The following is a 52500-nucleotide window of genomic DNA, read 5'->3' on the forward strand; positions in this document are numbered from 1 at the left end:
AATGTAATATTAGGCCCCAACGAATCAGGTAAGAGTACCATTATTGAAGGGATTCATTCTACTTTATTTAAGGATATAAGGCTTAGAAGAAATAATAATTTAGATAAAGAGTTCTCATTTAAGTTTATGCCACAGCCAAATGGTGATTTTATCAATGGCAAAGTTATCATAGAATATGATAATGGAGAATATGAAATCTATAAAGAATGGGGAAGTGCTGAAAATATACATTTATTAACTCCAAATGGAAATATTATTAAAAATGAAAATGACATTAAGGAAGAATTATCTAAAATCCTAACCTATGGAGAAAGTACCTATAGCAATATTGTATTTGCTAAGCAAAGAGATTTGAAGAGGGCTTTATTTAATATAATTAATAATAGGGAAATAACTAATGAAATTAATGATTTATTAAGAAGAACTATGATGGAATTAGACGGTATATCCATCGATACTATACAGAAAAATATAGAAGATGAAATAGATAGTTTATATAAGAGATGGAATAGAGAGAAAAACTACCCGGAAAATAATAGAGGAGTTAACAACCCATATAAAACTGGACTAGGAAAGATATTAGAAAGCTACTATTATAAAGAGAATTTAAAATTGCTCATGGAAAGAGCAGATGAATCAGAAAAAGAATTTGAGAATATATGTAATAAAATCAAGGAATTAGAGGAGAAGATAAAATTATTATCTGAAAAAAAACTTGGATTAGAAAGGATTGAAGATGATGTAAATAATAGGATGATTTTAGATGCAGAAATATATTCTATTAATAAAGACTTAGGAGATTTATCAGAAGCCAATAGAGAATGGCCTAAAACTGAGCAATTATTAGAGCAACTGGATGAAAAAATCCTTGTATTAAAAGAAAAAAGAGAAAAATTAAATAAAGAGAAGGATGATTTAGAGAAATCAAAGAAGAAGGAGAGCCTAGAAAAGAAATTAAAAAATATAGAAGAAATTCAAGAGAAGATAAATTCTATTATAAATGAATTATCTACAATACCCACAATAAATAGTGATGATATAGACAAATTATCTAAGATTCAGACTAAGTTATTAACATTAGATACTACTATGAAGGCTGGTAAAATGATTGGAATATTAAAAAAATCATCGGATAAGCCATTATATATATCAAGAGATTTTAAGGAGCGAGAAGTACTTGATTTAGGTATTCCATTTGAAGCCAATGGTCTAATAAATATAATCTATGATAATGAGCTTGAAATAGAAATTAAAACAGGAGATTTAGACTTTGAAGAATTAAATAATAAATATAGATCATCTAAGAAAGAATATAATCAATTATTACACATTCTCAAGATTGATACTATAGAAGCTGGTAAATTTAATTTTGAAAAAATTAAAAAACTAGAGAATGAAAAGATATCTTTAAATAAACAATTGGAATTGATATTAGATAACAGTACAAAGGGAGAATTAGAGGAAGAATTAAAAGAACTAGCGAATATTAAAGTGTTTAGGGATTTAGATGAAATTGATAAAGAATTAGCTAAAATCAATGAGGAAGAATTAGATATCTTAGCAAATAAAAAGAATAAGACAGATTTAATAGTTCAGTGGAAGGAGGAATACACTGATCATGACAATTTATTTGATTTAGTCATAGATAAAAAAACTATACTTAAAGATAAAAAGTCAAAGTTAGAAAAATTAAAACCATTACCTGAAGAATTTACTACAGCAGAAGAATTTAAGAACAATTTGATTTTGATTAAAGAAGAATTAAGTAATAATAAAGGAGATTGGGACGGGTTAAAATCCCATTATTATGAAGTTAAAAACAATCTTTTAGATATATCTTTTGAAGAATTAAGAAAAGAATATTTACATTCTGAATCTATATTTCAAAGGAATATTCAAAGAGGAGAAAAACTCTTAGAAATTCAAAAGGTATTTTTAAAAACAAAAGAAGAACTATCAAATAATCCCATGGAACCATTAGCATATGAATTTGCAAGATTATTGGAGATTATTACAGATGGTAAATATAAAACTGGGGACATAGATGAAGAGTTTAATATAAAGCTTCAAAACTTAAATGGTGAGATTCCTGTTGAGCTGTTATCAGCTGGAACCTATGACAGTGTTACATTAGCTCTAAGATTTTCTCTATTAAAGCATATTTTTAAGGGTCAAAGCGGATATGTTATATTAGATGATTGCTTAGTAGATTTAGATCCTAAGAGAAAGGATCAATCTGTAAAACTAATAAATGACTTTGCCAAGGAATATCAAATTATTTTTACAACTTGTGATCCAGAAACAGCTAAGATGTTAGGGGGAAATCTTATAAAAATATAAAGGAAGGTGATATATATGGGGAGTCTTAAAAAACATTGTATAGCCTTAATTTTTATCTTCGTATTAATATTAAATAACAATGTTTATGCTGCGGATGGACTTTATCGTTTAATGCATAATGATCATGATGCATTGATAGTTGGAGAAATAATCAGTATAGATGAAAATGACATAAAGGTTTCTGTAGAAAAAAATATAATTAGTAATAAGGACTTAAATAATTATGCTGCTAGAAAGCAGTTAAATCTTAGTGAGGTAAATATTATATCATCATTTAGATATACTTTTTTTTATGATGAGAATGACAATGAAGGTAATCCTTCTGTAGGAGATTATGTACTTATGTCAGTTTTAAAATCGGGAAAAGGTTTTGAAATTGCTTGGGGAGCATATAAGGTTGATAGTATTGATTATAAAAATTTGTCAGTGATTTTACCAAGATATGTAAGTATGGGCTACAAAATGGAAGCCGCTGCCATCAAAGCTTTTGTTAATAGTGATGGAGAAATTAATGAATTTTTCTTTGATGGAAATAAAGAAATTGTTTATGCTGGTGAAGAAAAAACTATCATTTTTGATGGTAATATTCAAGAATCAGAAGAAATTTCTTCTGATGATATAAATAATATAGAAAAGGAAGGTTCTGTCGCCATAATAGGTGGGGCTGATGGTCCTACAGCTTTATATCTTACGGGAAATCCAACTAAAGCTTTGATTATTCCAACTATTATAGTTTTAGTAGTAGGTTTTGCTATTGGATATTTTGCTAAAGCAAAGATTTCAAAGAAATAAATATGTAGAAAAAACTATAAAAGGAAAGGTAGGTGAAAATCCTGTAACACTATAATCTTATTTATATTAGATTTGAGTTCAGGATTAAATGAAAGATTATTTATATTCTAATTATATAGTTGAAGAAAAGATATATATAGAAAATATTCCTGCCATTTTATTTAGACCAAAAGATGTAGAAGGTACTATACCAACTATTATATTTTACCATGGTTGGGGTTCAAATAAGGAATCTCAAAGGATCAGAGGATTAATATTTGCAACAGTAGGCTTTCAAGTATTAATACCAGATGGTATTTATCATGGAGAGAGAAATCCGATAGATTATACAACAGCTAGTGGTAAATATTTTTGGGAGACAATATTAAACAATATGGAAGAATCTAATTTATTGATAGAGCAAATTATCATGAAATATCAAGGAGATCCAGATAATATTTTTTTAACAGGTCATTCTATGGGAGGATTTACTGCTGCAGGAATATTTACACATAATCCTATGATAAAATCTTTAGTTGTGTTAAATGGCTCCTGTGCATGGAAAAATTCCAATGACATATTTAAAAAGTATTTAGGAATTAAAATGACTGAGGACTTAAAAGAAATTGAGGAAAAGATAGAGAAACTAGATCCTTATAACAATTTGGAATTATTTAAGGATAGACCTGCTCTTATACTTCATGGAGATAGTGATAGCATAGTGTCCATAGATAGTCAAAGATTATTTATACAGAAGCTTCAGCCTTTATATAAAAACAAGAAAAATATTAAGTTAGTTGAATATCCTAACTTAAATCATTATGTAACTACAAATATGATGGAAGAAAGTATATCTTGGTTATGTGAAGTGAAAAGATTTAATAATGGTGAAATTATTTAGCTTATATAAATATTAATTTCTTGAATAAATTCTTTAATTATTATAGTATAGTATAAAATAATCATTGAGGTGAAGAGATGGAATTACTAAAACAAAGAATAATTAAAGATGGGACTCTTAAAGAAGGAAATGTTATAAAAGTAGATAGTTTTTTAAATCATCAAATAGATATAGAATTATTGAATGAAATAGGAAAAGAATTTAAATCTAGATTTGCATCTGATAAAGTAGATAAGATTCTTACTATAGAAGCATCAGGCATAGCTATTGCAGTCATTGCAGCTCAACATTTTAATGTCCCAGTAGTATTTGCAAAGAAAACAGAATCAAAAAATCTAGATAATGATACATATGAAAGTACAGTATATTCCTATACAAAGGATAAAACTTATACTATAAGAGTATCAAAGAGATACCTAAATGAACGGGAAAATATATTAATAATAGATGATTTCCTTGCTAATGGAAAGGCTGCTGAAGGGTTGATAGATATAATAAATAAGGCTAACTGCAATTTAGTTGGATTAGGTATTGCTATAGAAAAGGGATTTCAAAAAGGTGGTGATAGTCTAAGGAGCAAAGGAATAAAACTTGAATCTTTAGCTATTGTACAATCTACAGAAAAGGGAGAAATTATATTTAGATAAAAACAACTTCACTTTTTGGTGCCTGGCACCAAAAAGTGAAGTTGTTTTAAATTCTCACTTGATGATATACTTTTTTACCTTTTCTAATCATTATTTTTTCATCTTTGAAATCATCTAAAGTAACTTGCTTATCTATTGATTCTACCTTTATATCATCAATTGTAATGCCGCCTTGCTCTACAAGTCTTCTTCCTTCACTATTTGATTTAGTAAGGTTTATATCTTTTAATAAGTCAAGAATCCCAATTCCCTTTTCAAATACAGTCTTATCCATTTCAGTAAAAGGAATTGAACCTTCATCCATACCACCAGAGAATAATGCTTTAGCTGCTTGTTTGGCTTTATTAGCTTCTTCTTCTCCATGAATTAGCTTTGTTACTTCAAAAGCTAATACTTCTTTCGCCTTATTGATTTCAGCTCCTTCTAAAGCATTTAGTCTTCTTACCTCATCCATAGGAACAAATGTCAGTAATCTTAAGCATTTATCAACATCTGCATCATCAACATTTCTCCAGTATTGATAAAATTCATAAGGAGATGTTTTTTCAGGGTCTAACCAAAGAGCACCTTTTGCTGTTTTACCCATTTTATCTCCTTCACTATTAGTAAGTAAAGTACAGGTCATAGCATATACTTGCTTGCTAGATTTTCTTCTTACTAAATCCATACCAGCAATCATATTTGACCATTGGTCATCTCCGCCTAATTGCATTTTACAATTATATTTTTCATTTAGTACAAAAAAATCATATCCTTGCATTAGCATATAGTTGAATTCCAAGAAAGATAGTCCTTTTTCTAATCTTTGCTTAAAACATTCTGCAGTTAACATTCTATTTACTGAAAAATGAGAACCTACCTCTCTTAAAAAGTCAACATAATTTAAATCAAGTAACCAATCTGCGTTGTCAACTAAAATAGCCTTACCTTCACTAAAGTCGATTAATTTACTTAGTTGCTTTTTGATACTACTTACATTGTGAGTGATATCTTCTTGAGTAAGCATTTTTCTCATATCAGTTCTACCAGAAGGGTCACCGATCATTGCAGTACCGCCTCCAACTAAGGCGATTGGTCTGTGACCAGCTCTTTGCATATGAGCCATAAACATCATAGCTATAAAATGACCTACGTGTAAACTATCGGCAGTAGGGTCAAACCCTATATAAAAGGTCACGCTTTCTTTACCTAATAATTCTCTTATTTCTTCTTCATGTGTAGTTTGCTTGATATATCCTCGTTCCATTAAAGCATCGAATACATTTTGCATAATATTCCTCCTATTTATAATTATTATTCTCTAAGTTAGGTCATTTTACGCAGTCTCGCAACTCAAATTTGTTCATTCTCTAACGGTCGTGCAAATTTGGTGCTCGTTGCGTTTGACCTACTAAAGCTCACTATCGTTCGCTAAGTTAGGTCATAAAAAAAGGGCTTCATCTCATCTAAAGGACGAGAGGAAACCCGTGGTACCACCTTAATTCGCATAAAGCCTCATCCACGTAACGTGTGGGAAACGCAATAATTAAATTGAAACTCCAGAAATGTAATTCACTAAGCTAAGGATATAGACTTCTCACCAATAGCCTACTCTCTGTGGATTTACCTTTAACTAGTTACTTTTATCCTTCATAGTTAATTATATAATTATATTTTATAATATACTAATATAAAAATGTTGTCAAGAGTCCTTCTATTCTTCTACTTTAAGTTCTACGCTATTTTCCCATAATCCGTGAATATTACAATAGGATGTTGCATATATTGTACCTGATTTTTCAGCTTTGAATCTAAGGGATACATTTGGTTCAGTAAATAATCCACTTTCTCCATGGGAAGTAAAATCAAATGAGCCGATTTCAATTGGGAATTTATGTCCTTCAGGTTGGAAATATACTTTTATCCATGAAATATAATGCTCGAATGTATTCGGATGTGCTATTTCTTCTCCAACAAGAACTTTAACATCTACTAAATCATCTTTTTTAACTGTTTCAGGTGCATGAATTACTGGAACATGTTTTTCACCTTTCCAATCTCCGCTTTGATATAAATTACTTATGCTTTTCATATATAAACCCCTCCATAATAATTATTATTTAACATTCAATAACTGTTATACCCAAATAAAGAAAAAAATAATCAATATTATTAACTAAATATTTAAGATATAGAGTATAATATAATTATACATTTTTTAAGGAGAGATAATATGGGAAACATTGAGTTAATAGCTACTGCGACTTTTGGCTTGGAGGCTATAGTTAAGAGAGAATTAATGAATTTAGGATATAATGATTTAAAAGTAGAAAATGGGAAAGTTATATTTACTGGAACGGAGAAGGATATACCAAGAACTAATTTATGGCTTAGGACTGCAGATAGAGTACTTTTAAAGATGGGAGAATTTAAGGCTTTAACTTTTGAAGAATTATTCGAAAAGACAAAGGAACTTCCTTGGGAAGAGTGGATTACAGAAGACGGAAATTTTGTGGTTGAAGGTAAAAGTATAGATTCTAAATTATTTAGTATATCTGATTGTCAGAGAATAGTGGAAAAAGCAGTAGTAGAAAGATTAAAGACTAAGTATAACGTAGAATGGTTTGAAAAAACCGGAGCTAAATATACTATAGAGGTATCTTTATTAAAAGATATAGCAACTTTGACGATAGATACTTCAGGAGATGGACTTCATAAAAGAGGATATAGGGAAAGGCAAGGAGATGCACCTATAAAGGAAACTCTTGCGGCTGCAATGATACTTTTAAGCTATTGGAATAAGGATAGAGTTTTATTTGATCCATTCTGTGGTTCGGGAACTATTCCTATAGAGGCAGCTATGATAGGGAGGAATATGGCTCCAGGTCTTGATCGAAACTTTGCAGCAGAAAAATGGCCTAGGGTAAAAAAAGAGTATTGGCAAGAGGTTAAAAAAGAAGCTTTTAAAGCTATAGACAATGAAACAAAGTTACACATATTGGGATGTGATATAGATAGAAAGGCAATTCTTCGTGCTAGGGACAATGCTGCTAATTTTGGATTAGAAGATGATATAGCCTTTTTTATTAAAGATTTTAGAGATGCAGAGCTAAAAAATGAATATGGTGTAGTTATTACAAATCCACCTTATGGGGAGCGTATAAGTGAAAGAAGAGAGGTTGAAAGACTTCACAAGGATTTAGGTTTAAGGTTTAAAGAACTTGATACTTGGTCGGTTTATGTAATAACTTCCAATGAAAATTTTGAGAAAGATTATGGCAAAAAGGCAGATAGAAAAAGAAAATTGTATAATGGAAGAATTAAGGTAGATTACTATCAATACTATGGACCAAAACCAGAAAAAAAGAATTGACAATTGTCAATTCTTGATTGTCAATTAAAAAATAGGAGGGGATATTGTGACTATTTATACTAAGACAGGAGATAAGGGAACAACTAGTCTTTTTGATAATAAGAGAGTATCAAAAGACGATATAAGAGTGGAGAGCTATGGAACTGTTGATGAATTGGGAACATTTATGGGGTTAGCTAAAAACTATGTTGAAGATGAAGAAATGTATGATTTAATTCAAAATATACAGAATAAACTTTTTACAGTTGCTACAAATTTGGCCACAGAAGATAGTACAAAGGTAAAGTACCATATAGCAGAGGAAGATATAGATTACTTAGAGAAGATTATTGACTTATACATGGGAAAATTAAACAATCCTACCGGTTTTATTGTACCAGGTTCTGGAAAGAAATCCGCCCATCTACATGTTGCAAGGACAATATGTAGGAGAGCAGAAAGAAGAATAATTACTCTATCAAAAGTTGCAGATATAGACCCTTTAGTTATAAAATATGTAAATAGATTATCTGATGCACTATATTCAATGGCAAGATATTCAGAAGAAAAAGAGGTTCCTGTTAGGTACTAAAGTATTAAATTGTAAAAAAATATAGAATTTGTTTATTAAATAGGATAAAATAGGGACAAGAATTACTTTACAATATAATTAATACTTAAGGATAATAAATATTATATATGGGTGATAAGCATGCTAGGAAAAGAAAATTTAAATTATGTAGAAAAGAAGATAGAAGAATATGGTATGCTAAACTACCACGTACTTGAAGGTATGGCGGATTGGGTTCGTGTTGTGGATAAAGATGGGACTATTATATATGCAAATAAGACAATGAAGGAAGCTTTGGGGACAGATTTAGTAGGTATGAAATGCTATAGAGCCCATGGTAAAAAGATGCCATGTAGTTTCTGTATTACGGAAAGAAGTATAAATACTGGAGAGATTGTGCAAAAGGAAGAAAAGATTAATGAAAGATATTTTTCAGTGAAATCTTCACCTGTTACTAATTCAGAAGGAAAAGTTTTTGCAGCAGTGGAAGTATTTAGAGATGTAACTAGGGAAAGAAAGCTAGAATTAGAGTTAATTGAGAAAAATAAGAAGATGAGCAAGGATCTTGGATTTGCTAAAAGAATTCAGGAAAAGATTTTACCAAATAAGGAGATATTAGATAATATTGCCATTGATTATATTTATAGGCCTTCTGAAATGCTAAGTGGGGATATGTTTGATGTTTTTCACATTGATGATGAAAACATAGGAATATATATTTCAGATGTTTCAGGCCATGGTATGGCAGCTGCTATGATGACTATGTTTATTAGACAGACTATGAGATCTATAAAAGACGATATACTAAGTCCATCAGTTGCACTGTCAGAATTATATCGAAGGTTTAGTACATTAAATCTAGAAGTAGATAAGTATTTTACAATATTTTATGGTGTTTTTAATAAAATAACTTATGAATTTAAATATTCCAATGCAGGGCATAATTGTATTCCTATTAGATATAATAAAAGCAAAATGGAAACTTTAGAGATAAAGGGATATCCTATGACTTTATTATTTAAAGAAATATTTTATGAAGAAAAAAGCATTAAATTAAATAAAGGAGATAAAATCTTATTTTATACTGATGGTATTACGGAAGCTAAGGATAAATCAGGAGAAGAATTCGGTATAGAAAGTGTAATGGAGATTATAGAAAACCACAAAGAAAATATTTTAAACGAGATAAATAATAATATTATAATCCACAGCTGGGGTGAGCAACAAGATGACTTTGCTTTAGTATTGATGGACGTTATTAAATAAATATACTGAATAAGCTTTTGCTTATTCAGTATATTTATGTGGTATAATATATTGGAATAGGAATTGATTTCCAACAAAGCATTTGATATAATATTAACAAAAGGGGATGATGTTTTGAGTTTGGATAATTTATTATTTAGGAAAGAAGGGAATATTGGAATTTTATCTATTAACAGACCAGAGGCATTAAACGCTTTAAATTCAGCTGTATTGGATGATTTGAACAATGCAATAGATATGATTAACAGTGATGAAGAAATTTATGTATTGATATTGACAGGAGAAGGCAGAGCTTTTGTTGCAGGGGCGGATATAGGGGAAATGAAGGGTATGAATACAACAGAAGCTAGAGTTTTTGCTGAAAAAGGATTATCTGTATTTAGAAAGCTTGAGCTTATGGAAAAACCAGTTATAGCTGCTATAAATGGTTTTGCTTTAGGTGGAGGCTGTGAACTTTCTATGTCTTGTGATATTAGAATAGCATCGGAAAAAGCTAAATTTGGACAGCCAGAAGTAGGCCTTGGAATTACTCCAGGTTTTGCTGGGACTCAAAGATTATCTAGACTTGTGGGAGTAGGGAGAGCAAAGGAGCTTATATTTACTTGTGATATAATTAATGCAGAAGAAGCATATAGGATTGGATTAGTTAATAAAGTAGTATCAGTAGAGGAATTAATGGAAGTAGCTATTGAGATGGCAAATAAGATTATCTCTAAGGCTCAGCTTGCTGTAAGATACGCTAAAACTGCTATAAATAGAGGAATAGAAACGGATTTAGATACTGGAATGGCTATTGAAAAAGATTTATTTGGACTTTGCTTTGCAACAGAAGACCAAAAGGAAGGAATGGGCGCGTTTTTAGAAAAACGTACACCTAGTTATAAATTAAAATAATTTGGAGGTGCAGTACAGTATGAAAAAGATAGGTATATTAGGTAGAGGCACAATGGCTTGTGGTATAGTACAGATTTTTGCACAGAAGGATTATGATGTAACTATGTGGGTTAGATCAATTGACGAGGCTAATCCAAGAGGAAGTATTAAGTCTATAGAAAAAGGGCTAAACAGACTTGTAGAAAAAGAAAAAATTACAAAGGAAGTTATGGATAATACATTAAATAATATTTCTATAACTACATCCTATGAAGATTTAAAAGATTGTGATTTAGTTATTGAAGCTATATCTGAAGATATGGAGTTAAAGAAAGAGATATTTGCTAAATTAGATAAATTATGTAAGGAAACTGCAATTCTTGCTACCAATACTTCATCATTATCTATTACTGAGATTGCAAAAGGGACCAATAGGGCAGATAAGGTTATAGGAATGCATTTCTTTAATCCAGTTCCAATGATGAAATTAGTTGAGGTTATAAAGGGAATAGCAACTTCAGAAGAAACAAAGAATACAATAGTTGAATTATCTAAAGGATTAGGTAAAACTCCAGTAGAAGTAGAAGAAGCACCAGGATTTGTAGTAAATAGAATACTTATTCCTATGATAAATGAGGCAGTAGGTATCCTTGCGGACGGAGTAGCTACGGCTTCAGATATAGATGAAGCTATGAAATTAGGAGCAAATCATCCAATGGGGCCTTTAGCTTTAGGAGATTTAATAGGTCTTGATGTTTGTCTAGCTATTATGGATGTTTTATATGAGGAATTTGGTGATTCAAAATATAGAGCTCATCCTCTACTAAGAAAGATGGTAAGAGGAGGATTATTAGGTAGAAAAACTAAAAAAGGATTCTTTGAATATTAAAAAATAACCCTTCCAAAAATCGGAAGGGTTATTTTTATGCCTTCTTTGAATAAGATTATTTTTAAAATACTTATACAAGTGCTAAATTCATCATCATATTTATAGGATATATATTTTGTATGTTCCATTGACAATTAAAAAATATAAAATTGGTTACAATATATTAGAAAGACTTTATTTGGGAAGGTGGCTTCATATGAGAACTTTTTCTAAGGTTTTTATTATATCATTTATCTGTTTTTTTATTGCAATATCCATTGGTTCTTATTCTTACATAAAAGAAAAGAATATAGAATTTGAAGGTAATATAAATATACCATTAATGGACAAAATGGATATTAGTAAAACCATAGTTAAAAAATTAGAAACAGAAACAAAAGAACCGGAAGTATATTCTAACTTAAAAGAAGCTATAGAAAAAGGTAATAGGGTAAACTTTGTAATATTGGGAATGGAAGATATAAGGACTGATACTATTATATTTGCTTCTTTTTGTCCAGATACTAAAAAGGTTAGTTTAATGAATATACCTAGGGATACTTATATTCATAGAAAAGGCTATAATACAGCAGAGCAAAGGAAAATAAATAGTGTATATGGAGAACATGGAGTAGAGGGAGTTAAAAAAACTGTATCTCATATATTAGATGGAGTACCTATTCATCATTATGTGATGTTAGATTATAAAGGTGTGGAAAAGATCGTTGATGGATTAAATGGTGTTGAAGTAGAGGTACCATTTAATATGAAATATAAAGATCCTACGGCGAATCCTCCATTAAATATAGATATTCCACCTGGAAAGCAAGTATTAGATGGAAAAAGCTCAATAGAGTTCTTGAGATATAGAAAAGGAAATAATAAAAAAAGTGGATATATAGATGGAGATCTAGGGAGGATAAAGGCTCAACAAAGATTTATACAGTCATTCATAGGTAAAGCATCAGAAAACATATTAACTGTTATTACAAAAGGTTTTAATCATGTTAAAACTGATATTAATTTAATAGATACACTGTCCTATGGTAGAAAAGCCATTGGAATGAATAATGAGGACTTTGAAATGCTTACATTACCAGGAAAAGCAGAGTTTAGGAAAATAAACAAAAAAGTACTATCATACTTCATATATGATAAAATAGAAATAACGAAATTACTAGAAAAAATTTATAATGTAAAAAGCCCAAATCTTTAATTTTATTGATAAGGGCTTTTTTATGTATTTAAAAAGATCCTCCCCATGTTCGGGATGACAATATGTTTATGATTCTGAACACAGAGAAGAATCTATCTTTTAATTTGAAAAGGCTTAAACTGCTGTTTTTTCCTTATTATGTTCTATTATTGAATCACCTACAAGATATACATTTCCAGCACCCATAGTTAAGATAATATCATTTTCTTTAGCGTTACTCAATAAATAATCTTCCACTTCTTCAAATGATCCAAGGTAAACAGCATCTGAACCATTATTAAATATAGCATTTGCCAAATCTTTTGAATGGATCAGCCCATTGTCTATTTCTCTAGCAGCATAAATATCTGTGATTATAACTTTATCTGCTTCAGTAAAAGATTCTGCAAAATTATCTAATAAAAGTTTAGTTCTAGTATAGGTATGTGGTTGGAATACACAATAGATATCTCCAGTTGTAGAATTTTTCAGTGCATTTAATGTAGCTCTGATTTCTGTTGGATGGTGTGCGTAATCGTCAATGATTTTTACACCTTTATAGTATCCCTTCAATTCTAATCTTCTATGGACCCCAGTATAAATCGATATGTTTTTTTGGATATCTTCCATAGAAATACCATAAGTATGGGCTGCAACAATACTAGCTAAAGAATTATATACATTATGAATACCCATAACATTTAATTTAATGGAATATAGTTCTCCATTAATCTTAAGAGTATATGATGGATATCCTTCAGTAGAAAATGTTATGTTTTCTGCCTTATAATCTGGATTTCCAGTAATTCCAAAAGTAATTACTTTAGCTTTAGTGCTGGATATTATCTTTTGTGAGCTTACATCATCTATATTAATCAATAGATAGCTGTTTTCATTAAGATTCTTACTGTATTCAATAAAAGTTTCTAGTATATGATCCATATTTCTAAAATAATCTAAATGGTCTGCATCAACATTTAAAATTATAGCCATTGTAGGAAAATATTTTAATATATTTCCTTTATATTCGCAGGCTTCTGTAAGTATATAATCCTTGGAACCTAATTTTACATTACCACCTATTTCATCTAATTGCCCACCTAAAAGAATAGTGGGGTTTAATGTAGAACGATTTAATATAGTAGATAACATACTAGTGGTAGTAGTTTTTCCATGGGTTCCAGATACTGCTATAGAATTTTTATAGTTTTTCATTAAAGCACCTAGAAATGCTGCTCTATCAATTACAGGGATATTAAGGGAAAATGCTTTTACAAGCTCTTCATTATCCTTTGATATTGCATCTGTATATATTACTAAATCAGCACCATCCACATTACTTGGCCTATGATTTATGTAAATCTTGGCTCCTAAATTTTTTAATCTTTCAATTATAGAACTATCTTTTGTGTCAGAGCCAGTTACAATATATCCTTCAGATAGTAATATTTCAGCCAAACCACTCATAGATATACCACCAATTCCAATAAAATGAACCCTAGGATATTTATTATCAGTTATGCAAAAGTCGAACATAAGCTTTCCTCCTAAATAAAAAATTACTTTCTCTAATTATTATTACCATATTATATATTAATATTATCTTATTCTAATAGTATTAAATTGTCACTGATAGATTATATCATAATGGAAAAATATTTAAAGATAAATTTGTAGATTATGTAAAGTTTATAAGAAATTAATAAAAAAGTAAAAAAAATTTCAAAAAAAGAAGGAGTTTTTGATTTTTTATAGAATATAAAGAATATTCAATAGTTTTTGTGACTTAAAAAAAGGGGGCTTAATGGATGAATATTACAGATGTAAGGTTGAGAAAAATTTCAGAAGAAGGAAAGATGAAGGCAATAGTATCGGTTACTTTTGATGAAGAATTTGTAGTTCATGACATCAAAATAATTGAAGGTCAAAATGGATTATTTGTTGCTATGCCAAGTAGAAAAATGGCAGATGGAGAATTTAGAGATATAGCTCATCCCATCAATGCTGAAACTAGGCAAAAGATTCAGGATGCAATTTTTAAAGAATATGAGAAAGTATTAGCTACAGAATAAAAAGAGCCAAGAGGCTCTTTTTTCCGTTATAATATAAATTATATAAATTTTATGGATTTTAGTGTAGACTTATATAGGAAATGGGTTAAAATATTATTTGATAGATAATTTAGATTGAGGTGTAAAAAGATGAATATTTCTGTTATATTGGCAGCAGGTGAAGGAACAAGGATGAAATCAAAGATTCCTAAAGTGCTACATGAGGTTTGTGGAAAACCTATATTAGAATATGTAATAAATGCTAGTAAGGGTGCAGCAGTGGAAAAAAATGTAGTTATTGTAGGTCATGGTGGAGATATGGTTAGAGAATATTTCAAAGAGGAGCCTATAATATTCAAGACTCAACCTATTGGTGACGATGTTCCATATGGGACTGGTTTTGCTGTGATGCAGGCAATGGACGATATAGACGATAATAGTACTGTAGTTATATTGTATGGCGATACACCACTTATTACAGAATCAACTATAAATGAGTTAATTAATTATCACAGTGAAAATCAATTCAAGGCAACAGTACTTACTGCTATTTTAGATGATCCTACAGGATATGGCAGGATCATAAGGGAAGATACTGGAAATATACTTAAAATTGTAGAACAAAAAGATGCTTCAGAGGAAGAAAAGAAAATAAAAGAAATTAACTCGGGTATATATTGCTTTGATGGTAAACTACTTAAATATGCTTTAGGCAAGATTGATAACAATAATGCTCAAAATGAATATTATGTTACAGATGTTATAGGCATATTAAAAGAAGAAGGTCACAAGGTTGGAGCTTATATTATTGAAGATTCCACTGAGATACATGGTGTTAACTCTAGGGTACAATTAGCATTTAGTGAAGAAGTTATGAGAAAAAAGATTAGTGAGTATCATATGGTAAATGGTGTTACTATAATAAATCCTAATAACACTTATATTGAAGATGGAGTTAAGATTGGTATAGATACTATTATTTATCCTGGAGTAAGTTTAGAGGGAAATACTGAAATAGGAGAAGATTGTATTATTGGAAGCAATTCTAGGATTATAGATAGTATAATTCATAGTGATGTTAGTATTGAATCTTCAACTATTGAAAAGAGTGTTGTGGGAGAAAATACTCATATAGGTCCTTATGCTCATCTTAGACCTAATAGTAATATTGGAAAGAATGCTAAGATTGGTAATTTCGTTGAAGTGAAGAATTCAACCCTTAAGGATAAAACAAAAGCTAGCCATTTGGCTTATATAGGAGATGCAGATATTGGGCATGATGTGAATATAGGGTGTGGTGTTGTATTTGTAAACTATAATGGCAAGGAGAAGTTTAGGACAACTGTAGGAGATAATGCTTTTGTTGGTAGCAATTCAAATTTAGTAGCGCCGGTTAATGTGGAGTCATGGGGATATGTAGCAGCAGGCTCTACTATAACTAAAGAGGTACCAGAAGGCACATTATCTATAGCAAGAGCAGAGCAAAAGAATATAGAAGGTTGGGTAGAAAGAAAAGGTTATAAAAAATAATAAATATACTTAGGAGGAATATATAAAAATGAATTTATGCATGGGTGGAAAAAAAGTATTTTCAGGTAATGCAAATAGAGAACTAGCTGAGAAAATCTGTAAGGAATTGGATATACCTCTTGGAACCTGTGATGTCAGTCAATTTAGTGATGGAGAAATAAATGTAAACATTAGTGAAACTGTTAGGGGCATAGATGTTTATATAGTACAGCCAACCTGTACACCTGTAAATGATAATCTTATGGAAACTTTAATACTTATAGATGCAGTAAAGAGAGCATCAGCAGGCAGAGTTAATGCTGTAGTTCCATATTATGGCTATGCTAGACAAGATAGAAAAACTAAGGCTAGAGAGCCAATAACAGCAAAATTAGTGGCAAATTTATTTACTACGGCTGGTGCAGATAGGGTAATAAGTATGGATTTACATGCTGCACAAATTCAGGGATATTTTGATATTCCAGTTGACCATCTTTCAGGAGTACCTATATTGGCAGAGTATTTTAAAGATATTGTAGATGAGGAAACTGTTGTAGTTTCTCCTGATTTGGGTGGTGTAACTAGAGCTAGATCTTTTGCCAATCTATTAGATCTTCCTATAGCTATAATTGAAAAAAGAAGACCAAAAGCAAATGTTTCAGAAGTTATGAATGTTATAGGAGATATTGAGGGTAAAAATGTAATATTGATTGACGATATTATTGATACAGCAGGAACTATAACTAAGGCAGCCAGTGTACTGAAAAACTTTGGTGCAAAGAAAGTTTACGGATGTGCCACTCATGGAGTATTGTCAGGCCCAGCTATAGAAAGAATAAGAGATTCAGAATTGGAGAAATTTATTATTACAGATACAATACCTCTTCCAGAAGATAAACAAATTGATAAAATAGAGATAGTATCTGTTGCACCACTATTTGCTGAAGCTATAAGAAGAATTCATGATAATGAGTCTGTAAGCAAGTTATTTGAATAGATATAACAGGGGATGATTTTTTGTTTATTGTAGTAGGTTTAGGAAATCCTGGAAAAGAATATACTAATACTAGACATAATATAGGATTTGATACGATAGATTTATTAGCAAGTAGAAACGATATTAAAATAAATAAGATCAAATTTAAATCCATTTATGGTGAAGGAATTATAGGAAATGAAAAGGTTCTATTGGTTAAGCCTCAAACTTATATGAATAATAGTGGAATTACTGTTAGAGATATATATAATTTTTATAAGGTACCAATTGAAAATATTATTGTTATAGTTGATGATATTGATATTGATTTTGCTGCAGTGAGGGTTAAAAGGAAGGGAAGTGCAGGATCTCATAATGGATTAAAGTCTATAATATATTTACTACAGAAAGATGATTTTCCTAGGGTTAAAATAGGTATTGGAAAAAAGCATGAATCTCAAGACTTAGCAAATTTTGTTTTAAGTAGATTTTCAAAGGAAGAAAGAGAGGTTATTGAAGGCTCTATCTTAATTGGAGCCGAATCTGTAGAAGCAATTATAAAATATGGTATAGATGAATCTATGAATGAATTTAATACTAAAGGCAATAGAGCCCAGGAATAAACCTGGGCTATGGTCTTTTCTAAAGGAGTGAGGATATGCCCAATTTTTTAATAGATCCATTGGATAATTTAGTTGCCTATAATAAACTAAAGAAAGATATAGAAAAGAAAAACAGTCCTATTGCTACTTATGGTATCATCGATGAAAGCATAGGGCATATTCTTTATGCCCTAAAGGAGCATACTAAAAGACAGATACTAATAATAAGTTATAATGAAATAAGAAGTAGAAGAATTTATGAAGATTTGAAGAATTTAGGTAATGACAATGTATTTTTGCTTCCAAAGAGAGAACTATTGTTTTATGAAGTAGATGCTTTTAGTTATGAGAATACTAATGAAAGGCTTGGGATCGTATCTAGACTTGTAGAAGGAGAAGATTTATTACTTGTTACTTCTATAGAGGCTATATTTCATAAATTAATGTCAAAAGAAGTATTTAAATTATATTCACAAGAGATAAATATAGGAGAAGAAATAGATTTAAACAATTTAATAAAGATATTATTAGATGGTGGATATGAGAGAGTCAATATGATTGAAGGTATAGGGCAGTTTAGTATAAGGGGAGGGATAGTAGATTTCTTTCCTGCATATAGTAAAAATCCTATTAGAATTGAACTGTTTGATGAAGAAATAGATTCCATAAGGACTTTTGATATTACCAATCAAAGGTCTATAGATGCTCTTGACAAGACTTTTATTTTTCCAGTAAAGGAGAATTTAATATTAGATAAATATAGAGAAACTATAATTGATAATTTGAATAAGGATCTAAGAAAGGCTTTATCTAAGTCGGAAATCAGCATAATAGAAAAAGAAAATATAGAAAATAAATTCAATAAATATAAGGAATATTTGACTGAAAAATTATTTATATCCAATATGGATATGATTGTGCCATATATGCCAAAAGAATATTTAACATCTATTATTAGTTATTTAAAAGAAGATGCTATAATTTATATAGATGAACCTAAGAGGATAGAAGAAAGAGTAAAGAATGTAGAATATGATTTTAATTTAAAGTTTACAGATCTTTATGAAGTTGGAGAGGTATTACCTTTACATTCTGATATTCTTTATAAATATGATGAATTGCTAGAGGAAATAAAGAAAAAGATATGCATTACAAATAGTGCGCTTTTGAGTGGAGATGATGGATGGAGTCCTAAGTCTATTTACAAATTTTCTATAAAGGGAATGCAATCTTATCATAATAAGATGGATGTTTTAAAAGAGGATATTAATCATTTTAAATATAGAGGATATAAGATTATTATACTTTCAGGAACTGAGGAAAGAGGCAGAAGGCTTTATAAAATGTTATTAGATATGGATATAGAAGCTAATTATATGGCTGATAAATATGCCGAAATCAAATCTTCTCAGGTATTTATTACATCAGGCAGCATCCATGGAGGTTTTGAATATCCAGACTTAAAGTTAATTGTAATTAGTGATAAGGAAATATTTGGTGCCGGAAAGAAAAGAATAGGGAAATTAAGAAAAAAAGATCCTAGCAAATCCATTAGTTTCTCAGATTTAAATATTGGTGATTACGTAGTACATGAGAATCATGGAATTGGTAGATATGAAGGTGTAGAGCAATTAAATATTCAAGGTATAAAGAAGGATTATTTGACTATAAGGTATAAAGGTGAAGATAAACTATATGTACCTATAGACCAAATGCATTTAATTCAGAAATATATCGGTTCCGATAGTATAAAGCCAAAGGTAAACAAATTATCAAGTGCAGAATGGGCAAGAACCAAGGAGAAAGCTAAAAAAGCTGTAGAGGATATGGCTCATGATTTGCTAGAGCTATATGCAAAGAGAGAAAGTTATAAGGGCTTTGTCTTTTCTAAAGATGGTGAGTGGCAGCGACAATTTGAAGACTTGTTTCCTTATGAGGAAACAGATGGTCAACTTAGAAGTATTATAGAAATTAAAAAGGATATGGAAAGAACAAAACCAATGGATAGGCTTCTTTGTGGCGATGTAGGATATGGCAAAACAGAAGTAGCTTTAAGAGCAGCATTTAAGGCTGTTATGGATGGAAAGCAGGTTGCCTTTTTAGTACCTACAACTATTCTTGCTCAGCAACATTATAATACGATAATGGAGAGATTTTGTGGTTTTCCAATAAAAATAGCCACTCTTAGTAGATTTAGGAGTAAGGCAGAACAAAAGTTGGCAATTGATAATATTAGAAGAGGTTTAGTCGATATTGTAGTGGGTACCCATAGATTGTTATCTAAGGATGTTTCTTTTAATGATTTAGGGCTATTGATCATAGATGAAGAACAGAGATTTGGTGTAAAACATAAGGAAGCTCTTAAGAAATTTAAGGAAACAGTGGACGTATTAACCCTTACTGCTACACCAATACCTAGAACACTTCATATGTCTTTATCGGGAATTAGGGATATGTCTGTAATAGAAGATCCACCTGAAGAAAGGTATCCTGTACAAACCTATGTGGTGGAATTTAATGAGCAAATGATTAGGGATGCTATTTTAAAAGAACTAGGTCGTGGAGGACAGGTTTATTTTGTATATAATAGGGTTGAAACTATAGAAAAGATTACGTCTATGCTTAGAAAATTAGTACCAGAGGCAAAGTTTGCCATAGGACATGGGCAGATGGGCGAAAGAGAGCTGGAAAAGGTTATGGTAAGCTTTTTGGAAAAAGAGGTAGATGTTCTTGTATGTACTACTATTATTGAAACAGGCCTAGATATTCCAAATGTGAATACTATAATAATCCATGATGCCGACAAAATGGGGCTATCACAGTTATATCAACTTAAAGGAAGAGTGGGAAGATCCAATAGAATCGCCTATGGGTATTTTGTTTATGAGAAAAATAAAGTTTTATCAGAGGTAGCTGAAAAAAGACTTAGGGCTATAAAGGAATTTACAGAATTTGGATCAGGATTTAAAATTGCTATGAGAGATTTAGAAATAAGAGGTGCAGGAAATCTCTTGGGATTAGAACAACATGGTCATATTGAAGCCATAGGATATGATTTATATGTAAAGTTCTTAAGTGAAGCTATTAGAAGATTAAAGGGAGAAAAAATTGAAGATCATATAGATACTACAATTGATATTAAAGTTGATGGATATATTAAACAAAGATATATAGAAGATGAGGAACAAAAAATAGAAGTATATAAAAAGATTGCCTCAATTTCCAATAAAAGTGATTATGGGGAATTGTTAGATGAACTAATCGATAGATTCGGCGACTTGCCTAAGGAAGTAGAAAATCTAATGGATATTTCTTATATTAGATATTTATGCAGTAAAAACAATATTAAAAACATTACTCAAACAGATAGAGATATTATTTTAGAGTTTGAATCTACAAATAATCTATCTGCAGAATTATTGCATTTTTTATCTACAGAATATGGTAGAAGATTATCTTTTGATTTATCTATGGAACCCTCATTTAAATTTAGAGTAAAGAATAATGTGCTGGAAGAGTTAGAACTTCTTGTAGAAAAAATTAATGGTTTTAATAATGGACAAAATAATATATAATAGATATAGATTTAATAAATAGATTTAGAGAGGATGTTATTATTGAACAGAATAAGATATAGAAGATTTGCAATAATAGGGCTATTATTAGCACTTATTTTGACTATAAGTGGGTGTACAAGTAATAAAGAAAATATTATTGCAAAAGTAGATGGAGATAATATTACAAAAGAAGAATTTGAAAGCGATTTTCAGGTATTTAAAAGGATTTCTGAGCAACAACTTGGGGAAGATGCTTTATCTCAAGTAGGAGAAGATGGAAAAACTTTAGAGGAAGAACTTAAGCAGAGAATAGTTGAAAAGTTGATTATGGAAAGACTTATAGAAAAAGAGGCAAAAAAAATGAATATTGAAATTGCCTCAGAGGAAATTAAAGAACAGATGGAAGAATATATTAGTGTAATCGGCGGACAAGAAAAATTCGATGAATTTTTAAATAATAGCCATATATCTAAAGAGTTTTTTGAGGAAAATTTAAGGAAAGAGTTATTGTTTAATAAATATAGAGAAGCTTTTTTAAATGATACTACAATAAATGAAAAAGAGGTAAAAAATTATTTTGAAAATAATAAGGAAGAATTAATTGTAGTTAAAGCATCCCATATATTAGTAAAGACTGAAGAAGAAGGTAAAAAAGTATTAAAAAAACTTAAAGCAGGGGAAGATTTTGCAAAACTTGCCAAGGAGGTATCAATCGATAAGACTTCTGCTATACAAGGTGGAAATCTAGGATATTTTGCTAAGGGAGATATGATAGCAGAATTTGAAGAGGCTGCTTTTGCATTGAAGCCTGGGGAGATTAGTGATTTAATTCATACTGAAGTAGGTTACCATATAATTAAAGTTGAAGATAAAAAGGATACTTATGAAGCCTTAAAAGATGATATAGTTATGGTACTGAAAGAAGATAAATATGTAGAAAGAATTAAAAAATTAAGAGATGAAGCTAAGGTTAAGATATTTTTAGATAGTAAGGCTAATAATACCAAATAATAAATACGGCAGTGAAAACGCTATTAAAGTAAGCGTTTTCACTGCCGTATTTTATAACGAACAGGAAAGTTCTGCTTTTATTTTTTTATATAAGAAACTTGAACTAAATGAGTTTCAAGAAAAGCCACCTCCAATGTTTCTCCACAAGATTTTCTTGCTTTAAGTTAATTACTTTAGGTACTTTAAGTTAATTAATGTAAATACATTAACCTAATCTTTGAAGGATGTATAAAAATTTCCTTTTAGTTAAATAATAATCTTACTACACAATTATTGTTATAGGAGGTCAACAATGAAAGCTACAGGAATTGTTAGAAGAATAGATGAATTAGGCAGAGTCGTAATTCCTAAAGAAATAAGAAGGACACTTAGGATTCGAGAAGGAGACCCTTTAGAGATATTCACTGATAGAGAAGGTCAAGTAATTCTTAAAAAATATTCTCCTATCGGAGAGTTAAATGAATTTGCCCAAGAATATTGTGATTCACTTCATGAAAGTACTAATCATACTGCCATGATATCTGATAGGGATTTTATAATAGCTATATCTGGTGGGTCTAAAAGAGAGTATCTAGAAAAGAGAATAAGCCCAGAGTTAGAAAAGTTAACGGAAGATAGGCGTACTTATTCAACAGGTGATAATAATAAACCTATGAAAATAACCTATGAAGATCCGAATGTAGAAGATTATATAGCTCAAGTAATTGCACCTATAATTATGCAAGGAGATCCTATAGGTTCTGTAATACTAATATCAAAAGAGCCAAATGCAGCTATGGGGGACTTGGAAATAAAGTTAACAGAAACAGCAGCAGGATTTTTATCTAAGCAAATGGAAAATTAATAAACCTACCCTTAGGGTAGGTTTATCTTTTATTTGTATTATTTTTTTAAATTCAATGATATAATATAAAAGATTATGTTTTAGGGGGAAATTTTAATGAATAAAAAAAGTAATTTTTTGAGGGGAGCTGCTATTTTAGGGATAGCTGGAGTAATTGTAAAGATTCTAGGGGCTATATATAGATTACCTTTATCTAATATAATAAAATCTGAGGGTATGGGATATTATCAGACAGCATATCCACTATATACTTTATTACTTACTATATCAACAGCAGGTTTTCCTATAGCTATAGCTAAATTAGTATCAGAAAGAAGGGCAATAGGAGATTTCAAAGGAGCCTATAAAGTATTTAAGGTTACACTTACGGGGCTTTTCATAGGAGGATTACTTACAGCCTTATTTGTATATTTTACAGCGGATATAATAGTGGAAAAGTCAGGGAATAGTAATGCTTACTATGCTTTAATTGCTTTAGTACCAGCCTTATTCTTTGTACCTATTATGTCAGCTTTTAGAGGATTTTTTCAAGGACATCAATTAATGACACCTACAGCTTTATCACAAATAACGGAACAGTTCTTCAGGGTAGCATCTGGCTTGATATTAACTTATTTGTTATTGGATAAGGGTATTCCTATAGCAGCAGGAGGTGCTTCCTTTGGTGGCTCCGTAGGAGCTATGGTAGGTGCACTTACAGTGATTTTCATTTACCTTCATAGAAGAAAGGAAATCATAGGGGAGTTAGACAAAACTACAATTGCGGTTGAATATGAAGTAAATCATATTATAAAAGATCTTCTTATAATTGCTATTCCGATTACATTAGGTGCAGCCATAGTTCCCATAATGGATACAATAGATGTTATGATTGTATTAAATAGGCTTCAACTCATAGGATATACAGAAAAACAGGCAAATGCTTTATATGGTAATTTAAAGGGAATGGCACAAACCTTAATTAATTTACCTCAAGTGTTTTCCATAGCTATATCAATGAGTTTAGTACCTGCAATATCTGATGCAAATGCTAGAAGAAATAAGAAGGAAATAGAATCCATTATTTCCTCAGGAATTAGAATTACTTTGTTAATAGGATTACCTTGTGCATTTGGATTATTTGTATTGGCAAGACCTATAATTGAATTACTATATTATAATAATGATATAGAAACTATAATTAATGTTAGTAATTCTTTATCCATTTTATCTTTTAGTGTAATATTTTTGACCATAGTTCAAACGTTGTCTGCTATATTACAAGGACTAGGTAGACCGGGACTGCCGGCAAGGAACTTATTTATTGGTGCAGTAGTTAAAATTATACTTTCATATACTTTAACAATTATACCAAGTATAAATATTTATGGTGCAGCTATATCTACCGTTGTAGCCTTTGGAATTGCAACTATTTTGGACTTAATAAGTGTAATAAAATATGCTAAAATAAGGTTAAGCGCTAAAGACATATTTATCAAGCCATTTATTGCATCTTTTGGTATGGCAATAGCAGCATTTGGTTCTTATATATTTTTAATGGATATTATAAGACCTAAATTAGCAACTATAGTATCTATATTAATAGGTGCAATTTTATATGGATTACTTTTAATTATAACGGGTTCTATTACTGAGGAAGATTTGATTTTATTGCCTAAAGGTGATAAGATAGGAAAAAAAATAAATAGATTTAAGTTAATCAAGTAGTTAACGTATTATAAAAGGAGAAAGGTTATGGGAAAAATATATGTAATAGGATTGGGACCAGGAAGTATAGATTCTCTTACTTTAGGTGCAATAAATAGGATAAACTCTGGTGATAAGAATTTTTTAAGGACAGAGAAACATCCAACTGTTAAGTATTTTATAGATAAGAACATTCCGTATAAGTCTTATGATTTTCTATATGATAATGAGGATAGTTTTCATAAGCTTTATGAAAAAATTGTTGAAGATCTAATTGAAGAATCAAAGAAATATTCAAGTATAAATTATTTTGTACCCGGGAATCCTTTAGTTGCTGAGAAAACTGTAGAAATTTTAATAGATAAAGATGTAGATATAGAAATAATATCTGGCATGAGTTTTATTGAACCAATGATTGAGTTAATTGGTAGAGATCCAATTAATGGTCTTAAAATAGTTAATGGGGAAGAATTTGATACACTAATGGTAGATATTAACATAGATATGATAATTACACAGGTATATAATTATAGAATATTATCTGAAGTTAAGCTTATACTATCAGAGATCTATGGTGATGAGCATGAAATATATTTAATCCATAGTGCTGGTATAAAAGAAAATGAGAAAAAACACTATATATCTCTTTATGAATTAGATAGGGTTAAGGAGGTCGGACCTTTAACTAGTATTTTTGTCCCAAAAATGGATAAAAGTCTTAAAAAGGTTTTTGATTTCAACGATTTATTGGGTATAATGAAAATATTAAGATCTGAGAATGGTTGTCCTTGGGATATGGAGCAAACCCATGAATCTATACGTCAATCAGTAATCGAGGAAGCTTATGAAGTAGTTGATGCAATTGACAAAGGTGATATAGATGGACTTGTGGAAGAGTTAGGGGATCTGCTACTTCAGGTTATATTTCATTCACAAATTGCATTTGATGAAGGTGAGTTTAATATATATGATATAACGTCAGCACTTGGCAGTAAATTAATTTATAGACATCCACATGTTTTTTTGAAAAAAAGTGTGGAAAACTCAGAAGAAGTAGTATATAATTGGAATATGCTAAAATATGCCAAGCGAAATATCACTAAGTTTACAGATAAACTAAAGGATATACCTAGGTTACCAGCTCTTATGACTAGCTTTAAAATTCAAGAAAAGGCAGCAGAAATTGGATTTGATTGGGACAATATAGAAGGACCATTAAATAAAGTAATAGAAGAGCATAAAGAAGTATTAGAAGCTATAGAGAGATTTGGAGGTGGTGATGAAAGAACAGAGGAAGAAGTCGGGGATTTGCTTTTTGCTATAGTTAATCTTTCAAGATTTTTAAATATAAACCCTGAGATAGCTTTAAATAGAACTATAAATAAATTTATTAATCGATTTGAGTTTATGGAAGAAAAACTAGAAAGTCTTGGCAAAACATTTGAAGAAATGGCTTTAGAAGAGATGGATGAACTATGGAATGAGGCAAAAATACATAAAATCCATTAAAATGCTAACAATTATATAATATAAAGAAGGATTTTTCAAATTTATATAGAATTATTTATTGAAAAAATAAAAACTATGAGGAGGAATTTATTATGAACAAAGCTGAATTAGTAGCAAGTATAGCAGAGAAAAGTAACTTAACTAAAAAAGATGCAGAAGGGGCATTAAATGCATTTATGAAAACAGTAGAAGAAACATTAGCACAAGGAGAAAAAGTACAACTTGTTGGTTTTGGTACTTTTGAAGTAAGAGAAAGAAAAGCTAGAGAAGGTAGAAATCCTAGAAATCCAGAAGAAGTAATTAAAATAGCAGCTTCAAAAGCACCAGTATTTAAAGCAGGAAAAGCTTTAAAAGAAATAGTAAACAAATAATGAAATCAGGTCTTTGACCTGATTTTTTTATCAGGAGGATAAATATGAGAATTGATAAATATCTAAAAAATGCAAGGATAATAAAGAGAAGAACCATAGCAAAAGATGCATGTGAGCAGGGCAGGGTATTTATAAATGAAAAACAAGCAAAACCAGGGGATGAAGTTAGAATTAATGATATAATAAAAATAAACTTTGGAAATGAATCCATGAAGATCCAAGTACTGGATACATCTGATAATGTAAAAAAAGATAATGCAATAGAATTATATAAGAAGATAGAATAAAGACTTTGTAATAAAAGTCTTTTTTTTCTCATAGATATTATTAGTTGAAAAATTGGAGGGATAGAGATGACTGAAAATAAAATCAAAATTAGAAATCAAAATATAATGGTTGAAGATAGGGAAAAAATGACAGTAACAGGTGTAGAGCAAGTAGAAAGTTTTAATGATAATACAATTATTTTAACTACAGTAAAAGGTGGTATGACAATAAAGGGAGAGGGATTAAATATAGCAAAATTAAATTTAGATGATGGTAGTGTAAAAATAGAAGGGAAGATTAATGGAGTAAACTATATGAATAAGGAAGGAGCACCAAAGAATATAATGGGGAAAATATTTAAATAAATTTATTTGAGGAGAAGAATATGGATACTTCATTAATGCTAGAATTATATATTTTTTTTACTGTTGTTTATGGGGGACTAATAGCTGGCTTTATTTATGATATATACAAGACTATAAGATATTTTTCTAAGCCTAGTAAGATTATTACTTATATAGAAGACATCTTGTTCTGGACAATTATTGCTTCGGTGCTTTTTTTCATACTTATAAAAATTAACTGGGGAGAAATACGAGGATATATTGTATTTGGATTTATGATAGGTGTTTTTATATATTTAAGGATATTTAGTAAATTCATCTATCCTATTTGTATAAAAGTTGGACGAATTGTAATGATGGTTACGAAAAAAACTATGTACTTATTTTTTTATCCCATTAGATGTTTAAGGGACAAATCTTTACCAACCATAAGAAAGATGAAGAAGATTTCTATAGAGATTGTAAAACAAAGGAAAAAGTATAAAAAAATAATTTCTACGAAAAAATAAAGGAGTTTTTAAATTTTTGTAGAATATTATATATTAGGTGGTGATACTATGGAGAAAAAAAGAAAAAAGAAAAAACTTAAGATACGACATATAATAATTTGTTTTCTATTTGGATACTTAGGACTTATTTTTTGGAACCAAAGGACTTTAATGAGAAGATTAGAAACTAAGAAACAGGCTATGGAAGTAGAGGTGAAAACCTTAGAAATAGAAATAGAAGGTCTAAACAAGGAGATAGAAGATAGTGATAGTTTGCAATTTGTAGAAAAGGTAGCAAGGGATGAATTGGGAATGGTAAAACCAAGAGAGATAATATATATTGATAAGAATAAAAAGAAAAACCCATTTTTGGATGCTTTAAAAAAGCATAACTAATTGACATTAAAAGATTTCTAATATATACTGAATTAAGAAAACTATTTTTAAGGAGGAATCATTAATTTATGCCGGTATCTGTAGGAGATGTAGTTGATGGTACTGTTACAGGGATAACAAACTTTGGAGCTTTTATTCAACTACCAGAAGGGAAAAGTGGACTTGTTCATATTTCAGAGATATCACACGATTATGTAGAGAAAGTAAGTGATCATTTAAAAAAGGATCAAAAAGTTAGGGTTAAGGTTTTATCAATTTCAAATGAGGGGAAAATCAGTCTTTCAATTAGACAAGCAAAGCCTAAAACAACGAAACCAGTTGAAATTGAGTGGAATAAGCCAGATGATAAACAGAAGTATATGTCCTTTGAAGATAAGATAAATAAGTTTCTAAAGGATAGTAGTGAGAAACAAGACCAGCTAAAAACAAGAGATAGCAGAAGAAGTAATAGTATGAAACAAAAGAAAATGAGTGGGATAGAGTTATAAAACCGGTATTAACCGGTTTTTATTTTTGTTTATTGCGATAAAATTACAAAATTAGACATTTAATAGAAAATATATAACTTAAGGAAGCAAAGGTTGAAAATACAATGATTGCTCCTTAAAGTAAAGGATATTAAGGTTTGTTTAGGAAAACTTAAGGTTATAGTATAAACCAATGATTTATGTCTAAAGTTTCTTAAAACCTACTGCCTAGAATTGACAAATTATTGGGACTTACTTTGTTAGTATTTAATTAAATACTAATAACAGGAGTGATTTTTATGATGAGGACTGATTCTTTAATTACTAAAAGGCATTGGTACAATATAGGATTGGAAGTAGATAGTAGTGCAGTAATAATTATGATTATGGGTTTTTTTCTAGCTAGAGTAAATATACTAAATAAATTGACTCCCTTTGGATTTGCATTTCTAGCTTCATACCTTATAATGAAAAATTTAAACATTCATCTACTTATAGCTGTAATAGTAGGTACTTTATCGCTGCAGGGGATAAAAGGTATAGGTTATATTTTTTCATATGTTTTAATTTATACTTTTTTTACTGTATTTAAAAAAGAAAAAACTTACTCTTTACTAAAGGCAGCTGTAGTATCTGCTTTTATATTTACAGGATTTAGGAGTCTAGGGATTTTATTTAGTAATACAATATTTATATATGATTTATTTATGATTATATTTGAAGGGATAGTAGTTTTTACTATGATTTATATTTTTTCATTTAGTATTCCTATAGAAGAAATTAGGGGAGCAAATTTAAATAATGAAAAAATGATTTGTTCATTTATTACTTTAGCATTGACTTTAGCAGGGATTAAGAATATTTCAGTAATGGGAGTTGAAATTAAAAATTTAGTTTGTATAGCTGTAATACTACATTTGTCTTATAATTATGGAGCGTTTTTAGGTGGAACTACAGGGATAATTCTAGGGATGGTAACATATATATCTCATCCAGAGATGCCTTTTATCATAGGTATATTTGGAATTACAGGACTTTTAGCTGGAATATTTAAGGATTTAGGAATATTTGGTTCAGTTTTAGGATTCTTTCTAGGAAATGGGATTATTTCTTTTTATATAAATGGTTTAGGAACTTCCTTTTTAAATTTTAAAGAAATAATATTAGCATCATTATTCTTTTTAATAACTGCGGAAAAGATGAATTTTAAAATATCTAAATTATTGACAATTGACTTTGATTTAAAAAAAGAATATGCAGAGAAGAAGGATGAAGTTGTAGTCAAAAAATTAAATAGGATGTCAGAGTTATTTAATAATCTAAGTAGTACTTTTAGGGAATCAGCAGAAGAAAAAGATTTTTATTTTACCAATGAAGTATATAGTATGGTAGATGGTATAGCTAATAATATATGTACAAGCTGTTCTAAACATGAAGAATGTTGGAAGGAAAATTATTATAAATCCTATCAAAACTTTTTCAACTTAGTAGGTCTTGTTGAGATGAACGGAATTGATAATGAAATGGTTTATTCAGAAGCGAATGATTTTTGTATTAGGGGAAGAGAAATAATAGAAACAATTGGTAGGGCTGTAGAAAGGTCAACATTAAATTATAACTGGCAATTAAGATTAAGAGAAAGTAGAATTTTGTTATCAGAGCAGTTAGAAGGTATTAGTAAGGCAATAGGAGATATGACAGCTAATCTCTATACAAATTCTACCTTTAACAAAGAAATTGAAGAAAGCTTATATAGGGATTTGAAAAATAATAGAATAGATATAAAGGATATCTCTGTTTTACAAATGGGAGAAGAAGATTTTGAGATATTTGTAGACTTAAATACTGCTATGGATGTAGGTAATAGACTAAAAACAATTATATCACAAAGTCTGGGTTTCCCAGTGGCAAGTGATACTAGTTTCAATAGCTTATCTAGTAAGAGGCAGAGATTTAAACTTTTAAAATCCAATAGATTTAGTGCTATAACTAAAATGGCAACAATGGGAAATTCAGAAAACAAAATATCTGGGGATAATTTCACATTTGGGGAAATTGATAATATTCATTATTCTGCCTTAAGTGATGGAATGGGTATAGGGAGAAAAGCTAACGAGGAAAGTAAGGTAGCGATTTCTCTTCTAGAAAAACTTATGGAGGCAAATATAGATAAGGATATAATACTAAAGACTATAAATTCTGTATTAAGGACAAAATCAAATGATGAGATATTTACAACATTAGATCTTTCTTTTATAGATTTATATTTAGGAAAATTGCAGATGATTAAGACCGGTGCACCGGCAACTTTTATAAAGAAAAAGGATAGAGTGGAAATAATTAATTCAAGAACATTGCCTGTAGGAATATTAAAGGAGATAGACTTTAATTTGTATGAAGAATATATTGAAGACGGAGATATTATTATTATGGTTTCAGATGGGGTTTTAGATGCAAATAGATATATAGATAATTCGGAAGTTTGGCTGAAAGACATTATAACAAAAATAGATAGTATCAATCCTCAAGTTATAGCCAATGAGATAATAAAAGAAGCTAGTAATGTAGTATTGAATACTAGGGATGATATGACAGTCTTAGTAACAAAGGTTTGGAAGAATATATAAGGCAGTGAATAGCTAGTGGTTTATAGTTAATAGTGTTTATAGTCACTCACTAATTTAAGGTTGCAATGAATAAAAATTTATTGCAACCTTAAATTTTGTTGACAATTAGGTTATAATAAAGATATAGTTCATATTAGTTTAGTAAATAAATTATAGGGTGATTATTTTGAAGGATAAAGTACTATCTACGATTAAAGATTATAATTTAATCGGTGAAAATGATAATATAGTTGTAGGTGTTTCTGGTGGACCAGATTCTATGGCGTTACTATATGTTCTACTAGAGATTAAAGATTTAATTAACTTTAATATATATATTGCTCATGTTAATCACGGAGTAAGAGGAGAAGATGCTAAAGCAGATCAATTGTTTGTTGAGGATATAGCTGGAAAACTTGGTTTACCTTATTATACTAAAAATGTAAATATGATTGAATATGGTAAAGAGAAGGGCATATCTTCAGAAGAGGCAGGAAGAGAACTTAGATATGGATTTTTTAGAGAAATTCTTGACTTAGTAGGCGGAGGAAAAATAGCTGTAGCTCATAATATGAATGATCAAGCAGAAACCTTAATTATGAGATTTTTAAGAGGAACAGGAATCGATGGTTTAAGGGGTATGGATTTTATAATCAAAGATATAATCAGACCAATATTGGGTATAAGTAGAAAGGAAATAGAGTTTTATATAAAGGAAAAAAAAATAGATACGGTATTGGATAAAACAAATTTAGAACCTATTTATAGCAGAAATAAGGTTAGATTAGAGCTAATTCCTTATATTGAGAAGAATTTCAATCCTAATATAGTGAATACTCTTTGGAGAACCTCTAGGATTTCTTCGATGGATAGTGAATTTTTAGAAGAGTTTTCTGAGTTAAGATACAATATTATAGTGAAAAATCAAGATAAACGTAGTATAATCTTAGATGGTAGTAAATTATTAGAGGAACATAGAAGTATTCAACAAAGAATTATAAGATTGACTATATTAAAAATTAATGGTTCTTTAGATGGAATTACTGAAACTCAAATATCCACAGTCATAAATCTTTTATTGACATTAGGAACTGGGAAGGAAGTTCATTTATCTAATGATATAGTTGCAAAATTAACTTATGGAGATTTAATTATTGAAAAGGGTATAAGTAAGTCTATAAACAGATATTCATATAAATTAAACTTTCCAGGATTTAATATTATAAATGATATAGGATATTCTTTTGATATTAAAATATTTGATATAGATGAAGATTTTATTATGAATAAAGATAAGAATACCAAATATTTTGATCTAGATAAGATTAAGGGAGAATTAGTTGTAAGAAATAGAATAGATGGAGATAGAATAATACCTTTTGGTATGAGAGGGACAAAGAAACTTAAGAATTATTTTATTGATGAAAAGATTCCAAAAGAACTAAGGGATAAGATTCCATTAGTTGTAGATGATGAAAATATTCTTTGGGTTGTGGGGTATAGGACAAATGATTTGTATAAGGTTACTAAGAAAACAAAAAGGATATTATCAATATATTATAATTAATTAACAATACATAACAAGGAGGATTATACAATGAAAGATATAATCAAAAGTATATTAGTTTCTGAAGAAGAGATTGAAAAGAGAGTAAAAGAATTAGGATCTCAGATTACTGAGGATTATAAGGATAAGGATTTAATTTTAGTAGGAATATTAAAAGGTGCTGTTATTTTCATGTCAGATTTAGCTAGAAATATAAACAAGCCAATAGGGTTAGATTTCATGGCTGTTTCATCCTATGGCAGATCTTCAACTTCAACTGGTGAAGTTAGAATAATAAAAGATTTGGACTTTAGCGTAGAAAATAAAGATGTATTGATTGTAGAGGATATTATAGATACAGGTTATACATTAGCTTATTTAACAGATAATTTGAGGAAGAGAGGTGCAGCTTCTGTTAAGGTGTGTACTCTTTTAGACAAGCCAGATAGAAGAAAGGTTAATGTAGGTGTGGATTATTTAGGTTTTGCTATTCCTGATGAGTTTGTGGTAGGATATGGTCTGGATTATTCTGAAATAGGAAGAAATTTACCCTATGTTGCTGCACTTAAAGAGGAAGTATATAGTTAGTAGAAGGTTGAAAAAACTATATAATGATGATATAATAAAAAGATATTATTTACTTATAAGAGGAGGGAGGATTTGTATTGAAGAGATTTTTCAAAGGTATTAGTGTGTACCTACTAATAGTGATTATTATAATGCTTTTAGTAACAAGATTTGGAAATGATGTTGAACAGATTAAGAAAATAGACGTAACTGAATTGGTAGGACATTTAAATAAGGGTAGAGTTGAAAGTATTGAAATGGAAGGAAATGAAGTGAAAGGTAAATTGAAGGATAAGACTCAATTTACAACTCTATTGCCTAATGAAATGAGATATACATTTTATTCAGATTATTTAAAGGATTTAGTTGATAGTGACAAAATACATTATGGTGCTGTACCAGAACCTACAACTCCTTGGTTTGTAAGTGTAATTCCAACTATATTGACTCTTTTAGTTATTGCAGTGTTTTGGTTTGTATTTATGCAACAATCCCAGGGTGGCGGAGGAAAGGTAATGTCCTTTGGCAGATCTAGAGCTAAGATGGTCAAGGAAGAAGATGGCAAGGTTATTACATTTGCCGATGTGGCAGGATTAGAGGAAGAAAAGGAAGAGCTAAAGGAAATAGTGGATTTTCTTAGAACTCCTAGAAAATATATTGAGATAGGCGCTAGAATTCCTACGGGGGTATTATTAGTTGGACCTCCTGGAACTGGTAAAACTTATCTTTCCAAAGCAGTAGCAGGAGAAGCAGGGGTACCTTTCTTTACTATATCTGGTTCTGATTTTGTGGAAATGTTTGTAGGTGTTGGAGCAAGTAGAGTTAGAGATTTATTTGAGCAAGCAAAGAAAAATGCTCCTTGCATAGTATTCATTGATGAAATTGATGCAGTAGGTAGAAGAAGAGGTGCTGGACTTGGTGGGGGTCATGATGAGAGGGAGCAAACATTAAACCAGTTATTAGTTGAGATGGATGGATTTGCAACCAATGAAGGAATAATTGTAATGGCAGCAACCAATAGAGCTGATATACTTGATCCAGCATTACTTCGTCCAGGTAGATTTGATAGAACAATTTATGTAGGGTTACCTGATGTAAGGGGTAGAGAAGAGATATTAAAGGTTCATACCAAAAATAAACCATTGGATAATGATGTTGATTTACAAGTAGTTGCTAAGAGGACTCCAGGATTTACACCAGCAGATTTAGAAAATTTAGTAAATGAGGCAGCATTACTAACTGCTAGGTTTAATTTAAAAGCTATACCTATGGATTTAATAGAAGAAGCTTCTATTAAAGTTCAAGCAGGGCCTGAGAAGAAATCCAAGGTTGTTAGTGAAAAAGAGAGAAAACTTACAGCTTATCATGAGGCAGGTCATGCACTTACCTCCAGACTTACTCCAGATACTGACCCCGTCCATATGGTAACTATTATTCCAAGGGGAATGGCTGGAGGATTTACAGCTTATATACCAGAAGAAGATAGAAGTTTTTTAACAAAAAAACAAATGGAAAGTAAACTTGTAACTCTTCTTGGAGGTAGAGTGGCAGAGGCATTAGTATTGGGAGATATAAGTACAGGAGCTCAGAATGATATTGAAAGAGCTACTAAAATTGCTAGATCCATGGTTACCCATTATGGTATGAGTGATAAGCTTGGGCCTATGACCTATGGTACTGATGATGAAGAAGTATTTGTAGGTAGAGATTTTGGCAGGACTAGAAATTACAGTGAAGATGTAGCAGCTGCTATAGATAAGGAAATGAGAACTTTAATTGATACTGCATATAATAAAGCAGAGCAATTGTTAAGGGATAATATGGATAAACTTCATAGAGTAGCAGAAACTTTATTAGAGAAAGAAACTATAGATGGTAAAGAATTTGAATCTTTGTTTATAGGAGTATAAAGTAGGTAATCCCTTTTAAGGGAGCCTACTTTTTTTTATGGATAAAAGACGGAATTGCTACATATTTATATATATAAATGCAATATTCCATTCATTTTTAAATTATATTGAAATATATGTTGCAAAAACCTGGTACTTATTACTATAATATACTATGAAGATAACTTTTTAGGTAAAATTTAAAATTACCATAATAAGGAGGTAAATAAGTTGTTTGATGATAAAAAGCTTGAAGAAATTAAGATGTCGGTAGATAATTGGGATAATGGGGTAGTGAAGAAATCCTTAGCTAAGTTTCCTGAAAGAAAGGAAAAGTTTACTACGGGCTCAAATATAGAAGTGGATAGGCTATATACTCCATTAGATGTAGAGGATATAAATTACAATGAAGACTTAGGTTTCCCGGGAGAATATCCATTTACTAGAGGTGTTCAATCTACAATGTATAGGGGTAGACTTTGGACCATGAGACAATATGCTGGATTTGCATCAGCTGAAGAATCAAACCAAAGATATAAATATTTATTAGAGCAAGGTCAAACTGGATTAAGTGTTGCTTTTGACTTACCTACACAAATAGGTTATGATTCTGATGATGGACTATCAGAAGGTGAAGTTGGAAAAGTAGGGGTAGCCATAGATTCTTTGAAAGATATGGAAGTTCTATTTGATGGTATACCTTTAGATAGAGTTAGTACATCAATGACTATAAATGCACCAGCATCTGTTTTATTAGCCATGTATATTGCAGTTGCAGAAAAGCAAGGAGTTTCAAAGGAAAAATTAAGAGGAACTATACAAAATGACATCTTAAAGGAATACATAGCAAGAGGGACTTATATATTCCCGCCAGAACCATCTATGAGACTTATTACTAATATATTTGAATATTGTTCGAAAGAAGTTCCCGCATGGAATACTATAAGTATTAGTGGTTATCACATAAGGGAAGCAGGTTCTACAGCATCACAGGAGGTTGCTTTTACGTTGGCAGATGGTATAGCTTATGTTGAAGCAGCTATTAAAGCGGGACTTGATGTAGATGATTTTGCACCAAGACTATCTTTTTTCTTTAATGCTCACAATGACCTTTTAGAAGAAGTTGCAAAGTATAGAGCGGCTAGAAGGCTATGGGCGAAAATAATGAAAGAAAGATTTAAGGCCAAGAGTCCAAAGTCGATGCAACTTAAGTTCCATACTCAAACGGCAGGATCTACATTAACAGCACAACAACCTGATAATAATATAATAAGGGTTACAATTCAAACACTAGCAGCAGTTCTTGGTGGAACTCAGTCACTTCATACTAATTCAAGGGACGAGGCTTTAGCATTACCAACAGAAGATTCAGTTAGGATTGCTTTAAGGACCCAACAAATAGTGGCTCATGAATCTGGTGTAACGGAAACAATAGATCCATTAGCGGGTTCTTATTATATTGAAAGTTTAACTAATAAGATAGAAGAAGAGGCAATTAAATATATAGAAACTATAGATGAATTAGGTGGGGCTCCTAAGGCAATAGAAAAAGGATATATTCAAAAAGAAATTCAAAATGCTGCTTACAGATATCAAATGGAAGTAGAATCTTTAGAGAGAATAGTAGTAGGAGTAAATAAATTCCAAATTGAGGAAACAGATAAAAAGGAATTATTAAAAGTAGATAAGACCGTTGAAATAAATCAAAGAGAAAAGTTGAAGAAACTGAGAGCGGAAAGAAACAATGAAGAAGTTGAAAGAACATTAAGTTTATTAAAGGAAAAAGCTAGTACGGAAGAAAACTTAATGCCATTTATATTAGATGCAGTTAAAGTATATGCGACGCTTGGGGAAGTTTGTAATGTGTTACGTGAAGTATTTGGAGAATATCAACAGTCAGTAATACTATAAATACATTGAAAAGTGAATAGTGAAAAGTTAACAGTTTTGATTCAAGCTTTTAGATCTTTTAATCTTTTTAACTATTCACTAAAAATGGGAGGTATATAAAAACATGGATAGACCAATTAGAGTTTTAGTTGCAAAGCCTGGACTTGATGGACATGATAGGGGGGCTAAGGTAATTGCAAGAGCATTAAGAGATGCGGGAATGGAAGTTATATATACAGGGCTTAGACAAACACCTGAGCAAATAGTTGCTGCTGCTATTCAAGAGGACGTAGATGTAGTAGCAATGAGTATATTGTCAGGAGCTCATAATCATTTATTTCCAAAGGTAGTAAATCTATTAAAAGATGAAGGAGTAGATGATATGCTTATAGTAGGAGGGGGAGTTATTCCAGAAGATGATATTCCCTATCTTATAGAATCAGGGGTAGAAGCGATTTTTACTCCAGGTACACCAACAAAGGATGTAGTAGATTTTATTACAAGTAACCTTAAGAGATAATAGGTGGTGTCTTATTTGAATATAAAGGAAGGTTTATTACAAGGTAATAAAAGGGCATGTGCTAGACTTATTACTATGTTGGAAAACAATGATAAAGAAGCAATAGATGTATTAAAAAAGTTATATAAAGAATCAGGTAAGGCTTATGTAGTTGGTATAACGGGGCCTCCTGGAGTAGGAAAATCTACTTTGACTGATAAACTAACTAAAGAACTTAGAAAACAAGGTAAGAAGGTAGGCATAGTTGCTGTGGATCCTACTAGTCCATTTAGTGGAGGAGCTATCTTGGGGGATAGAATAAGAATGAATGATCTTGCCTTAGATAAAGATGTATTTATAAGAAGTATGGGTACTCGTGGTTCATTAGGAGGTATGTCAAAGGCTACTTGGGGTGCTATAAAAGTTTTAGATATTTTTGGCTGTGATTATATTTTTATAGAAACAGTAGGGGTTGGGCAATCGGAAGTCGATATAGTAAAGACTGCAGATACTGTGCTTATGGTCATGGTTCCAAATCTAGGTGATGATATTCAAGCAATAAAGGCAGGAATAATGGAAATAGCAGATGTATTTGCCATAAATAAATCTGATTTAGATGGGGCTGATAAAACTAAGGTTGAAATAGAAATGAATTTGGACTTAAATGAACATAGTGAATATAGACCACCAGTAATTAAAGTATCAGCGGGACAAAATAAAGATATAGATATACTTTTAGAAAAGATTTTAGAGCATAGAGAATATCTAGAGAAAACCCATGAACTGGAAAAGATAAGAGTAAGAAATAATAAATTAGAAATATTGAAAATGGTAGAAGAAGACTTAATGAAACTGATTTTAGATAGGGCGGTTAAGGAAGATTTAATAGAAAACTTAGCGAAAAAGGTTACTCTAAGAGAAACAGATCCTTATACTGCGAAAGATGAGATAATACAGTTAATAACAGATTGACAATTGACATTAACAGATTAAATCTTGAAAGAATAAAAGAGTGATAGTTAGCATGACTAGATTATGCAAATTATCAGATTTATGGTTTCATTTCAATTATCAATTGAAGGCCGAAAACTATTAGCTGTTAATTTAATAATGAAAGGAGAAAATAAAATGGTTGGTAAGGTTGATCATATTGGTATTGCTGTTAAAAGTTTAAATGAAACATTAAAATTTTACGAGGATATTCTTGGAATGAAATGTGTAAATGAGGAAGTAGTTGAAGGGCAGAAAGTTAAAGTTGCATTTTTACCTATAGGGGATACAGAAGTTGAATTACTTGAATCTACTGACGAAGATGGTCCTATAGCTAAGTTTATTGAGAAAAAAGGCGAAGGAATCCAACATATTGCTTATAGAGTAGATGATATTGAAAAAGCTATTGAAGAAATGAAGGAAAAAGGAATTAAGATGATAGATGAGAAGCCAAGATATGGTGCTGGTGGTGCAAAAATTGCCTTTTTACATCCAAAATCAACTTTTGGAGTGTTGATAGAGCTTTGTCAAAGGGATTAGGTACTTAACAAAAGAAGGAGGGTAAATATGAAGGAAAAAATTGAAATACTCCTAGAAAACACTAAGAAAATTGAGCTTGGTGGTGGGGAGAAAAGAATTGAAAAACACCATAAGTCAGGAAAGCTTACTGCAAGAGAAAGAATTAATTTATTATTTGATGAAGGCAGTTTTGTAGAAATTGATAAGTTTGTTGAGCATAGATGTACGAACTTTGATATGGCAAAATTAGAGGCACCTGCAGATGGAGTAGTTACTGGCTATGGTACAGTTGATGGAAGACTTGTATTTACTTATGCTCAAGATTTTACAGTAGTTGGTGGGTCTTTAGGCGAGATGCATGCTGCGAAGATTTGCAAAGTACAAGATATGGCACTTAAAATGGGAGCGCCTATTATAGGATTTAATGATTCAGGTGGAGCTAGAATTCAAGAGGGAGTAGATGCACTGTCAGGGTATGGAAAAATATTTTATAGAAATACTATTGCATCAGGAGTGATACCTCAAATTTCAGTTATAATGGGACCCTCAGCAGGTGGAGCAGTTTATTCACCAGCCTTGACAGATTTTATATTTATGGTAGATAAGACAAGTATGATGTTTATTACAGGACCTCAAGTAATTAAATCTGTAACAGGGGAGGAAGTTACTCAAGAAGAACTAGGCGGTGCCAATACTCATAATAAAATATCAGGAGTAGCACATTTTGTAGATAAGACAGAAGCAGAATGTATTGAAAGAATTAAAGAGTTATTATCTTTTTTACCGTCTAATAATTTAGAAGTAGCACCTATTTATGCTATAGAAGATGATATAAATAGAGTAGAAGAAAGATTAAATGAAATTGTTCCAGTTAATCCTAATAAGCCATATGATATGAAGGAAGTTATAAAATTATTGGCTGATGGTGGAGAATTTTTCGAGATTCAGCCATATTATGCACAAAATATTATAACTGGATATATTAGATTAAATGGAAAAACTATAGGAGTTGTTGGTAATCAACCTAAGGTTTTAGCAGGATGTCTAGATATAAATGCATCAGATAAAGCAGGAAGATTTATTAGAACTTGTGATGCCTTTAATATACCTTTACTTAATTTAGTAGATGTTCCAGGATTTTTACCAGGCACTGAGCAAGAATATGGTGGAATAATTAGGCATGGTGCTAAGATGTTATATGCTTATAGTGAGGCAACTGTACCTAAGGTTACATTAATAGTTAGAAAGGCCTACGGCGGAGCTTATCTTGCAATGTGCTCTAAAGATTTAGGTGCTGACCAAGTATTTGCATGGCCAAATGCTGAAATAGCTGTTATGGGACCAGATGGTGCTGCAAATATTATATTTAAAAAGGATATCGAGAATTCTGATGATCCTATTACAACTAGACAAGAAAAAATTGCTGAATATAGGGATACTGTAGCTAATCCATATATTGCAGCTCAAAGAGGGTTTGTTGATGATATATTAGTTCCAAGCATTACAAGACCTAGACTTATTTCAGCTTTCGATATGTTAGAATCTAAGAGAGAAAGTAGACCTGCAAAAAAACATGGTAATTTACCAGTATAAAAGAGGTGAAATCATTGGGTGATATTATTAGCTTTAAAGATAGTTTAGTAATTACAGTATTTAGTATGTCTGTTGTATTTGTAGGGTTAGTCGTACTTGCGGTACTTATATCTGTACTAAAAAGTATAGGTGGCGAAAAAAAGGTTGAAGAGATTAAAAAGTCACCAGTACCGATTAAATCTAAAGAACCTATAGTTGAAGATGTAACTAGTATAAATGATGAAGAATTAGTAGCAGTTATTGCCGCAGCTGTGGCATCAAGCTTAGGAGTTAATATACCTGAGGTAAATATAAAAAGCATTAGAAGAATACCTCAAAATTCTCCAGCATGGGCAGCAGCTAGCAGACAAGAGCAAATATACGGTAAATTACAATAAAAGCTTCTATGGAAGCATAAATAAGGAGGCATAACAATGAGAAAGTTTATAATAAATGTTAATGGTAATTCTTATGAAGTGGAAGTTGAAGAAGTAGTATCAGGAAGTACAGTACAAAGGTCAGCGGCACCAGTAGCTCAAGCACCAGTATCAAAACCTGTAGCGAAATCTACACCAGCACCTGCTCCAAAGGAAGAGAAAAAGGAAGTAGTAGTATCTGCAGGACAAGAAGTTGTGGAAGCTCCGATGCCAGGAAATATTTGGAAGATAGAAGTAAAAGAAGGAGATAAAGTTAAGGCAGGGGATATATTATTAATTCTAGAAGCTATGAAGATGGAAAATGAAATATTGGCTCCTAGAGATGGAATAGTAGCTAGCATCAATACTACACAAGGAGCTACTGTAAATACAGGTGATAAATTAGTGGTATTAGACTAATTCCATTGAGAAAGGAAGGTAAGTTTCATGAATTTAGGAAATATATTACTGGAATTTTTCCAGAGTACAGGATTTGCTGCCATTACTTGGGGACAAGCACTAATGATTTTAGTATCCTGTGTACTACTATATTTAGCAATTGCTAAGGGATTTGAGCCTCTATTACTTATTCCAATAGCATTTGGTATGCTATTGGCGAATTTACCGGAGGCTGGTCTTATGGCACCTCCTGTTGTAAAGATTGCTCCAGATCCAATAACTGGAGAGTTAGTTTCTACGGTTGTAGAAAATGGAGGACTTTTATATTATTTGTATCAAGGTGTTAAACTAGGAATATATCCACCACTTATATTTCTGGGTGTAGGAGCTATGACTGATTTTGGACCTCTTATTGCTAATCCAAAGAGTATATTACTTGGAGCAGCAGCACAATTTGGTATTTTTGTTACCTTTGTAGGTGCAATTCTTTTAGGATTTACAGGGCCAGAGGCAGCAAGTATCGGTATTATTGGTGGTGCAGATGGGCCTACAGCATTATATTTAACATCTAAATTAGCACCTCATTTATTAGGACCAATAGCAGTTGCAGCTTATTCATATATGGCGTTGGTTCCAATTATTCAACCACCAATTATGAAAGCTTTAACAACTAAAGAAGAAAGAGAAGTAGTGATGGATCAGCTTAGAGTAGTATCGAAAAAGGAGAAGGTTATTTTTCCAATTATGGTTACAATATTAGTTTCCTTGCTATTGCCTTCGGCAGCATCTTTAGTTGGTATGTTAATGTTAGGTAATCTATTCAGGGAATCCTTAGTAACAGATAGATTGTCAAAAACAGCTCAAAATGAATTAGTTAATATAGTTACAATATTTTTAGGTACAACTGTAGGAGCAACAGCTAATGCAGAAACTTTCCTAACATTTAGAACCTTGAGCATTATAGCATTAGGACTTGTGGCATTTTCCATAGGTACAGCTACAGGAGTAATATTTGGTAAGATTATGTATAAGGTTTCTGGTGGAAAAGTTAATCCGCTTATAGGATCTGCTGGAGTATCAGCAGTGCCAATGGCTGCTAGGGTGTCACAAAAAGTTGGTCAAGAAGCTAATCCAAGAAACTTCTTATTAATGCACGCTATGGGACCAAATGTAGCAGGAGTAATAGGTTCAGCTATAGCAGCAGGGCTATTGCTGAATTTCTTCGGAGGCTAAAAGAAATTGACAATTGGGAACAAGGATTACAATAGATATTTTCTCTATTGTAATCCTATTTATTATTTAATAGTGAATGTAGCTTATTTCTTAGAGTTTTCTATAGTATTTTTTAGGAGCTTTTTATTATTATAATGTATTGTTCATATTTTAAATAAAGGGGGGAGATATTATGTATCAAGGTTATATAACTGATGTTCCGGGTATCAGGGTTGGTCATGCCGGGTCAGCAGAAGGTATGACAGGTTGTACTGTTGTTATATGTGAGGAGGGTGCAACAGGAGGTGTAGACGTAAGAGGGTCAGCTCCAGGTACTAGAGAAACTGATTTATTTAAATCAGAGAAGATGGTAGATAAGGTACATGCTGTAGTATTATCAGGTGGCTCCGCCTTTGGTCTTGAGGCTGCATCAGGTGTTATGAAGTATTTAGAGGAACAGAATATAGGATTTGATGTAGGAGTAACTAAGGTGCCTATAGTAACTTCTGCCGTGATATTTGATTTAAATATTGGAGATTATAGGATTAGACCAGATTTTAATATGGGATATATTGCAGCTAAAAATGGGGATGTAAATAATAATATGCAGGGTAATATAGGATGTGGTATGGGAGCTACCATCGGAAAGATTTTAGGGCCAGAAAATGCTATGAAATCTGGTTTAGGTTCAGCTACTATAAAGGTAGGAGAATTAATAGTATCAGCAATGGTTGCTGTAAATAGTTTTGGTGATATATATGATTATAGAAATAATCAGCAAATTGCAGGAGTATATGATTATGAAAATAATAAATTATTAAATACTATAGATATTATGAAGGATAAAAATAGAAATTTAGGATTCAATGTACAAAATACAACAATAGGTATAATAGCCACAAATGCAAAATTAACTAAAGCTGAGGCAAATAAAATTTCAGAAATGGCCCATAATGGATTTGCAAGGTCAATAAATCCAATTCATACTATGGTAGATGGAGATACTATATTTACCATGGCTACTAATGAAATAATGGCAGATATAAGCCTTATAGGGACTATAGCAGGGGAAGTAATGAGCAAGGCTATAGTTAATGGGGTATTGTTTGCAGAAGGAGTTTGTGGATTGAAAGCATTAAAAGATATTTAAGCAATTGATTTAGGTCATAAAAAATTATTATTGAATTAATATGGAAATAGAATTATAATGTTTTTGTTAGATAGCCAATATCAAACTAGAATTGGACTGGATAAAAGCTGAAATTTAATATTTTATCGACTGGTATCCAAAGTAAAAGGAACTAGAGCGGGAGGGATTTTAATGGTAAAAGAAAAAGGATTTAATGTAAGAAAGATGACCATTATAGGAGTTTTAGGTGCTATTTCGGCAGTTCTTGGTATGACTCCATTAGGTTTTATACCTGTAGGACCTACAAGGGCAACAATAATGCATATACCTGTTATAATTGGCGCAGTAATGGAAGGCCCTGTTGTAGGTGCTTTTGTTGGACTCATATTTGGACTATTTAGTATTTTTCAAGCTATGACTAATCCAACACCAGTATCTTTTGTATTTTTAAATCCATTGGTTTCAGTATTGCCTAGAGTTTTAATAGGGATAGTATCTTTTTATGTATATGATGTATTGAAGAATTTAGGCAAGAATAAGATTATGGCAATTTTATATTTGATTTGGATAGGAATTATAGGATATTTATCTTATGGAATATATAGCAACATAAAAACCTCACAGAGTATATGGTCAATCATAATAAATATAGTTCTTATAATATTAACTTTAATCATAGCTTACTTTGTTCAAACAAAGCTTAAAAATAAAGCTTTGGATATTATAATAGCATCTGCTATTGGTACATTGACCAATACTATGGGAGTTCTTTCTATGATATATTTACTTTATGCCGAAAGATTTATAGAGGCTATAGGTGGAGATATTTCTACTGCAAGAAAAGTCATTTTTGGTATAGGTGTGACTAATGGTATACCTGAGGCGATTATTGCTATTATAATAGTAACTTCTGTAGTTGGAACTTTAAAGAACAGAAGATAAGGAATGGAGTGTGAAATTATTGTTATTAGTTATAGATGTTGGTAATACTAATATAGTATTTGGGGTATATGATGATAAAGAATTATTATATGATTGGAGAATAGCAACTGAAAGAGATAGAACATCTGATGAATATGGACTTTTATTTGAACAAATTTTCAGATACCATGGATTAAATCCAAAGGAAGTTAAAAATGTTATTATTTCTTCTGTAGTACCACCACTTATGCATACTTTACCAGCTATGAGTATAAAATACTTCGGTATAGATCCTATTGTAGTAGGGCCTGGTGTTAAAACTGGAATGAATATAAAATATGACAATCCAAGAGAAGTAGGAGCCGATAGAATAGTAAATGCTGTAGCTGCTTATGAAAAATATGGTGGACCTTTAATAATAGTGGACTTTGGTACTGCTATTACCTTCTGTGCTGTATCTAAAGAAGGTGATTATCTAGGAGGTGCAATTACTCCAGGGATAAAGATATCAGCAGAAGCATTGTTTATGAGAACAGCCAAACTTCCTAAGGTTGAAATTGCTAAACCTGATAAAGTAATAGCAAAGAATACAACAAATAGTATTCAATCGGGATTGGTTTTTGGTTATATAGGTATGATTGATTATATAATAGAAAAGATGATTAATGAAATGGGAGAAAGTGAAAATACTGTAAATATTATAGCAACAGGTGGATTTTCAAATCTAATAGCATCTGAAAGCAGATATGTAAAGAATATAGATAAAATGTTGACATTGGAAGGTTTAAGGATAATATTTGAAAGAAACTAGTAAGTAGCTTAGAGGCTACTTACTTTTCTAATATTTGAGGTGGAAATATGAGAATAGGAAGCATACAAATTGAGAATAATGTATTTTTAGCCCCTATGGCTGGAGTTACAGATTTAGCATTTAGAATATTGTGTAAGGAGATGGGAGCAGGTTTAGTAGTTTCTGAGATGGTCAGTAGTAAGGGGATGTATTACGAGGATCCTGGAACCAAAGTATTGTTGCAGGTAAATCCAGAGGAAAGACCAATAGCAATCCAAATATTTGGCTCAGATCCATATATAATGGCAAATGTTGCAAGAGAGTACCTAAATCTTAGGGAAGATATAGATATAATAGATATAAATATGGGTTGTCCTGCTCCCAAAATAGTAAAGAATGGCGATGGCAGTGCTCTAATGAAAAATCCAAGATTGGCTAGAGATATAATAAAAGGAGTAGTAAAAGTCTCTAAAAAGCCTGTTACCTTAAAGATACGAATGGGTTGGGATCATGATAATATTAATGGAATAGATATAGCTAAAATAGCAGAGGAAGAGGGAATTTCTGCGCTAACAATTCACGCAAGAACTAGGGATATGTTTTATTCTGGAGAAGCAGATTGGGAGTTTATTAAAAAAGTTAAGGAAAGTGTAAGTATACCTGTTATAGGAAATGGAGATATATTTGAACCACAGGATGGACTTAGGATGTTTAACCTTACTAATTGTGATGCTATAGCAATAGGGAGGGGTTCTCAAGGAAATCCATGGATATTTAGAAGAATAATTAATTTAATGGCTGGAGGTGAAGATATTCCACCTTCAAAAGAAGAAATTATTCATATGTGTATAAGACATTTAAATCTTGCTTGTTCCATAAAAGGTGAAAGAGTTGGCGTAAGGGAAATGAGAAAACATACTGCTTGGTATTTAAAAGGACTAAGGAGTTCCAATGAAATAAAAAATCTAATATATACAATTGAGAATAAGGAAGAAATGGAGAAAGTATTATTAGAATATATTAATCTTTATCCATAGTATATGTAATGAATGTAAACCCCTTTTCATATAATAGAGTTAAAACTAGAGAGGAGGGGTATTATAGAACTTTTATATATATTAAATTGTGAAAAATATCTAGAATATTATAAAAAGGGGATTAGAAAATATTTACCAGAATTTCTTTTACCCAAAATCCAACCTAAGGTGATAGACAGTATTACGAGAAGAAATGATATAATAGGAAAAGTAGCAGGAATAAATATAAAACATATTGATTTTAATGATGAGTATCAATTTAGAGAGTATTTAAATGCTATAATAAGACTTAAGGGAGATGAAAATTATACTAGTTTATTTATTGAAGAATATAAAAACTTAAGCAAAGATTTAATATTTCATATAGAAGAATTTACAAATATGAAAATATCAGATGGAGAAAATATTAAAATAACTAATCTTCCTCTAATAATGAGAGAAATATGTAATATAATGAAATCAAATTTAGAAGAAAAGGAGATTTTAGTTATTTGCGATAACAAAGAAAGAATGAAGGCGGTAATCAAAGGAATTTCAAAAGATATAAGATTTATAACTGCTATAGGCTGTGAAAAGGATAATGATGAGATTTATGAATATATATTAGAAGAAACAGGATTATCTTTGTTTTATTCATCTAATATTAAAAGAATTTTAGAAAATTATAGCATAATAATTAATTTAATAGGAAATTTGCAGATTGATTTTTCTAAAGTAAGAAAAAATTGTATAATCTTTGATTTTGGTAATGGAATTCATTTAAACAATAAAAAGACTTTACCTTTTATTAGAGATTTTGCTTTTGATTTAAATGATTTAGGTATTGAGGAAAACATATGGATAGAAAATATAGTTCTTTCTAGTTTAGCAGAGTCTTTAATAGGAGGTAATATTGAAGGAATAAGGTATTTATATTGTGAAGATAATTATTATAGCATCAATGATTATGTAAAATCCTTTATAAATATTAAAGGGAATTTCTAAGTACTTGACATTATGGTTCTACTTGATTATAATATCTTGCATACAAGTAGGAAATGTAATTTTTCTATTAATTAAATAGTTTGCATAGTATAGATAATATTTATAATAATTTTAAAAGGCAATAATATATATTGGGTAAAGGAGAGAATGAAATGCCAGAAAGAGATGTATTCTTAACCGAGGATGGATTAAAGAAATTAGAAGATGAGTTGGATGAATTAAAGACTGTTAGAAGGAAAGAAATTGCTGAAAAAATAAAACAAGCTTTAAGTTTTGGAGATATAAGTGAAAACTCAGAATATGATCAAGCTAAAAATGATCAAGCTCAATTGGAAGAAAGAATTGCAAAACTAGAGACAATGTTAAGAAATGCAAAAATAATAGATGAAGATGATATAACAACAGATGTTGTAGGTATTGGCTCTAAAGTTTTGGTAAAGGATTTAGAGTATGATGAGGAAATGGAATTTATTATAGTGGGCTCTGCAGAGGCTGATCCATATAATGGTAAAATATCAAACGAATCTCCTGTAGGTTCCGCACTTTTAGGACATAAATCTGAAGATGTTGTAGAGGTAGTTGTTCCAGATGGAAAAATTGAATATCAAATACTAACTATTACTAGATAAAAAGGTTAATAAACTAAGGAGGTAGAGTAATGGGAGAAACCGAATTAAATTTAAATGAAATGTTGATGATGAGAAGAGAAAAACTTAAGGAACTGATCGAAAAAGGAAAAAACCCTTTTCTAGTTGAGAAATTTGATTATACGCATCATAGTGCTGCGATTAAGAATAAATTTGAAGAATTAGAAGGTAAAAAGGTAGCAGTTGCAGGAAGAGTAATGTCTAGACGTGGGCATGGGAAAGTTAGTTTTATTGATTTACAAGATAGTGAAGGTCGTATTCAAATATTTGCTAAACAAGATGCAATGGGTGAAGAAGAGTATAAAGATTTAAGTCTTTTGGATCTTGGAGATATTATAGGTGTTAAAGGAGAGGTATTTAGAACAAATGCTGGTGAAATATCCATAAGAGCTGAAGAAATAGTTATAATGACTAAATCTCTACAAATATTGCCAGAGAAATTTCATGGTTTAAAGGATCAAGATTTAAGATATAGACAAAGATACGTAGATTTAATAGTAAATCCTGAAGTGAAAGAAACATTTATATTAAGAACAAAGATGATCAAGGCTGTAAGAGAATACTTAGATGATAGGGGCTTCCTAGAGGTAGAAACTCCAATTTTAAGTCCAATAGCAGGAGGCGCAAATGCAAGACCTTTTGCTACACATCATAATGCATTAGATATTGATATGTACTTAAGAATAGCCAATGAACTATATTTAAAGAGGCTTATAGTTGGTGGGTTTGAAAAAGTCTATGAAATGGGAAGAATGTTTAGAAATGAAGGAATGAGTCCAAAACATAATCCTGAATTTACTAATATAGAGCTTTACCAAGCATATGTAGACTATGAAGAAATGATGAGATTAACTGAAAATCTTTTTGCTTATGTAGCAGAGAAATCTTTAGGGACTACTAAAATAAATTATCAAGGTACTGAAATAGAATTATCTCCACCATGGAGAAGGTTGGATATGGCAGATGCAGTAAAGGAATTTACTGGAGTAGACTTTTCTGTAATCAACACCGATGAAGAAGCTATAGCCATTGCTAAGGAAAAAGGATTAGAAATTAAGCCAGGTATGACTAGAGGTCATATTATATCGGAGATGTTTGAGGAATTCTGTGAGGAACATTTAATTCAGCCTACGTTTATTACGGGTCATCCAGTAGAAATATCACCTCTTGCTAAGAGAAATCCAGAAGACCCAAGAAAGACTAATAGGTTTGAGGCATTTATCAATACTTGGGAATTAGCAAATGCTTTTTCAGAATTAAATGATCCAATTGATCAAAGACAAAGATTTGAAGACCAAGTTAAACAAAAAGATTTAGGAGATGATGAAGCACATCCAATGGATACGGATTTCTTAAATGCAATAGAAGTAGGACTTCCACCTACTGGAGGACTTGGCATTGGTATTGATAGAATGATAATACTTCTTACAAATCAGCCAAGCATAAGGGATATATTGTTATTCCCGACTATGAAGCCATTGGATGAGTAAAATAATAATAATTATGGGCAGGAGATTAAATTCCTGCTCTTTTTTATTTTAAATATATTTGGGTATATATTATAAAAATACTTTCCTTAGAATAAGGAGTGGTGCTTAAATGAAGAAGATTTTACATATTATATCTCAATATCCTGGAAAAACAGGCAGCGGAATATATTTGCAAGAATTAATAAGGGAAGGAGATAAAAGAAACTATATTCAAGGATTAATTGCTGGAATACCAAATGGAGATGTTATAAAGTTAAGTTATATAGATAAGTTTTATCCCTTAGTATTTAATACAGAAGAGCTTCCATTCCCAATATTAGGTATGAGTGATGTTATGCCTTATGAAAGTATTAGATATTGCGATTTAAATGTAGATATGCTAAACAGGTGGAAGATTTGTTTTAAAAGGGTAATTCTTAATGCTATAGAAGATTTTAAACCAGATATTATATTATCTCACCATTTATGGTTATCAACCTCTTTAGTTGTACAATTAGCTAAAGATATTAAGGTAATAGGAATATGTCATGGCACAGATATTAGACAATTTGAGAAATGTCCACAATATAGACAAGAGGTATTAGATAGTTGTAAAGAACTGGACAAGGTTTTTTCATTAAGTGAAGAGCAAAGACAAGATATCAGCATTAAATATGATATTTCAAATGAAAAGATTATAGTAATAGGTGGAGGATATAATGACGATATATTTTCCCCTCCATTAAACAAAGTTTATAATAATGAAATAAAGATGGTATATGCAGGGAAACTGAGTTATTCTAAAGGTATAATGTCTTTACTTAGGGTATTTGATAAATTAAAGGACAAATATAATGTTAGATTGACTCTAGTTGGTTCAGGTACAGGCGAAGAAGAAAAAAGTATTAAAGAGCTAGGAATTAGCTTAGGTGTAGAATTATTGGGAGAAGTAACTCAAAAGAATTTAGGCAAAATATTTAAGGAATCTGATATATTTGTATTGCCTTCTTTTTATGAGGGTCTATCTTTAGTTACAATAGAAGCTTTAGCTAGTGGACTACTAGTAGTTGCAACAGAAATACCAGGTCTTAAATCAAATTTAGGTATAATAATCAATGATAGTAGGGTAATAGAGTATGTAAAACTTCCTAGTATGATTCAAGTTGATAAGCCTTTAGAAGGAGAATTATTATTGTTTGAAGATAGGTTTCAAGATGCTATTGAAAGACAAATTGAAAGGATATATAAGAGCTATAGGATAGACTATGATATCAAAGAGGAAATAAAGAGGATGTCTTGGGAAAATATATTTAATAAAATAGAAAGATATTTTTAAATCTTATTTTTCATAGGTTCTTAATTGTTTTGTAATATTAATAATGAATAAAATACAGATAAAAGCAAAGTATACTATTAAACAAAATATAATAGGAGGTATACTATGCAAATAAATTTAAGTCAAAAAGAGAGAATGATTTTAGAAGATGGTAAACATCAAGAGGATGTTTGTGTTAAGAAATATCAAAGTTTTGCTACCCAAGCAAAAGACCCTAATTTAAAACAATTGCTAAACAAACTAGCTTCAGAAGAACAGCATCATTACAATATTATAAATGAACTATTGCAAGGTAAAAAGCCAAATTTAACACATACTAACCAAACTATGAATAATCAACAAGCTGTTAATACAAATAGTAGCAGCATGTCTTTTAACAATCCTGAAGATGCATTATTATGTAGTGATTTATTAGCAACTGAAAAATATGTTTCTGGTTTTTATGATACAGGAGTATTTGAATCTGCAAACAAAGATGTAAGAGAAGCTCTCCAACATATACAAAAGGAAGAACAAAAACATGGGGAAGAATTGTTTAATTATATGAATACTCATGGAATGTATGATGTAAAATAGAATTATAGAGGATTCAAAACTAGGAAAGGATAAGGGCGTGCAGAGTATGCCTTTATCCTTTTGTTTTTAAAAAATAAAAACTTTTAAAAAAGGTGTTGACTTTATATATAAAACCGTGTATTATAATAAAAGTCGGCTGCGACATTGAACCAAAACAAATCAAATAAAGATTTGAAAAAAGTTCAAAAAAACAGTTGACAACTCTTGGAAAAAAGAGTATGATAGTAAAAGTCGGCTGTGACATTAAACTTCATAAATCTACAAAATGATTTAAAAAAAGTTTAAAAAAACAGTTGACAGCAAACAAAAAGTTTGCTATACTAAGTAAGTCACCTCAAGGGGTGACGATGAACCTAGAAAACTAAACAGTGTGAGAAACTTTGAATTATAGAAGTAATGACCTAACCCAATGAGCGTAGCGAATTGAAGGTAGGTCAGATGTCGCGAAGTCCAAATCTATGATTTGGCTAACGAAGCGACGAACACATGAATTAAGTCAGCAAATAATTTGAGCTAATCAGACTTTTAAATGAGAGTTTGATCCTGGCTCAGGACGAACGCTGGCGGCGTGCCTAACACATGCAAGTCGAGCGAAGTTTTTAAAGAAGATTTCTTCGGAATGAAACTTTAATTATCTTAGCGGCGGACGGGTGAGTAACGCGTGA

Annotated in this window: 49 protein-coding genes and 1 rRNA gene (1 of these 50 cut by a window edge); 47 read left to right on the forward strand and 3 right to left on the reverse strand. The window is 30.7% G+C overall.

The genetic code is table 11. From position 1 onward, the window contains the following. The 4 genes from RT714_RS11505 to RT714_RS11520 form a co-directional block, all read left to right on the forward strand. A partial coding sequence (locus RT714_RS11505) for an AAA family ATPase (protein ID WP_313757769.1) occupies positions 1–2340 on the forward strand: 2340 nt, incomplete at its 5' end. A 15-nt stretch (positions 2341–2355) separates the two neighbouring features. Continuing rightward, entirely contained in the window at positions 2356–3132 is a 777-nt protein-coding gene (locus tag RT714_RS11510; protein WP_313757770.1) for a hypothetical protein, read from the forward strand. Positions 3133–3220: 88 nt separating this feature from the next. Then, positions 3221–4012 carry a prolyl oligopeptidase family serine peptidase gene (locus tag RT714_RS11515; protein WP_313757772.1) on the forward strand — a complete coding sequence of 264 codons (792 nt, stop codon included), beginning with the start codon at positions 3221–3223 and terminating at the stop codon, positions 4010–4012. A gap of 77 nt (positions 4013–4089) precedes the next feature. Further along, positions 4090–4659, forward strand: a complete 570-nt coding sequence (locus tag RT714_RS11520) for a xanthine phosphoribosyltransferase (RefSeq protein ID WP_313757774.1) — start codon at positions 4090–4092, stop codon at positions 4657–4659. 46 nt (positions 4660–4705) lie between these two features. Here the strand turns inward: RT714_RS11520 and tyrS are convergent, their stop codons facing one another. Further along, positions 4706–5929, reverse strand: a complete 1224-nt coding sequence (gene tyrS / locus RT714_RS11525) for a tyrosine--tRNA ligase (protein WP_313757775.1) — start codon at positions 5927–5929, stop codon at positions 4706–4708. A 423-nt stretch (positions 5930–6352) separates the two neighbouring features. After that, the gene (locus RT714_RS11530; protein ID WP_313757777.1) at positions 6353–6730 is read right to left on the reverse strand and encodes a class II SORL domain-containing protein; all 378 of its coding nucleotides are present in this window, start codon (positions 6728–6730) and stop codon (positions 6353–6355) included. Between the two features lie 141 nt (positions 6731–6871). Here RT714_RS11530 and RT714_RS11535 point away from each other — a divergent pair, with 141 nt between their 5' ends. From RT714_RS11535 to RT714_RS11560, 6 genes are all read left to right on the forward strand, one after another. Continuing rightward, positions 6872–8011 carry a class I SAM-dependent RNA methyltransferase gene (locus RT714_RS11535; protein WP_313757778.1) on the forward strand — a complete coding sequence of 380 codons (1140 nt, stop codon included), beginning with the start codon at positions 6872–6874 and terminating at the stop codon, positions 8009–8011. 46 nt (positions 8012–8057) lie between these two features. Then, on the forward strand, positions 8058–8582 hold the full coding sequence (locus RT714_RS11540) for a cob(I)yrinic acid a,c-diamide adenosyltransferase (RefSeq protein WP_313757779.1): 525 nt from the start codon (positions 8058–8060) through the stop codon (positions 8580–8582). A gap of 120 nt (positions 8583–8702) precedes the next feature. Beyond that, positions 8703–9827, forward strand: coding sequence for a SpoIIE family protein phosphatase (locus RT714_RS11545; RefSeq protein ID WP_313757780.1), 1125 nt, complete (start codon positions 8703–8705; stop codon positions 9825–9827). A 120-nt stretch (positions 9828–9947) separates the two neighbouring features. Further along, positions 9948–10721, forward strand: a complete 774-nt coding sequence (locus RT714_RS11550; protein WP_399326768.1) for a short-chain-enoyl-CoA hydratase — start codon at positions 9948–9950, stop codon at positions 10719–10721. A gap of 19 nt (positions 10722–10740) precedes the next feature. Further along, positions 10741–11589 carry a 3-hydroxybutyryl-CoA dehydrogenase gene (locus tag RT714_RS11555; protein ID WP_313757782.1) on the forward strand — a complete coding sequence of 283 codons (849 nt, stop codon included), beginning with the start codon at positions 10741–10743 and terminating at the stop codon, positions 11587–11589. Positions 11590–11785: 196 nt separating this feature from the next. Beyond that, positions 11786–12784 carry an LCP family protein gene (locus tag RT714_RS11560; RefSeq protein WP_313757784.1) on the forward strand — a complete coding sequence of 333 codons (999 nt, stop codon included), beginning with the start codon at positions 11786–11788 and terminating at the stop codon, positions 12782–12784. Between the two features lie 114 nt (positions 12785–12898). On the opposite strand, the gene murC is transcribed toward RT714_RS11560, so the two are convergent. Next, entirely contained in the window at positions 12899–14299 is a 1401-nt protein-coding gene (murC, locus tag RT714_RS11565) for a UDP-N-acetylmuramate--L-alanine ligase (RefSeq protein WP_313757786.1), read from the reverse strand. Between the two features lie 272 nt (positions 14300–14571). Here murC and spoVG point away from each other — a divergent pair, with 272 nt between their 5' ends. The 37 genes from spoVG to RT714_RS11750 form a co-directional block, all read left to right on the forward strand. Further along, positions 14572–14835 (forward strand): septation regulator SpoVG, encoded by a 264-nt coding sequence (gene spoVG / locus RT714_RS11570; RefSeq protein ID WP_072974203.1) that lies wholly within the window; start codon positions 14572–14574, stop codon positions 14833–14835. Between the two features lie 129 nt (positions 14836–14964). Beyond that, positions 14965–16344, forward strand: a complete 1380-nt coding sequence (glmU, locus tag RT714_RS11575; RefSeq protein ID WP_313757788.1) for a bifunctional UDP-N-acetylglucosamine diphosphorylase/glucosamine-1-phosphate N-acetyltransferase GlmU — start codon at positions 14965–14967, stop codon at positions 16342–16344. A 28-nt stretch (positions 16345–16372) separates the two neighbouring features. Beyond that, positions 16373–17320, forward strand: a complete 948-nt coding sequence (locus RT714_RS11580; protein WP_313757789.1) for a ribose-phosphate diphosphokinase — start codon at positions 16373–16375, stop codon at positions 17318–17320. A gap of 20 nt (positions 17321–17340) precedes the next feature. Then, entirely contained in the window at positions 17341–17922 is a 582-nt protein-coding gene (gene pth / locus RT714_RS11585) for an aminoacyl-tRNA hydrolase (RefSeq protein WP_313757791.1), read from the forward strand. A gap of 35 nt (positions 17923–17957) precedes the next feature. Further along, on the forward strand, positions 17958–21476 hold the full coding sequence (mfd, locus tag RT714_RS11590; RefSeq protein ID WP_313757792.1) for a transcription-repair coupling factor: 3519 nt from the start codon (positions 17958–17960) through the stop codon (positions 21474–21476). Positions 21477–21518: 42 nt separating this feature from the next. Then, a complete protein-coding gene (locus tag RT714_RS11595; protein ID WP_313757794.1) occupies positions 21519–22469 on the forward strand; it encodes a peptidylprolyl isomerase in 951 nt (316 codons plus the stop codon). A 292-nt stretch (positions 22470–22761) separates the two neighbouring features. After that, positions 22762–23313 (forward strand): stage V sporulation protein T, encoded by a 552-nt coding sequence (spoVT, locus tag RT714_RS11600; RefSeq protein ID WP_313757795.1) that lies wholly within the window; start codon positions 22762–22764, stop codon positions 23311–23313. A 96-nt stretch (positions 23314–23409) separates the two neighbouring features. Then, positions 23410–25020, forward strand: a complete 1611-nt coding sequence (locus tag RT714_RS11605) for a polysaccharide biosynthesis protein (protein WP_313757797.1) — start codon at positions 23410–23412, stop codon at positions 25018–25020. Between the two features lie 27 nt (positions 25021–25047). Next, the gene (mazG, locus tag RT714_RS11610) at positions 25048–26508 is read left to right on the forward strand and encodes a nucleoside triphosphate pyrophosphohydrolase (protein WP_313757799.1); all 1461 of its coding nucleotides are present in this window, start codon (positions 25048–25050) and stop codon (positions 26506–26508) included. A gap of 92 nt (positions 26509–26600) precedes the next feature. Next, positions 26601–26879, forward strand: coding sequence for an HU family DNA-binding protein (locus tag RT714_RS11615; protein ID WP_072974222.1), 279 nt, complete (start codon positions 26601–26603; stop codon positions 26877–26879). A gap of 44 nt (positions 26880–26923) precedes the next feature. Then, positions 26924–27166 carry an RNA-binding S4 domain-containing protein gene (locus tag RT714_RS11620; RefSeq protein WP_313757800.1) on the forward strand — a complete coding sequence of 81 codons (243 nt, stop codon included), beginning with the start codon at positions 26924–26926 and terminating at the stop codon, positions 27164–27166. A gap of 66 nt (positions 27167–27232) precedes the next feature. Further along, complete coding sequence (gene yabP / locus RT714_RS11625) at positions 27233–27511, forward strand: sporulation protein YabP (RefSeq protein ID WP_313757801.1); 279 nt, start codon at positions 27233–27235, stop codon at positions 27509–27511. 20 nt (positions 27512–27531) lie between these two features. Further along, on the forward strand, positions 27532–27999 hold the full coding sequence (yabQ, locus tag RT714_RS11630; RefSeq protein WP_313757803.1) for a spore cortex biosynthesis protein YabQ: 468 nt from the start codon (positions 27532–27534) through the stop codon (positions 27997–27999). 48 nt (positions 28000–28047) lie between these two features. Continuing rightward, positions 28048–28374, forward strand: coding sequence for a septum formation initiator family protein (locus tag RT714_RS11635; protein WP_313757804.1), 327 nt, complete (start codon positions 28048–28050; stop codon positions 28372–28374). A gap of 68 nt (positions 28375–28442) precedes the next feature. Beyond that, positions 28443–28862: a S1 RNA-binding domain-containing protein gene (locus tag RT714_RS11640; RefSeq protein ID WP_313757806.1), complete on the forward strand. Its 420-nt coding sequence runs from the start codon at positions 28443–28445 to the stop codon at positions 28860–28862. Positions 28863–29140: 278 nt separating this feature from the next. Beyond that, the gene (gene spoIIE, locus RT714_RS11645) at positions 29141–31468 is read left to right on the forward strand and encodes a stage II sporulation protein E (RefSeq protein WP_313757807.1); all 2328 of its coding nucleotides are present in this window, start codon (positions 29141–29143) and stop codon (positions 31466–31468) included. 166 nt (positions 31469–31634) lie between these two features. Further along, on the forward strand, positions 31635–33014 hold the full coding sequence (tilS, locus tag RT714_RS11650; protein ID WP_313757809.1) for a tRNA lysidine(34) synthetase TilS: 1380 nt from the start codon (positions 31635–31637) through the stop codon (positions 33012–33014). 30 nt (positions 33015–33044) lie between these two features. After that, positions 33045–33581, forward strand: coding sequence for a hypoxanthine phosphoribosyltransferase (hpt, locus tag RT714_RS11655; RefSeq protein WP_313757811.1), 537 nt, complete (start codon positions 33045–33047; stop codon positions 33579–33581). Positions 33582–33658: 77 nt separating this feature from the next. Continuing rightward, complete coding sequence (gene ftsH / locus RT714_RS11660; protein WP_313757813.1) at positions 33659–35470, forward strand: ATP-dependent zinc metalloprotease FtsH; 1812 nt, start codon at positions 33659–33661, stop codon at positions 35468–35470. A gap of 210 nt (positions 35471–35680) precedes the next feature. Beyond that, on the forward strand, positions 35681–37360 hold the full coding sequence (locus RT714_RS11665; RefSeq protein ID WP_313757815.1) for a methylmalonyl-CoA mutase family protein: 1680 nt from the start codon (positions 35681–35683) through the stop codon (positions 37358–37360). A gap of 103 nt (positions 37361–37463) precedes the next feature. Continuing rightward, on the forward strand, positions 37464–37859 hold the full coding sequence (locus tag RT714_RS11670) for a cobalamin B12-binding domain-containing protein (RefSeq protein WP_313757816.1): 396 nt from the start codon (positions 37464–37466) through the stop codon (positions 37857–37859). Between the two features lie 6 nt (positions 37860–37865). Further along, a complete protein-coding gene (gene meaB / locus RT714_RS11675; protein WP_399326786.1) occupies positions 37866–38810 on the forward strand; it encodes a methylmalonyl Co-A mutase-associated GTPase MeaB in 945 nt (314 codons plus the stop codon). A gap of 63 nt (positions 38811–38873) precedes the next feature. Next, complete coding sequence (gene mce / locus RT714_RS11680; protein ID WP_313757819.1) at positions 38874–39368, forward strand: methylmalonyl-CoA epimerase; 495 nt, start codon at positions 38874–38876, stop codon at positions 39366–39368. Positions 39369–39395: 27 nt separating this feature from the next. Beyond that, a complete protein-coding gene (locus RT714_RS11685; protein WP_313757820.1) occupies positions 39396–40940 on the forward strand; it encodes a carboxyl transferase domain-containing protein in 1545 nt (514 codons plus the stop codon). Between the two features lie 14 nt (positions 40941–40954). Next, positions 40955–41317, forward strand: a complete 363-nt coding sequence (locus RT714_RS11690) for an OadG family protein (protein ID WP_313757822.1) — start codon at positions 40955–40957, stop codon at positions 41315–41317. A gap of 36 nt (positions 41318–41353) precedes the next feature. Next, entirely contained in the window at positions 41354–41755 is a 402-nt protein-coding gene (locus RT714_RS11695) for a DUF2118 domain-containing protein (RefSeq protein WP_313757823.1), read from the forward strand. Positions 41756–41782: 27 nt separating this feature from the next. Next, positions 41783–42967, forward strand: coding sequence for a sodium ion-translocating decarboxylase subunit beta (locus RT714_RS11700; protein ID WP_313757824.1), 1185 nt, complete (start codon positions 41783–41785; stop codon positions 42965–42967). Between the two features lie 172 nt (positions 42968–43139). Beyond that, positions 43140–44096 (forward strand): P1 family peptidase, encoded by a 957-nt coding sequence (locus RT714_RS11705; RefSeq protein ID WP_313757825.1) that lies wholly within the window; start codon positions 43140–43142, stop codon positions 44094–44096. 171 nt (positions 44097–44267) lie between these two features. After that, positions 44268–45017 carry an ECF transporter S component gene (locus RT714_RS11710; RefSeq protein ID WP_313757826.1) on the forward strand — a complete coding sequence of 250 codons (750 nt, stop codon included), beginning with the start codon at positions 44268–44270 and terminating at the stop codon, positions 45015–45017. 19 nt (positions 45018–45036) lie between these two features. Beyond that, the gene (locus tag RT714_RS11715) at positions 45037–45807 is read left to right on the forward strand and encodes a type III pantothenate kinase (RefSeq protein ID WP_313757827.1); all 771 of its coding nucleotides are present in this window, start codon (positions 45037–45039) and stop codon (positions 45805–45807) included. Positions 45808–45854: 47 nt separating this feature from the next. Further along, positions 45855–46823 (forward strand): tRNA dihydrouridine synthase DusB, encoded by a 969-nt coding sequence (gene dusB, locus RT714_RS11720; RefSeq protein ID WP_313757828.1) that lies wholly within the window; start codon positions 45855–45857, stop codon positions 46821–46823. A gap of 168 nt (positions 46824–46991) precedes the next feature. Continuing rightward, the gene (locus tag RT714_RS11725; protein ID WP_313757829.1) at positions 46992–47807 is read left to right on the forward strand and encodes a hypothetical protein; all 816 of its coding nucleotides are present in this window, start codon (positions 46992–46994) and stop codon (positions 47805–47807) included. A 152-nt stretch (positions 47808–47959) separates the two neighbouring features. Continuing rightward, entirely contained in the window at positions 47960–48436 is a 477-nt protein-coding gene (greA, locus tag RT714_RS11730) for a transcription elongation factor GreA (protein ID WP_313757830.1), read from the forward strand. A 29-nt stretch (positions 48437–48465) separates the two neighbouring features. After that, positions 48466–49944 (forward strand): lysine--tRNA ligase, encoded by a 1479-nt coding sequence (lysS, locus tag RT714_RS11735; RefSeq protein WP_313757831.1) that lies wholly within the window; start codon positions 48466–48468, stop codon positions 49942–49944. Between the two features lie 109 nt (positions 49945–50053). Continuing rightward, positions 50054–51259 carry a glycosyltransferase family 4 protein gene (locus RT714_RS11740; RefSeq protein ID WP_313757832.1) on the forward strand — a complete coding sequence of 402 codons (1206 nt, stop codon included), beginning with the start codon at positions 50054–50056 and terminating at the stop codon, positions 51257–51259. A 105-nt stretch (positions 51260–51364) separates the two neighbouring features. Then, the gene (locus RT714_RS11745) at positions 51365–51835 is read left to right on the forward strand and encodes a spore coat protein (RefSeq protein WP_313757833.1); all 471 of its coding nucleotides are present in this window, start codon (positions 51365–51367) and stop codon (positions 51833–51835) included. A 525-nt stretch (positions 51836–52360) separates the two neighbouring features. Beyond that, a 16S ribosomal RNA gene (locus tag RT714_RS11750) occupies positions 52361–52500 on the forward strand; it runs 1392 nt beyond the window's last position.

The organism is Tissierella sp. (assembly GCF_032104385.1).
Taxonomy (GTDB): domain Bacteria; phylum Bacillota; class Clostridia; order Tissierellales; family Tissierellaceae; genus Tissierella.

Bases quoted from the DNA above. Each gene is read 5' to 3' on its own strand.
- RT714_RS11510 (WP_313757770.1), top strand. From the start codon at position 2,356: ATGGGGAGTCTTAAAAAACATTGTATAGCCTTAATTTTTATCTTCGTA.
- RT714_RS11515 (WP_313757772.1), top strand. From the start codon at position 3,221: ATGAAAGATTATTTATATTCTAATTATATAGTTGAAGAAAAGATATAT.
- RT714_RS11520 (WP_313757774.1), top strand. From the start codon at position 4,090: ATGGAATTACTAAAACAAAGAATAATTAAAGATGGGACTCTTAAAGAA.
- tyrS (WP_313757775.1), bottom strand. From the start codon at position 5,929: ATGCAAAATGTATTCGATGCTTTAATGGAACGAGGATATATCAAGCAA.
- RT714_RS11530 (WP_313757777.1), bottom strand. From the start codon at position 6,730: ATGAAAAGCATAAGTAATTTATATCAAAGCGGAGATTGGAAAGGTGAA.
- RT714_RS11535 (WP_313757778.1), top strand. From the start codon at position 6,872: ATGGGAAACATTGAGTTAATAGCTACTGCGACTTTTGGCTTGGAGGCT.
- RT714_RS11545 (WP_313757780.1), top strand. From the start codon at position 8,703: ATGCTAGGAAAAGAAAATTTAAATTATGTAGAAAAGAAGATAGAAGAA.
- RT714_RS11555 (WP_313757782.1), top strand. From the start codon at position 10,741: ATGAAAAAGATAGGTATATTAGGTAGAGGCACAATGGCTTGTGGTATA.
- RT714_RS11560 (WP_313757784.1), top strand. From the start codon at position 11,786: ATGAGAACTTTTTCTAAGGTTTTTATTATATCATTTATCTGTTTTTTT.
- murC (WP_313757786.1), bottom strand. From the start codon at position 14,299: ATGTTCGACTTTTGCATAACTGATAATAAATATCCTAGGGTTCATTTT.
- spoVG (WP_072974203.1), top strand. From the start codon at position 14,572: ATGAATATTACAGATGTAAGGTTGAGAAAAATTTCAGAAGAAGGAAAG.
- glmU (WP_313757788.1), top strand. From the start codon at position 14,965: ATGAATATTTCTGTTATATTGGCAGCAGGTGAAGGAACAAGGATGAAA.
- RT714_RS11580 (WP_313757789.1), top strand. From the start codon at position 16,373: ATGAATTTATGCATGGGTGGAAAAAAAGTATTTTCAGGTAATGCAAAT.
- mfd (WP_313757792.1), top strand. From the start codon at position 17,958: ATGCCCAATTTTTTAATAGATCCATTGGATAATTTAGTTGCCTATAAT.
- spoVT (WP_313757795.1), top strand. From the start codon at position 22,762: ATGAAAGCTACAGGAATTGTTAGAAGAATAGATGAATTAGGCAGAGTC.
- RT714_RS11605 (WP_313757797.1), top strand. From the start codon at position 23,410: ATGAATAAAAAAAGTAATTTTTTGAGGGGAGCTGCTATTTTAGGGATA.
- mazG (WP_313757799.1), top strand. From the start codon at position 25,048: ATGGGAAAAATATATGTAATAGGATTGGGACCAGGAAGTATAGATTCT.
- RT714_RS11615 (WP_072974222.1), top strand. From the start codon at position 26,601: ATGAACAAAGCTGAATTAGTAGCAAGTATAGCAGAGAAAAGTAACTTA.
- RT714_RS11620 (WP_313757800.1), top strand. From the start codon at position 26,924: ATGAGAATTGATAAATATCTAAAAAATGCAAGGATAATAAAGAGAAGA.
- yabP (WP_313757801.1), top strand. From the start codon at position 27,233: ATGACTGAAAATAAAATCAAAATTAGAAATCAAAATATAATGGTTGAA.
- yabQ (WP_313757803.1), top strand. From the start codon at position 27,532: ATGGATACTTCATTAATGCTAGAATTATATATTTTTTTTACTGTTGTT.
- RT714_RS11635 (WP_313757804.1), top strand. From the start codon at position 28,048: ATGGAGAAAAAAAGAAAAAAGAAAAAACTTAAGATACGACATATAATA.
- RT714_RS11640 (WP_313757806.1), top strand. From the start codon at position 28,443: ATGCCGGTATCTGTAGGAGATGTAGTTGATGGTACTGTTACAGGGATA.
- spoIIE (WP_313757807.1), top strand. From the start codon at position 29,141: ATGATGAGGACTGATTCTTTAATTACTAAAAGGCATTGGTACAATATA.
- hpt (WP_313757811.1), top strand. From the start codon at position 33,045: ATGAAAGATATAATCAAAAGTATATTAGTTTCTGAAGAAGAGATTGAA.
- RT714_RS11670 (WP_313757816.1), top strand. From the start codon at position 37,464: ATGGATAGACCAATTAGAGTTTTAGTTGCAAAGCCTGGACTTGATGGA.
- mce (WP_313757819.1), top strand. From the start codon at position 38,874: ATGCAAATTATCAGATTTATGGTTTCATTTCAATTATCAATTGAAGGC.
- RT714_RS11685 (WP_313757820.1), top strand. From the start codon at position 39,396: ATGAAGGAAAAAATTGAAATACTCCTAGAAAACACTAAGAAAATTGAG.
- RT714_RS11695 (WP_313757823.1), top strand. From the start codon at position 41,354: ATGAGAAAGTTTATAATAAATGTTAATGGTAATTCTTATGAAGTGGAA.
- RT714_RS11700 (WP_313757824.1), top strand. From the start codon at position 41,783: ATGAATTTAGGAAATATATTACTGGAATTTTTCCAGAGTACAGGATTT.
- RT714_RS11705 (WP_313757825.1), top strand. From the start codon at position 43,140: ATGTATCAAGGTTATATAACTGATGTTCCGGGTATCAGGGTTGGTCAT.
- RT714_RS11710 (WP_313757826.1), top strand. From the start codon at position 44,268: ATGGTAAAAGAAAAAGGATTTAATGTAAGAAAGATGACCATTATAGGA.
- dusB (WP_313757828.1), top strand. From the start codon at position 45,855: ATGAGAATAGGAAGCATACAAATTGAGAATAATGTATTTTTAGCCCCT.
- greA (WP_313757830.1), top strand. From the start codon at position 47,960: ATGCCAGAAAGAGATGTATTCTTAACCGAGGATGGATTAAAGAAATTA.
- lysS (WP_313757831.1), top strand. From the start codon at position 48,466: ATGGGAGAAACCGAATTAAATTTAAATGAAATGTTGATGATGAGAAGA.
- RT714_RS11740 (WP_313757832.1), top strand. From the start codon at position 50,054: ATGAAGAAGATTTTACATATTATATCTCAATATCCTGGAAAAACAGGC.
- RT714_RS11745 (WP_313757833.1), top strand. From the start codon at position 51,365: ATGCAAATAAATTTAAGTCAAAAAGAGAGAATGATTTTAGAAGATGGT.